This is a genomic window from Burkholderia sp. Bp9143 (genome assembly GCF_003853645.1).
Taxonomy (GTDB): Bacteria; Pseudomonadota; Gammaproteobacteria; order Burkholderiales; family Burkholderiaceae; genus Burkholderia.
In genome coordinates this window covers 1-56048 of sequence record NZ_QTPO01000040.1, presented here as the reverse complement: position 1 = coordinate 56048, position 56048 = coordinate 1, and the positions used below count along the sequence as shown (strand labels likewise).

Annotated in this window: 54 protein-coding genes (1 of these 54 running past the window's edge); 23 read left to right on the top strand and 31 right to left on the bottom strand. The window is 66.6% G+C overall.

Translation table 11 applies throughout. From position 1 onward, the window contains the following. On the bottom strand, positions 1-332 hold the 5' portion of the coding sequence (gene tssM, locus DIE23_RS26990) for a type VI secretion system membrane subunit TssM (protein ID WP_124614912.1). 3610 nt of this gene lie to the left of the window's left edge; 332 of the gene's 3942 nt are visible here — the first part of the coding sequence; its start codon is at positions 330-332; its stop codon lies beyond the left edge, outside the window. Between the two features lie 301 nt (positions 333-633). Next, positions 634-1479, bottom strand: coding sequence for a M15 family metallopeptidase (locus DIE23_RS26985; RefSeq protein WP_124614911.1), 846 nt, complete (start codon positions 1477-1479; stop codon positions 634-636). Positions 1480-1600: 121 nt separating this feature from the next. On the opposite strand from DIE23_RS26985, the gene DIE23_RS26980 reads away from it, so the two are divergent. Both DIE23_RS26980 and DIE23_RS26975 read left to right on the top strand, forming a co-directional pair. Beyond that, the gene (locus tag DIE23_RS26980) at positions 1601-2563 is read left to right on the top strand and encodes a phage tail protein (RefSeq protein WP_124614910.1); all 963 of its coding nucleotides are present in this window, start codon (positions 1601-1603) and stop codon (positions 2561-2563) included. A gap of 208 nt (positions 2564-2771) precedes the next feature. Then, a complete protein-coding gene (locus tag DIE23_RS26975) occupies positions 2772-3800 on the top strand; it encodes a transporter (RefSeq protein ID WP_124614909.1) in 1029 nt (342 codons plus the stop codon). 128 nt (positions 3801-3928) lie between these two features. Here DIE23_RS26975 and DIE23_RS26970 read toward each other — a convergent pair whose 3' ends face one another. Then, complete coding sequence (locus DIE23_RS26970; protein ID WP_124614908.1) at positions 3929-6112, bottom strand: M1 family metallopeptidase; 2184 nt, start codon at positions 6110-6112, stop codon at positions 3929-3931. Positions 6113-6756: 644 nt separating this feature from the next. Here DIE23_RS26970 and DIE23_RS26960 point away from each other — a divergent pair. The 3 genes from DIE23_RS26960 (at position 6757) to DIE23_RS26950 (ending at position 9502) form a co-directional block, all read left to right on the top strand. Continuing rightward, positions 6757-7251 (top strand): LEA type 2 family protein, encoded by a 495-nt coding sequence (locus DIE23_RS26960; protein WP_124614907.1) that lies wholly within the window; start codon positions 6757-6759, stop codon positions 7249-7251. Positions 7252-7388: 137 nt separating this feature from the next. Then, on the top strand, positions 7389-8522 hold the full coding sequence (locus DIE23_RS26955; protein ID WP_124614906.1) for a class I SAM-dependent methyltransferase: 1134 nt from the start codon (positions 7389-7391) through the stop codon (positions 8520-8522). An 89-nt stretch (positions 8523-8611) separates the two neighbouring features. After that, the gene (locus DIE23_RS26950; protein ID WP_124614905.1) at positions 8612-9502 is read left to right on the top strand and encodes an SAM-dependent methyltransferase; all 891 of its coding nucleotides are present in this window, start codon (positions 8612-8614) and stop codon (positions 9500-9502) included. A 55-nt stretch (positions 9503-9557) separates the two neighbouring features. Here the strand turns inward: DIE23_RS26950 and DIE23_RS26945 are convergent, their stop codons facing one another. After that, positions 9558-10130: a DUF1415 domain-containing protein gene (locus DIE23_RS26945; protein WP_124614904.1), complete on the bottom strand. Its 573-nt coding sequence runs from the start codon at positions 10128-10130 to the stop codon at positions 9558-9560. Between the two features lie 82 nt (positions 10131-10212). Beyond that, the gene (locus DIE23_RS26940; protein WP_124614903.1) at positions 10213-10836 is read right to left on the bottom strand and encodes a TetR/AcrR family transcriptional regulator; all 624 of its coding nucleotides are present in this window, start codon (positions 10834-10836) and stop codon (positions 10213-10215) included. A gap of 217 nt (positions 10837-11053) precedes the next feature. On the opposite strand from DIE23_RS26940, the gene DIE23_RS26935 reads away from it, so the two are divergent. The 3 genes from DIE23_RS26935 to DIE23_RS26925 all read left to right on the top strand — a co-directional run bounded on the left by DIE23_RS26935 (position 11054) and on the right by DIE23_RS26925 (position 14600). Continuing rightward, positions 11054-12337 (top strand): MFS transporter, encoded by a 1284-nt coding sequence (locus DIE23_RS26935; protein ID WP_124614902.1) that lies wholly within the window; start codon positions 11054-11056, stop codon positions 12335-12337. A 159-nt stretch (positions 12338-12496) separates the two neighbouring features. Next, on the top strand, positions 12497-13102 hold the full coding sequence (locus DIE23_RS26930; RefSeq protein ID WP_124614901.1) for a nitroreductase family protein: 606 nt from the start codon (positions 12497-12499) through the stop codon (positions 13100-13102). A gap of 247 nt (positions 13103-13349) precedes the next feature. Continuing rightward, positions 13350-14600: an Hsp70 family protein gene (locus tag DIE23_RS26925; RefSeq protein WP_124614900.1), complete on the top strand. Its 1251-nt coding sequence runs from the start codon at positions 13350-13352 to the stop codon at positions 14598-14600. A 101-nt stretch (positions 14601-14701) separates the two neighbouring features. On the opposite strand, the gene DIE23_RS26920 is transcribed toward DIE23_RS26925, so the two are convergent. Continuing rightward, positions 14702-14905 carry a cold-shock protein gene (locus DIE23_RS26920; protein WP_006477070.1) on the bottom strand — a complete coding sequence of 68 codons (204 nt, stop codon included), beginning with the start codon at positions 14903-14905 and terminating at the stop codon, positions 14702-14704. Positions 14906-15325: 420 nt separating this feature from the next. On the opposite strand from DIE23_RS26920, the gene DIE23_RS26910 reads away from it, so the two are divergent. Continuing rightward, positions 15326-16924 (top strand): APC family permease, encoded by a 1599-nt coding sequence (locus DIE23_RS26910; RefSeq protein WP_124614898.1) that lies wholly within the window; start codon positions 15326-15328, stop codon positions 16922-16924. A 106-nt stretch (positions 16925-17030) separates the two neighbouring features. Here the strand turns inward: DIE23_RS26910 and DIE23_RS26905 are convergent, their stop codons facing one another. The 7 genes from DIE23_RS26905 to DIE23_RS26875 form a co-directional block, all read right to left on the bottom strand. Beyond that, positions 17031-17822 carry a class III extradiol ring-cleavage dioxygenase gene (locus tag DIE23_RS26905; protein WP_124614897.1) on the bottom strand — a complete coding sequence of 264 codons (792 nt, stop codon included), beginning with the start codon at positions 17820-17822 and terminating at the stop codon, positions 17031-17033. 220 nt (positions 17823-18042) lie between these two features. Beyond that, positions 18043-18639, bottom strand: a complete 597-nt coding sequence (locus DIE23_RS26900) for a UbiX family flavin prenyltransferase (protein ID WP_006759426.1) — start codon at positions 18637-18639, stop codon at positions 18043-18045. A gap of 13 nt (positions 18640-18652) precedes the next feature. Then, positions 18653-18964 (bottom strand): Grx4 family monothiol glutaredoxin, encoded by a 312-nt coding sequence (grxD, locus tag DIE23_RS26895; protein ID WP_011883132.1) that lies wholly within the window; start codon positions 18962-18964, stop codon positions 18653-18655. A 67-nt stretch (positions 18965-19031) separates the two neighbouring features. Then, positions 19032-19874 carry a peptide chain release factor N(5)-glutamine methyltransferase gene (prmC, locus tag DIE23_RS26890; RefSeq protein WP_124614896.1) on the bottom strand — a complete coding sequence of 281 codons (843 nt, stop codon included), beginning with the start codon at positions 19872-19874 and terminating at the stop codon, positions 19032-19034. A gap of 7 nt (positions 19875-19881) precedes the next feature. Next, positions 19882-20964, bottom strand: coding sequence for a peptide chain release factor 1 (gene prfA, locus DIE23_RS26885; RefSeq protein ID WP_124614895.1), 1083 nt, complete (start codon positions 20962-20964; stop codon positions 19882-19884). A gap of 81 nt (positions 20965-21045) precedes the next feature. Further along, complete coding sequence (hemA, locus tag DIE23_RS26880; protein ID WP_124614894.1) at positions 21046-22344, bottom strand: glutamyl-tRNA reductase; 1299 nt, start codon at positions 22342-22344, stop codon at positions 21046-21048. A 26-nt stretch (positions 22345-22370) separates the two neighbouring features. Next, positions 22371-23132, bottom strand: coding sequence for a response regulator transcription factor (locus DIE23_RS26875; RefSeq protein ID WP_124614893.1), 762 nt, complete (start codon positions 23130-23132; stop codon positions 22371-22373). Positions 23133-23303: 171 nt separating this feature from the next. On the opposite strand from DIE23_RS26875, the gene DIE23_RS26870 reads away from it, so the two are divergent. The 4 genes from DIE23_RS26870 to DIE23_RS26855 are packed head-to-tail and all read left to right on the top strand — an operon-like array spanning position 23304 to position 26618. Further along, the gene (locus tag DIE23_RS26870) at positions 23304-23558 is read left to right on the top strand and encodes a hypothetical protein (protein WP_044845896.1); all 255 of its coding nucleotides are present in this window, start codon (positions 23304-23306) and stop codon (positions 23556-23558) included. A gap of 18 nt (positions 23559-23576) precedes the next feature. Next, positions 23577-25391 (top strand): aminopeptidase P family protein, encoded by a 1815-nt coding sequence (locus tag DIE23_RS26865; RefSeq protein WP_124614892.1) that lies wholly within the window; start codon positions 23577-23579, stop codon positions 25389-25391. Between the two features lie 55 nt (positions 25392-25446). Next, a complete protein-coding gene (locus DIE23_RS26860) occupies positions 25447-25998 on the top strand; it encodes a cysteine hydrolase family protein (protein ID WP_124614891.1) in 552 nt (183 codons plus the stop codon). Beyond that, on the top strand, positions 25995-26618 hold the full coding sequence (locus DIE23_RS26855; protein ID WP_124614890.1) for an HAD family hydrolase: 624 nt from the start codon (positions 25995-25997) through the stop codon (positions 26616-26618). The genes DIE23_RS26860 and DIE23_RS26855 overlap by 4 nt, the downstream gene beginning before the upstream one ends. Before the next feature lie 127 nt (positions 26619-26745). On the opposite strand, the gene ettA is transcribed toward DIE23_RS26855, so the two are convergent. From ettA to gcvA, 3 genes are all read right to left on the bottom strand, one after another. Beyond that, positions 26746-28413, bottom strand: a complete 1668-nt coding sequence (gene ettA / locus DIE23_RS26850; RefSeq protein ID WP_124614889.1) for an energy-dependent translational throttle protein EttA — start codon at positions 28411-28413, stop codon at positions 26746-26748. Between the two features lie 189 nt (positions 28414-28602). Continuing rightward, positions 28603-28911 (bottom strand): DUF3761 domain-containing protein, encoded by a 309-nt coding sequence (locus DIE23_RS26845; RefSeq protein WP_124614888.1) that lies wholly within the window; start codon positions 28909-28911, stop codon positions 28603-28605. Positions 28912-29013: 102 nt separating this feature from the next. Next, positions 29014-29931: a transcriptional regulator GcvA gene (gene gcvA / locus DIE23_RS26840; RefSeq protein ID WP_124614887.1), complete on the bottom strand. Its 918-nt coding sequence runs from the start codon at positions 29929-29931 to the stop codon at positions 29014-29016. 193 nt (positions 29932-30124) lie between these two features. Here gcvA and DIE23_RS26835 point away from each other — a divergent pair, with 193 nt between their 5' ends. The 3 genes from DIE23_RS26835 to gabP all read left to right on the top strand — a co-directional run bounded on the left by DIE23_RS26835 (position 30125) and on the right by gabP (position 33697). Further along, a complete protein-coding gene (locus DIE23_RS26835) occupies positions 30125-31387 on the top strand; it encodes an MFS transporter (RefSeq protein WP_124614886.1) in 1263 nt (420 codons plus the stop codon). A gap of 101 nt (positions 31388-31488) precedes the next feature. Then, positions 31489-31836 (top strand): MmcQ/YjbR family DNA-binding protein, encoded by a 348-nt coding sequence (locus DIE23_RS26830; RefSeq protein ID WP_124614928.1) that lies wholly within the window; start codon positions 31489-31491, stop codon positions 31834-31836. Positions 31837-32305: 469 nt separating this feature from the next. Further along, complete coding sequence (gabP, locus tag DIE23_RS26825) at positions 32306-33697, top strand: GABA permease (protein WP_124614885.1); 1392 nt, start codon at positions 32306-32308, stop codon at positions 33695-33697. 166 nt (positions 33698-33863) lie between these two features. Here the strand turns inward: gabP and ychF are convergent, their stop codons facing one another. Further along, the gene (ychF, locus tag DIE23_RS26820) at positions 33864-34958 is read right to left on the bottom strand and encodes a redox-regulated ATPase YchF (RefSeq protein WP_124614884.1); all 1095 of its coding nucleotides are present in this window, start codon (positions 34956-34958) and stop codon (positions 33864-33866) included. A gap of 248 nt (positions 34959-35206) precedes the next feature. Between ychF and DIE23_RS26810 the strand changes: the two genes are divergently transcribed. From DIE23_RS26810 to DIE23_RS26795, 4 genes are all read left to right on the top strand, one after another. After that, positions 35207-36385: a UbiH/UbiF family hydroxylase gene (locus tag DIE23_RS26810; RefSeq protein WP_124614882.1), complete on the top strand. Its 1179-nt coding sequence runs from the start codon at positions 35207-35209 to the stop codon at positions 36383-36385. A 90-nt stretch (positions 36386-36475) separates the two neighbouring features. After that, positions 36476-37204, top strand: a complete 729-nt coding sequence (locus DIE23_RS26805) for a DsbC family protein (RefSeq protein WP_124614881.1) — start codon at positions 36476-36478, stop codon at positions 37202-37204. A gap of 115 nt (positions 37205-37319) precedes the next feature. Next, the gene (locus tag DIE23_RS26800) at positions 37320-39119 is read left to right on the top strand and encodes a M61 family metallopeptidase (RefSeq protein ID WP_124614880.1); all 1800 of its coding nucleotides are present in this window, start codon (positions 37320-37322) and stop codon (positions 39117-39119) included. 147 nt (positions 39120-39266) lie between these two features. Further along, on the top strand, positions 39267-39863 hold the full coding sequence (locus tag DIE23_RS26795; RefSeq protein WP_124614879.1) for an FMN-dependent NADH-azoreductase: 597 nt from the start codon (positions 39267-39269) through the stop codon (positions 39861-39863). A gap of 112 nt (positions 39864-39975) precedes the next feature. Here the strand turns inward: DIE23_RS26795 and DIE23_RS26790 are convergent, their stop codons facing one another. From DIE23_RS26790 to rpe, 8 genes are all read right to left on the bottom strand, one after another. After that, complete coding sequence (locus tag DIE23_RS26790) at positions 39976-40881, bottom strand: uracil-DNA glycosylase (protein ID WP_124614878.1); 906 nt, start codon at positions 40879-40881, stop codon at positions 39976-39978. Between the two features lie 13 nt (positions 40882-40894). Next, entirely contained in the window at positions 40895-41521 is a 627-nt protein-coding gene (locus DIE23_RS26785) for a CYTH domain-containing protein (RefSeq protein ID WP_124614877.1), read from the bottom strand. Then, on the bottom strand, positions 41521-42306 hold the full coding sequence (trpC, locus tag DIE23_RS26780; RefSeq protein WP_124614876.1) for an indole-3-glycerol phosphate synthase TrpC: 786 nt from the start codon (positions 42304-42306) through the stop codon (positions 41521-41523). The genes DIE23_RS26785 and trpC overlap by 1 nt, the downstream gene beginning before the upstream one ends. Positions 42307-42336: 30 nt before the next feature. Beyond that, positions 42337-43368, bottom strand: coding sequence for an anthranilate phosphoribosyltransferase (trpD, locus tag DIE23_RS26775; RefSeq protein WP_039318793.1), 1032 nt, complete (start codon positions 43366-43368; stop codon positions 42337-42339). A 13-nt stretch (positions 43369-43381) separates the two neighbouring features. Beyond that, a complete protein-coding gene (locus tag DIE23_RS26770; protein WP_124614875.1) occupies positions 43382-43981 on the bottom strand; it encodes an aminodeoxychorismate/anthranilate synthase component II in 600 nt (199 codons plus the stop codon). Between the two features lie 13 nt (positions 43982-43994). Continuing rightward, the gene (gene trpE, locus DIE23_RS26765; RefSeq protein ID WP_124614874.1) at positions 43995-45488 is read right to left on the bottom strand and encodes an anthranilate synthase component I; all 1494 of its coding nucleotides are present in this window, start codon (positions 45486-45488) and stop codon (positions 43995-43997) included. Positions 45489-45846: 358 nt separating this feature from the next. After that, the gene (locus DIE23_RS26760; RefSeq protein ID WP_124614873.1) at positions 45847-46602 is read right to left on the bottom strand and encodes a phosphoglycolate phosphatase; all 756 of its coding nucleotides are present in this window, start codon (positions 46600-46602) and stop codon (positions 45847-45849) included. 4 nt (positions 46603-46606) lie between these two features. Next, entirely contained in the window at positions 46607-47293 is a 687-nt protein-coding gene (gene rpe, locus DIE23_RS26755; protein WP_077178447.1) for a ribulose-phosphate 3-epimerase, read from the bottom strand. A 177-nt stretch (positions 47294-47470) separates the two neighbouring features. On the opposite strand from rpe, the gene apaG reads away from it, so the two are divergent. Then, positions 47471-47845: a Co2+/Mg2+ efflux protein ApaG gene (gene apaG, locus DIE23_RS26750; RefSeq protein WP_057924835.1), complete on the top strand. Its 375-nt coding sequence runs from the start codon at positions 47471-47473 to the stop codon at positions 47843-47845. A gap of 19 nt (positions 47846-47864) precedes the next feature. Here apaG and DIE23_RS40380 read toward each other — a convergent pair whose 3' ends face one another. After that, positions 47865-48008: a hypothetical protein gene (locus DIE23_RS40380; RefSeq protein ID WP_240462024.1), complete on the bottom strand. Its 144-nt coding sequence runs from the start codon at positions 48006-48008 to the stop codon at positions 47865-47867. Between the two features lie 28 nt (positions 48009-48036). Between DIE23_RS40380 and DIE23_RS26745 the strand changes: the two genes are divergently transcribed. Next, a complete protein-coding gene (locus tag DIE23_RS26745) occupies positions 48037-49161 on the top strand; it encodes a murein transglycosylase A (protein ID WP_260436172.1) in 1125 nt (374 codons plus the stop codon). 137 nt (positions 49162-49298) lie between these two features. On the opposite strand, the gene paaK is transcribed toward DIE23_RS26745, so the two are convergent. The 5 genes from paaK to paaN all read right to left on the bottom strand — a co-directional run bounded on the left by paaK (position 49299) and on the right by paaN (position 54922). Continuing rightward, a complete protein-coding gene (paaK, locus tag DIE23_RS26740; RefSeq protein ID WP_124614871.1) occupies positions 49299-50597 on the bottom strand; it encodes a phenylacetate--CoA ligase PaaK in 1299 nt (432 codons plus the stop codon). Between the two features lie 40 nt (positions 50598-50637). Next, positions 50638-51090, bottom strand: coding sequence for a hydroxyphenylacetyl-CoA thioesterase PaaI (gene paaI, locus DIE23_RS26735; protein ID WP_185640894.1), 453 nt, complete (start codon positions 51088-51090; stop codon positions 50638-50640). A 1-nt stretch (position 51091) separates the two neighbouring features. Next, positions 51092-51883, bottom strand: coding sequence for a 2-(1,2-epoxy-1,2-dihydrophenyl)acetyl-CoA isomerase PaaG (gene paaG / locus DIE23_RS26730; RefSeq protein WP_124614870.1), 792 nt, complete (start codon positions 51881-51883; stop codon positions 51092-51094). Positions 51884-51928: 45 nt separating this feature from the next. Then, entirely contained in the window at positions 51929-53131 is a 1203-nt protein-coding gene (gene pcaF, locus DIE23_RS26725; protein ID WP_124614869.1) for a 3-oxoadipyl-CoA thiolase, read from the bottom strand. Positions 53132-53218: 87 nt separating this feature from the next. Further along, complete coding sequence (gene paaN / locus DIE23_RS26720; RefSeq protein ID WP_124614868.1) at positions 53219-54922, bottom strand: phenylacetic acid degradation protein PaaN; 1704 nt, start codon at positions 54920-54922, stop codon at positions 53219-53221. Between the two features lie 129 nt (positions 54923-55051). Here paaN and DIE23_RS26715 point away from each other — a divergent pair, with 129 nt between their 5' ends. After that, entirely contained in the window at positions 55052-55828 is a 777-nt protein-coding gene (locus DIE23_RS26715) for an enoyl-CoA hydratase (protein ID WP_124614867.1), read from the top strand. The last annotated feature ends 220 nt before the right edge of the window (positions 55829-56048 follow it).

Below are 56048 nucleotides of genomic sequence, written 5' to 3'. Positions count from 1 at the left end.
TTCACCGCGTCGGACAGGCGCGTGCGCAGCACGTCGAGGTCGGCGGTCTTCGTGTCGGTCGCGAGCGCGGCCGCGGCCGGCGCGGCGATCTTGCCGGTTTCCGCCTGCTCCTCCAGCACCTGGCCGAGCTGGTGGTTCGCGCGCTTCACGCGCCAGCGGCGCCACAACGCGACGCCGACCCACAGTACGAGGATCGCCGCGAAGGCGATCGCCGCCCACAGGAGCGGCAACTGCAGCATGTCGGCAACGATAAAGAGAATCGCCGCTAGCGCGACGATCCCGACAATCGAGAGCGTACGCGGATGAGTCAGCACGTTGAGGATGCGTTGCATAGGACGTTCAGGTTCCGGTGCGATTCGGTGAGGCGACGCAGGCGCGCCGAGCGGCAAGCGTGGCGCCGCGATGTGTCGCCATGCTGTCAAACGGGATGAAGGGGGTTGGCATCAATGCGCCCGCGGCATCGGAGAAGGCGAGCGCAATAAGGAAAGGACGCTGTGAGAATTAAAACGGAAGCGGCGGTCGGAAAAAATCGTGCAACGGAATGCCCGATCGATTGCGCCGCCCAAATCGTTTCCTGCCGGATGATTAAAAAGCCCCATGCCGCCCTCATTATTTCTTGTCCGGCAGCCCTGACTAGCTGCCGCGTCCCAGTTTAAAACCGGGTTTATGGTATTCCACGTGTCCGAGATCCATCATTTTCCATCGGCCTCCCCAGGTCAGGCCGACCTGCTCGGCAACCTGTCCGTACAACTGGTAGCCGCGCATCGCCCAGGGATCTTTCTCGGAAATGACCAGCTTGCCGTCGCGCAGAAACGCGTTGTCGGCCCCCAGCCCGAACTGGTGATAACTCTGGAAGGCCGCCGCATTGGTCACGTTGGTGCCCATCTGCGCGAGCCGGTTCTGTCGTTCCGGACTCCGATAACCTTCCAGCAGCGCCATCTCGTAACCATATTGTTCGTGCATGATCTTGTAGACCAGCAGCAAACGCGTGCGGAAATCGGGATCCAGCAGATTCCAGTCGCGGCTCGCATCCTTCAGCGCCGGCCGCACCTGTTCGACTTCCTTCGTGGCAAAGACTTCCGGCGGCAACGGCGGGGGCGGCACGAGTTGTTCGCCCTGCAGCAGCGCGGCGATCTTCTCGTCGGGCACGCGCGCCGTGTCGTCGTACTGAAATAATTGCCGACCGCGTAACGCAATGGCCACCAATGGCGGCGTCGCAAGAATACCTGCCGACACCATAATCATCAAGCGTCGCCGAATCAGTAAATTTTGCACATCACTTAATGCGCCGCGCGTAACGGTTGCCGATTTAACAATTTGACTTCGCGTGCGAGCGGCGCGATCGTTCGCACGGCGCGTCAGGCGGCCGTGAAACTGGGCGACGGATTCGAAAACGGTCGCGCGGATACCTGGTAAAAGCAACAGTGCCGCAACCGCGACGGCAAGGGCGAAATAGGCGACGAGTGCGAAGGCAATCAATGAAATCCCCGGAAATTGGAATTGATTGTGTTTTGCAATGCTTGCTCTTAGAATCAGGCTGCTTTGAGAGGCCGGGCTATATTATCGCGGTGAATTAAACCAGGATTCAATGAGACGCTGAATGAGTGCGCCGGAAAATTCAAATTCGAAAACCCCGCCCAGCCTGCTGTCCGATACCAAACCGGCAGGCGAGGGCGGACCGCAGCAGTCGCGCATTCTCGCGAATCTGGAAGGACGTGTCACGCCGTCGGCCGAACCGCCGCGCCGTTCGCTGAAGGGGCCGATCGCGGCCGTCGTCGCGCTCGTGGTCGCCGTCGGCGGCTGGGGCGTATGGCGCTGGCAGCAGCAATCCGGCGAGCAGGCCGTCGTGGCCGCCGCGCCCGCGCAGGCCCCCGCGAAGGTCGAGCCGGCCAGCGGCGGCGCCGTGCAGGTCGCGCAGAATGCCGCGTCGGCCGCTCCCGCCGCGCAACCGGCGACGATCGTCAATGACGATGCCGCTTCCCAGACCGTTGCGTCCGCATCGGGCGCGTCGGGCGCGGACAGCAGCCGATTGTCGCGCGCGCTCGCGAACGGCGCCGACGATGCATCGGGCGCAGCCACGGCAGGTGCCGTCGCGGCGACAGCCGCCGTGGCAGCGGCGACGAAAACCGCGAACGCCGACACCGCGAAGGGCGACAAGGTCGCCGCACGCAGCAAGGCCGAAGCGAAGGCCGAATCGAAGGCGGAGGCCCGCAAGCATCACAAGGAACAGCAGGCGGAACTCGCGCAGGCGAAGAAGCGTCGCGAAGCGACGACCCGTACCGCGAGCGCGAAGGCGTCCGGGAAGGACGACCCGGATGCGGATCTGCTCGCCGCGCTCGTCGCACGCACGAAGCCGGCCGACAAGAAGGCCGCCGCGCAGAAGGGGCAGGCCGTGCCGACCAAGACGGCTGCCGCCACGGGCGGTTCGCTTGCGTCGCGCGTGAAGGATTGCTCGGAGCGCGGCTTCTTCGAGGATCAGCTGTGCCGCTGGCGCGTCTGCGACGGCCACTGGGGCAAGGATCCGGCATGCCCGACCGCCGCGCAGTCGGAGACGCGGCAGTAATCCACGGCTTCGCGCCAACCCGCTCATCGCACATGCGCCGCCCAACGGGCGGCGCGTTGCTTTTGGGGCCGCCTGACGCACGGACGGCCGCAGGTGACAGTGTCACGCGTGCGTCACATGTGTCCGGCATACGTTTCCTTTCATTTCCCGGCGTGGCGCCGCGAGGCGCGATGCGCGGCGCGGCGCGCGCCGCACGACCTTCGACACGATGGACCTGATCGTACAGACTTACGGCGCCGATACGTCCGGCATGGTGTGCGGATTCCGCTTCGTCCCGGGCGGATCGGGCGCGATGCTCGACGCCGACGCGGCCGCCGCATGGCTGCGCACGTGCCGCGAGCGCGATGCTGCCGCATCGGACGATTTCGTCTGGCTGCACTTCAATCTCGCGCACGGCGCGAGCGAGCGCTGGATGCGCACGCACCTCGGATTGCCCGACAGCTTCTTCGAATTCCTTCACGAAGGGTCGCGCTCGACGCGCATCGAGCAGGAGGACGGCGCGCTGCGCGCGATCGTCAACGACGTGATGTTCAACCTCGAGTTGACGCCGTCGGAAATCGCGACGCTGTTCGTCCACGTCGAGCGGCGCATCATGGTCACCGCGCGGCTCAAGCCGCTGCGCTCGGTCGATACGCTGCGCGCCTGCGTGCGCGACGGCGAGCGGTTCCGGTCGCCGGCCGAACTGCTCGTGCACCTGCTGCGCGACCAGGCCGACCTGCTGATCCAGATCATGCGGCGCACGAGCATCGACGTCGATCGCATCGAGGATCGCTTCCTGTCGCAACGGCTCACGTCGAATCGCGTCGAACTCGGCGCGATGCGGCGGACGCTGACGCGGCTGCAGCGCATGCTCGCGCCCGAGCCCGGCTCGATCTTCCGGCTGCTCGCGAAACCGCCGGCGTGGCTGCATGCCGAAGACGTGCAGGAGCTGCGCGAGTCGACCGAAGAGTTCTCGCTGGTGCTCGCCGATCTGTCGGGGCTCAACGAGCGGATCAAGCTGTTGCAGGAAGAGATCGGTTCGCGGCTCGACGAGCAGAACAACCGGACGCTGTTCACGCTGACGCTCGTGACCGTGATCGCGCTGCCGATCAACATCGTCGCGGGGTTCTTCGGGATGAACGTCGGCGGCGTGCCGTTCTCGGAGAACAAGCACGGTTTCTGGCTGATGGTGCTGCTGGTCGCGGGCTTTACCGCGCTTGCCGCGTGGTGGGCGTTTCGCCGGCGCGGCGATCGTTAGCCTTGGCAGGTGCTGCACGAACGGTGCCGACAAAAAACAGGCCCCGCATGCGAGGCCCGTGGAAGGACGTGAGGATTCGAACGCCGGCCGGCGTCGCGTGCTGCGCGACACCGGCCGGCCGGACCACGTTACTGAGCCACGGTCTTGCGCGGCTTGAACATGCCCTGGTAGCGCAGCGACGGACGTTCCTTCACCGTCGGCGCGATGCCGCCGAAGCTCGGCGTCTGGCGCAGCTTCATCGCGGCCGGCGAAGCAACCGAGCCGATCGACGTCGAACGCGAAGCCGGCGCGAGGTTGTTCGCGACGAGCAGCGCGGCCTCGCTCTTCAGGTTCGCGAGCAGCACCGGATCGGTCGAGCTGTTGACCTGCGTGAGCAGGCCGCTCCACGCGGCGTCGCTGTAGTTCACGACGTAGTAGTCGAGACCGCTCGGATCCGCGACCACGCCCGTGCAGCCGTCGATCCGCGTCTGCGTCTGCGTATCCTTCAGCGCGAGCGTCGTGTGTTTCGCGAGACCCTGGCCGTACGCGAGCGTGATCGGTACCGTCCATTGCAGGCCCGGATACGCGTTCTTGTTCGGGAACGGCTGCTGTTTCAGCGTGACGACGGTCTGGTTCTTCGTCATGTCGCACTGCGTGTCGAGCGAGATCAGCGGCACGCCCGTCTGGCGCACGTAGCTGTCGCCGATCGGGCCGACCGGCTGGCCGCTCGCCTTCGACAGCGCATCCCACAGGCGCTTCGGCGTGCCGTTGCCGAACGAGTAGTCGACGAGATACTGCTGCAGGCCTTGGCGCAATGTCTGCTCGCCGAGATAGTTCTCGAGCGTCTTCAGCACGTGGCCGCCCTTGTCGTACGTGAACGCGCTCGCGCTCAGCACGAAGTCGTTCGACGCCCAGTCGTTGAAGTTCGGCGCGACCGGGAACGCGTTCGGGCCGATGTCGCGATTGATCACGCGATACTTGTTCTTCACCTGGTCGAGCCAGCTGAACTCGTCGGGGAAGAACTGGATCGTCGTCTTCGTCTCGAAGAACGTCGCGAACGACTCGTTGAGCCAGACGTTGTCCCACCAGTCGGTCGTGACGAGATCGCCGAACCACTGATGCGCGACTTCGTGCGTCAGCACCTCGTTACCGTAGTGCGACATCGGCTGGCCCGGCTGCGGCAGGATGTCGTCCGCGAACTCGAGGATCGACCCCCAGTTCTCCATCCCGCCGAAGTTCAGGTCCTTCTGCTCCTTGAACGCGTCGTTCGCGGCGACCGTGTCGAACTTGGTCAGCGGCAGCGGGATGCCGGTGTAGCGGTAGTAGTAGTCGAGCGCCTGCTTGGTGCGGTCCATCGCCGGCTTCGCCCAGTCGCTCATGCCCGGCGGCGTGAACACGCGCAGGTGCAGGCCGCCCTTGCCGCCCGGCAGCGGGCTCGAGAAGTCGTCCTCGTAGGTGTCGAACATGCCGCCGCCGAAGAACAGCAGGTACGACGGCATCGGCGGCGTCTTCTCGAACTGCACGAGCTTGTAGCCGCCGCCGACGTTGGTCGACGGCTTCTCGGCCGCGTTCGACACGACACGCCAGTTCTGCGGCACTTCGGCCGTCACTTCATAGGTCGGCCGGAAGGCCGGTTCGTCCCAGCCCGGGAACCACTGGCGCGACAGGTTGGTTTCGCCCTGCGTGAGGATTGCGCCGCTCGTCGTGCCATCGGTGCTCTTCAGGTCGACGCGGAACACGCCTTCCGCGGCCGAGCAGCCCGGATACGGATCGTCGCCGCAGCTGCCGCCCGTCTGCGTGGCCGGATCGTCGTACGACTTGAAGTTGATGATGCCCGACCACTCCATGTGCAGCGAATAGTTGCCCGGCGAGATCGTGCCGCTGACGGGGCGCAACTGGTAGAAGTCGCCCTTGTCCTGCGGCGTCGCGATCAGCTGGATGTTGCCCGGCTGCAGCGTGATGCGGCCGTTCGTGAACTTGATCCGGTGGCCGGCGATCACGATGTTGTTGACCGGCTTCAGCACCTTGATCTCGACGTCGGCGCGCCCGTCGAACGCGTTCAGCGCATCGTTCGGACGGAACCACAGCCGGTAGTTGACCGGTACCACGGTGTCAGGCAGTTCGACGGGCGACACGCTCTTGTCGACGTTGGAAGCGGCCGGCTGAGGTGCGCTCGGTGGCGTGTTGGCGGCGGGCGACGAGCTCGAGTGCGGCGCGCCGGCGGAACTGAGTGCGGAAGCCGAGCCGACGCCGCTGTCGTCGCCGCCGCACCCGGCGAGCGCGAGTGCGGCAACCAGCGGCAGATAACGCATCTTGTGAATGTTGATCGACATGACTGAAACCTCGATTGTTGAAAGAATCGTTCAGTGCTGCGAAAACGCCGACAAAAGAAATCCCTCGCCGTTAATCAACAGCGATGAGAAATGCCAATGACGGATTATTCGAAAAGACGGCCGGCCGACTACGTGAAGGTAATCATGGTTTACTGCCCCCTCTGTGTTTCCGGATGTCGGTTAACTTGCCGGTTCAAAATGGCCGGGCGCGTGTTGTACTGAATTGATTTCGCGCGCACGACACGGGGCCGCCCGCCCTGCGCGGGCGTGCATTCCCTTTGAACCGACGACCCACGGGGCTGGCCGTACCAGGCCGCAGGACGGAAGGACGGCGTGTCGCCGTTCCGTAAAATCGCCGTCATGCGGCTTGAAGGTTTGTCGGCCTGCTCGAAGGATGCGTAAATATACTTGATGGTTTTGGGTAAAGGAAACGAAAAAATTAGAAAGTGCCTCGATTGATTTTTTTGCGCGCCATTGAATGCTGGGAGGCATTAATTCGCTTTCGGATTAACCATTTGGTTCCGTAGTTTTAATCTATTAACAATCCTGGCGGTGCGCGAAAACTACGAATGAGGGTGTGACGTGGCGCGCTCGGTACAATGCAGTGACGAATCGCCGATCGATCGCCGCAAGGAGGCCAGCCCATGCCACGAGCCCTGTTCCGTATCGCGCCGCTGCGCGCCCTGCTGCTGCTGTTCGCTGCCGTCTTCGTGCTCGGCGGTTGCGCGGGCCTGACGCGCGAGCCCGTGAGCGTGACTGTCGCCGGGCTTGAACCGCTGGCCGGACAGGGCCTCGAGATGCGCTTCAACCTGAAGCTGCGCGTGCAGAACCCGAATGACACGCCGATCGAATACGACGGCATTTCGGTCGCGCTCGACCTGAACGGCACGCGGTTCGCGAGCGGTGTCAGCGATCGCTCGGGCGTCGTGCCGCGCTTCGGCGAGGCCGTGATCGACGTGCCCGTTTCGGTATCGGCGTTCGCTGCCGCGCGGCAGGCGTGGAACCTGCCCGGCGCGGCGGCCAGCGGCGAGTTGCCGTACGCGCTGCGCGGCCGGCTTGCGGGCGGCGTGCTCGGCACCGTGCACTTCAGCGATGCGGGCACGTTGCGCATGCCGGCGACGCCGGGGTGGGGCGGGTAGACAGATGCGCCGGCCGCACGCGGCGAAAAGGAGCGGGAACCCGCGCTTTGCCGCGCGGGCAAAGCGCGGTATGGTGTGGTCCGCGCGGCGCACTCCCGTAGCGCTGCCTGTCTGAAGCCAACCGTAGCCGAGCTCGCGTGACCGATTTCCCCGTTTTCCACTGGACCGACGCCGACGGCGCCGACCATGCCGTGCGCTGGCGCTCCGAAGCCGGCGTGCAGCCGCCCAAGCGCGCCGTGCCCGCCGACGACCGCCTCACCGCCGACGCGGCGTATCGCCTCGCGTGCGAGGGCACCGCGCTCGTCTGGCAGGGCGACTTCCAGAATGCGCGCCAGCTCGTGCAGGCAATGGCGCGACGCGTCGAACGCAAGCCGAAGAAGGCGAAGGCCGCGGCCGGTGTCGAAGCATTCAACCTGCACCGGCTCGCGCAATCGCAGCGCGCCCGCACGCTCGGGATGCTGCTGATTCCGCTCGACGCCGACTACACGATCCCGCTGCGCCGCGCGCCGGACGTGCGCGCCGCGTGCGAGGAAGCGTACGGCCCGGGCGGCGCGCCGTCGGTCGTGTCGCTGCGTGAACTGCTTGGCCTCGTCGGCGCGCACGAATGGCGCAAGAAGGGTGTGCCGATTCCGGCGCTTGGCGGCGCGCCGATCCATCCGCATTACGGCGTGTTCTCGCCGGTGCGCGGCGAATACGTCGAACTCGTCGCGCGCACGCCGCTGCCCGCGACGTCGCTCGCATTCGACATCGGCACGGGCACCGGCGTGCTCGCGGCCGTGCTCGCGTCGCGCGGCGTCGAGCGCATCGTCGCGACCGACCAGGATCCGCGCGCGCTTGCATGCGCCCGTGAGAACGTCGCGCGGCTCGGCCATGCCGGGCGCGTCGACGTCGTCGAGGCCGACCTGTTTCCGGCCGGCCGCGCGCCGCTCGTCGTCTGCAACCCGCCGTGGGTGCCGGCTCGCCCGAGCGCGCCGATCGAATACGCGGTCTACGATCCCGACAGCCGCATGCTGCGCGGTTTCCTCGCCGGGCTCGCCGACCATCTCGAACCGGGCGGCGAGGGCTGGCTGATCCTGTCCGATTTCGCCGAGCATCTCGGCCTGCGGCCGCGCGACACGCTGCTGCAATGGATCGATGAAGCCGGTCTCGTCGTGCTCGGCCGCGAAGACATCCGCCCCGCGCACCCGAAGTCGGCCGACGCCGACGATCCGCTGCACGCGGCACGCCGCGCCGAGGTCACGTCGCTCTGGCGGCTCGGCGCGCGGGCGTGATCGCGCATTTTCGGTAAACTATCGCCATTCCTCACGAATTCCCGCCGTCGGGCCGTGGTCGACCGACCGTGGCCCGGCGCCGTTTCACGATGTCGAACAAGACCTACGAAATCCGTCCGGAGCAGTCCGTCGAGCTGCTGAAGGAACTGCACATCCTGACCCGCGACGGCAAGCTGAACCAGGACAGCCGCCGCAAGCTGAAGCAGGTCTATCACCTGTTCCAGTTCATCGAGCCGCTGCTCGCGAGCGTGCAGGCCGACAAGGGCGGCGTGACGCTCGTCGATCACGGCGCCGGCAAGTCGTATCTCGGCTTCATCCTGTACGACCTGTTCTTCAAGCAGCAGCCGGGGCATGGCACGCCGGCGTTCGCGTCGCACGTGTACGGGATCGAGACGCGCGAGGAACTCGTCACGCGTTCCACCGAACTCGCCGCGCGACTCGGGTTCGGCGGCATGTCGTTCCTGAACCTGTCGGTCGCCGATTCGATCACGTCGCCGAAGCTGCCCGAAACGGTCGATGTCGTCACCGCGCTGCATGCGTGCGACACGGCGACCGACGACGCGATCCGTTTCGCGCTCGCGAAGCGCGCGCAGCACATCGTGCTGGTGCCGTGCTGCCAGGCGGAAGTCGCGGGCGTGCTGCGCAAGAACAAGGGCAAGTCGCTCGCGAATGCGCTGACGGAAGTGTGGCGGCATCCGCTGCATACGCGCGAATTCGGCAGCCAGATCACCAACGTGCTGCGCTGCCTGCAGCTCGAGGCGCACGGCTATCAGGTGAGCGTGACCGAGCTGGTCGGCTGGGAGCATTCGATGAAGAACGAGCTCATCATCGCGCAATACAAGAACCTGCCGCGCCGGAAGCCCGGCGAGCGGCTGAACGAGATCCTCGGCATGTTCGGGCTCGCCGAACTGAACGAGCGCTTCTTCGCGCCGGCGCCCGAGGCGGCGGCCGGCGAGGCCGTCGAGCCGGCCGCGGACTGAGGCGGACCGACGCGCGGCCCGTCTGCCGCGCGCCAGCCGGTTGTCGCGCGACGTATCAGACGTCGTCGCCCGGTCGGCGCATCCACTCCCGCCAGCCGTCGTGGCCGAGGCGGCGCAGCGTTTCCTGGTTTTTCTCGTAGATCGCGGATGCGTCCGGGAACGCATCGACCGCACGCGCGATGCTGTCCTCGCGCAGCAGGTGCAGGATCGGATACGGCGCGCGGTTCGTGTAGTTCTCGATGTCGTCGGCTTCGCTGCCTTCGAACCGGTACTCGGGATGGAAGCTCGCGATCTGCAGCACGCCGTCGAGCCGCAATTGCCGCACGAGCCGGTCGGCGAAGAACAGCGCGTCGTTGTAGTCGACGAAATCCGCGAACGCGCGCGGATAGATCACGAGTGTCGTGTCGACCTGCTGCGGATCCGCCCCTTCGAGCGAGCGCAGCTCGGTTTCGAGGTCGGCGAGCGCGTCCTCGAGCGTCGTCGCTTCGCTGATCGCATAGCGCACCTGTTCCTTCACGAAGACGCTCTTCGCGAACGGGCACAGATTGAGCCCGATCACCGCGCGCGCGAGCCAGTGCCGCGTGGCGGCGAGGATGTCGTCGTGCGTGTCGGGGCGGATATCGGTCATGGCGAAGGCAGTCGGGTGGAGCGGCAGCGAGGGCCGCATTGTAGCGGGAGCGGGCACGCCGGGTTCGGGCGTGCGCCGCCCGTCACGCGCAGGCGGCTTCGATCAGCTGCGTGACCAGCGCGGGCGCGGTGCCGATCGGCGTTTCGCCGTGCCGGTAGGTCTGGCTGGCCGCGTAGATGCCTTCGACGACGAGCGCGAGCGCATTGGCGAGCGCTTTTGGCTGCCGCGCGCCTGCGCCATCGCACAACTCGACGAGCCGCTTCATCAGCTGTTCCTTGTTCTGCGCGACGCGCTCGCGCGCCGGATGCGACGCATCCGGAAATTCGGCCGCGACATTGACGAACGGGCAGCCGCGATAGTCCTTCTGCGTCGCGCGTTCGGCTAGATCGACGAAATACTGGATCAACTGCGCCTTCGGCTGGCCCGGATGCTTCGCGATGCTCGAATCGAGGCGCTCGAAGAAGCACGCATCCATCCGTTCCAGATACGCGAGGATCAGCTCGTCCTTCGACGAGAACTGGCGGTACAGGCTCATCTTGTTGACGCCCGCGAGCTCCACGACCGCCTCGATGCCGACCGCGCGCACCCCTTCCTTGTAAAACAGCTCCTCCGCGGCGCGCAGCAGGTGTTCCTGCGCGGCGGCCGCGGCGATCGGCCGCCGCGTGCGGCGTGCCGGCGGCTTGTTGGCGGCCTCGATGCCCGACATGATGACCCTCGACTGCGTGATGAATTGCTTGACATGTTACCGACTGGTCACTACGATCGCAACACACTTGTGACCGATCGGTAACAAAGCCGGCCGGATCGACAGACAAATGCCAGGTGTCGGCCCGGGTCAGCCGATGCAGCGTGCGGCGGAGGTGGCCTGGTGGTGAGGCGGGGCAGGCGCGCGGGCGCCAGGCCGCCAACTGGAGAACGACAACATGAACTGGGCAGTGACACGAATCGGCGGGCGTTTCCACTATGGATGGCTCGCGGCGGCGGTGGTTTTCCTGATCCTGCTGGCGGCGGCCGGCACGCGAGCGACACCAAGCGTGCTGATGGTGCCGCTCGAGCGCGAACTCGGCTGGAGTCGCGCGGCGATTTCGCTGGCGATTTCGGTGAACATTGCGCTGTACGGTTTGACCGGCCCGTTCGCGGCGGCGGCGATGCAGCGCTTCGGGCTGCGGCCGACGATCCTGACGGCGCTGGTGACGATGAGCGCGGGCGTCGCGCTGTCGTCGATGATGACGCAGAGCTGGCAGATGGTCGTGATCTGGGGACTGATGGTCGGCTGCTCGACCGGCGTCGTCGCGCTGACATTGTCGGCAACCTTCGTCACGCGCTGGTTCCATGCGCGGCGCGGCCTCGTGATGGGCATCCTGACCGCCAGCACGGCCACCGGCCAACTCGTGTTCCTGCCGATGCTCGCGGCGATCGCGCAGCGCCACGGCTGGCGGCCGGTCGTGCTGGTCGTCGCGGTGGCGGCCGCGATCGTGATTCCGCTGGTCGCGTTCCTGCTGCCCGAGCGACCGGCTGACGTGAAGCTGCGCCCGTACGGCGAGCCGGCCGACGCGCCGGCGGCGCCCGACGCGACGAAGGAGAACCCGCTCGCGGTCGCGTTCCGCACGTTGCTGATGGCAAGCCGCTCGCGCGACTTCTGGCTGCTGTTCTTCAGCTTCTTCATCTGCGGCGCAAGCACCAACGGCTATGTCGGCACGCACCTGATCGCGATGTGCAGCGACTACGGGATGACCGAAGTGCAGGGCGCCTCGCTGCTCGCCGCGATGGGCGTGTTCGACCTGTTCGGCACGACGCTGTCGGGCTGGCTGTCCGACCGCTATGACAATCGCGTGCTGCTGTTCTGGTACTACGGGCTGCGCGGGCTGTCGCTGATCTACCTGCCGCATGCGTTCGGCATCGACTTCTTCGGGCTGCCGCTGTTCGCGATGTTCTACGGGCTCGACTGGATCGCGACCGTGCCGCCGACCGTGCGGCTCGCCACCGACGTGTTCGGCAAGGCCGCGGCACCGGTCGTGTTCGGCTGGATCGTCGCCGGCCACCAGCTCGGCGCGGCGTTCGCGGCGCTCGGCGCGGGGCTGCTGCGCGCGAGCCTCGGCACCTATACGATCGCGTCGATGATCTCGGGCGGGCTCTGCATCGTCGGTGCGCTGATCGTGCTGCGGATCAACCGCGGCCCGTCCCGCGCCGCCGCGCAGGCCGCTTGAGCGCGGCGCTCCGGCCGGCCCGTGCGCGGGGGGCGGCCGGTCAATGCAGGATGGATGATTTGCATTGAGCGGGATGTGCGGGCGCGTGACTGCTCAAGCGGTTATGCTTGCGGTTCGCCGGGCGTTCGCGCCCCTTCATCGATGTCAGCGAGGAACCGCATGTCCGTCAAACCTGCTCCCACCACTGTTTCGATTCACGACCTGATCGCCGGCCGCTGGAGCCCGCGCGCGTATTCGGACGAACCGATCAGCGCCGCCGATCTGCACGCGGTGCTCGAAGCGGCGCGCTGGGCGCCTTCCGCGTACAACGCGCAGCCGTGGCGCTTCATCGTGTTCGACCGCACGCAGGACGAAGCGGCGTTCAAGCGCGCATTCGCGACGCTGGTGCCGTTCAACCAGGGCTGGAACTCGCCGGCGCCGGTGCTGATCGCCGTCACCGCGCACACGCTCACGCCGAAGGGTGAGCCGGCGCCGACCGCGCTGTACGATGCGGGCGCGGCCGCGATGTCGCTGGTGCTGCAGGCGCACGCGCTGGGTCTCGCCGCGCACCAGATGAGCGGCTTCGACGCGAAGGCGTTCCGCGACGCGTTCGAGATTCCGGCCGACGTCGCGATTCCGGCGATCATCTCGCTCGGCCACTACGGCAACGTCGACAAGCTCGATCCGGTGCTGCGCGACCGCGAAAAGGCGCCGCGCACGCGCCATGCGATCGGCGAAGTCGTGTATGCGGGCGCCTGGAAGAAGGGTTTCGACGCCGCAGCCTGATTCCGCAGGCGGGCAGGCATGGGTCGACTGCCCAGTCCGCGCCAGTTGCTGGTGCGCTGCAACCGGGCGACGGGGATGCGTCGAGCACCCCGTCCGCATCTGTCGCCGGCGCGCCGCGGGTGCGCCTGATCGCCGCCCCGGGCCGGTTGCGCGGCACCGGTGGCCGCCCCGGTTGTGATCCGGCGGGCTTCATGTTAAAAAGCCCGTCCTTTCCGTTTTCGCGCCGGCCATGCTGCGGCACCTTCCCATGACTTACTGCGCGATCGATTTCGGCACGTCCAATTCCGCCGTGGCATTGCCCGACGGCGATGGCATGCGCCTCGCGCCCGTCGAGGGCGACCACCTGACGCTGCCCACCGCGATCTTCTTCAACAACGACGAGCAGACGGTCGAATACGGCCGCGCGGCGCTCGCGTCCTATATCGACGGTTTCGACGGCCGCCTGATGCGCTCGATGAAGAGCATCCTCGGCTCGCCGCTCGCGGAAACCACGACCGATCTCGGCGACGGCAGCGCGATGGCGTACACGGAGATCATCGCGTGCTTCCTGACGCACTTGAAGCGCAAGGCCGAAGCGCGCGCCGGCGCGCCGATCGGCCGCGCGGTGCTCGGCCGGCCGGTGTTCTTCGTCGACGACGATCCGCGTGCCGACCGCCTCGCGCAGGACCAGCTCGAAGCGGCCGCGCAGTCGGTTGGATTCACGGACGTGCATTTCCAGTACGAACCGATCGCGGCCGCGTTCGACTATGAGTCGCGCCAGCAGGCCGAGCGGCTCGTGCTGGTCGCCGACATCGGCGGCGGTACGTCGGACTTCTCGCTGGTGCGCGTCGGACCGGAGCGGATGGCGCGCCTCGAGCGCAAGGACGACGTGCTCGCGCATCACGGCGTGCATGTCGCGGGCACCGATTACGACCGCCGCGTCGAACTGGCGGCGATCCTGCCGGCGTTCGGCTACCGCTCGCTCGATCCCGAGGGGCGCGAGCTGCCGAACCGGATCTACTTCGACCTGGCGACCTGGCACCTGATCAACACGGTCTACACGCCGAAGCGGCTGGGCGAGCTGAAGCTGATGAAGCACCTGTACCAGGACGTACGGCAGTACGACCGGCTTACCCGCGTAGTCGAGCAGCGGCTCGGGCATGCGCTGATGGCACGCGCGGAAGAAGCGAAGATCGGCGTTGCGGCGGGCGGGGAGACCATGATCGACCTGAACGACGTGGAAGAGGATCTGCAGATCGCGTTCGACGCCGAACGCCTCGTCGATGCAAGCGTCGACGACACCGCGCGCATCGTCGATGCCGCGCGCGAAACAGTGCGGCTGGCGGGTGTCGCTCCGCGCGACGTCGGCGCGCTGTATTTCACCGGCGGCTCGACCGGGCTGGCGTTCCTGTCGGGTGCGCTTGCCGGCGCATTCCCGGACGCGCAACCGGTGTTCGGTGACCGCCTCGCGAGCGTCGCAACCGGGCTCGGCATTCACGCGCAGCGGCTATTCGGCTGAACGAAGGCCATTCGAATCGGCGGCGGCCGCATGGCTGCCACGCCGGAAAACAAAAAGCCCCGCCGAAGCGGGGCTTTTTTACACGAAATATCGCGCCGAACTTAGACCGGACGGATGTTCGCAGCTTGCAGACCCTTCGGGCCCGTCTTCACTTCGAATTCAACCTTCTGGTTTTCTTGCAGCGTCTTGAAGCCTTCGACGCGGATTTCCGAGAAGTGCGCGAACAGATCGTCGCCGCCGCCTTCCGGGGTGATGAAGCCGAAGCCCTTTGCGTCATTGAACCACTTGACGGTACCGGTTGCCATGTTACTTGTTCCTAAAAAGATAAAACGGGGCCGAGGCCCATGGGTGCGGAAAATCAAGGAAGGGGGTAATGGGACCAACCGGAGTACCGTTGATGGGCGAACTACGAAAGAACCAATTCACTCGCCGCTTGAAATCCTGCAACGTTGTTTATACGGCTAATCGCTCTCGCGGTCAACCGGATTTCCATGCACTCAGGGTTATTGCGGAGTTTAGGTTTACAAACCTTGCAAACGGCGCGAATTTTTTGTAGGGGCCGAACGATTTTGGAGCCAACTTGGAGGTGCAACCGTTAAACTACGCGCCGCGCGGAAGGGTTGCCCCGATCGGGTGATCCATCCCCCCAAAATTGCATGCGCGGTGCTGTCCGAGCCGATCCCGGACCGCGGGCCGACCATGCTTTTTGAGACATAGGAGAGGATGTGAAGAGTTCTATTCAACGGAACATCGGCCCGTTTGCACTGATGCTGACGGGGCTGGGTTCGATTATCGGCTCGGGCTGGCTGTTCGGCGCCTGGAAGGCTGCGAAGATCGCCGGTCCGGCAGCGATTTGCGCATGGATCATCGGCGCGGTCGTGATTCTCGCGATTGCGCTGACGTATGCAGAACTGGGTGCGATGTTCCCCGAGTCGGGCGGCATGGTGCGCTACGCGCGCTACTCGCACGGTTCGCTGGTGGGCTTCATCAGCGCGTGGGCGAACTGGATCGCGATCGTATCGGTGATTCCGATCGAGGCGGAAGCGTCGATCCAGTACATGAGCACGTGGCCGTATCCGTGGGCGCATGCGCTGTTCGTGAACGGCGAACTGTCGGTACCTGGCTTGCTGCTGTCGGCCGTGCTGGTCGTCATCTATTTCATGCTGAACTACTGGGGTGTCAAGGCCTTCGCGCGGGCGAACACCGCGATCACGATCTTCAAGTTCCTGATCCCCGGCCTCACGATCCTCGGCCTGATGCTGTCGAGCTTCCACTCGGAGAACCTCGGCACCGCATCGAATGCGAGCTTCGCGCCGTACGGCTGGTCGGCCGTGCTGACCGCGGTCGCGACGAGCGGCATCGTGTTCGCGTTCAACGGCTTCCAGAGCCCGGTGAACCTGGCCGGTGAAGCGCGCAATCCGTCGCGCAGCGTGCCGTTCGCAGTGATCACGTCGATCCTGATCGCACTCGTGATCTACGTGCTGCTGCAGATGGCATACATCGGCTCGGTGAATCCGGCCGACGTCGCGAAGGGCTGGTCGCACTTCAACTTCTCGTCGCCGTTCGCCGAACTCGCGATCGCGCTGAACCTGAACTGGCTCGCGATCCTGCTGTACGTCGACGCGTTCATCAGCCCGAGCGGCACCGGTACGACCTACATGGCGACGACCACCCGCATGATCTACGCGATGGAGCGCAACAACACGATGCCGAAGATGTTCGGCAACGTGCATCCGATCTACGGTGTACCGCGCCAGGCGATGTGGTTCAACCTGCTCGTGTCGTTCATCTTCCTGTTCTTCTTCCGCGGCTGGAGCTCGCTCGCGGCAGTGATCTCGGTCGCAACGGTGATCTCGTACCTGACCGGCCCGATCAGCCTGATGGCGCTGCGCCGCGCGGCGACCGACATCGAGCGTCCGCTGTCGATCCCGCTGATGAAGCTGATCGCACCGTTCGCATTCGTCTGCGCGTCGCTGATCCTGTACTGGGCGAAGTGGCCGCTGACGGGCGAAATCATCCTGCTGATGATTGTCGCGCTGCCGGTGTATTTCTACTTCCAGGCGAAGTCGGGCTGGAGCGGCTGGGGCGCCGACCTGAAGGCCGCATGGTGGCTGGTCGCGTACCTGCCGACGATGGCCGTGCTGTCGCTGATCGGCAGCAAGGAATTCGGCGGTTACGGCGTGCTGCCCTACGGCTGGGACATGCTGATCGTCGCGGCGATCTCGCTGGTGTTCTACTTCTGGGGCGTGAACACGGGTTATCGGACCCAGTATCTCGACGAGCGTGAGTCGCACGAAGAGATCCTCGAACGGGTCGGTGCCTGACGCCTGACCTGCCACCGGAATCGGCGGCGGCAGGAAGCGCGAAAAAAGCCCGCCCGAGCGATGCTCGGGCGGGCTTTTTGTTTGTTCACCGGTTGGATCGCAGGGTTCAGGCGGCCGCGCTCGCGAACACATAGTTCGTCATCGCGAGCACGCGTTGATACGTGCCGAGCGACTGGATGCCGAGCTGGTAGTCGTCGTCGGCCGCGCCGAGCGCGGCGAACACCGGCAGCAGGTGTTCGTCGGTCGGATGCATCAGCGCCGCGTGCGGCGCCTGCCGGCGATAGTCGAGCAGCGCGTCGATATCACGCGCGCCCAGCTTTGCCTCGAACCAGTCGGTGAATTCCGCGACGCGCGGGTCCGCATCCTCGGGCGCCGCGCTGAAATCGGCCGCGCGCAGGTTGTGCGTGATCTGGCCCGAGCCGATCACCATCACGCCTTCGTCGCGCAGCGGCCGCAGCGCACGGCCGAGCGCGAAGTGATGGGCCGCGTCCGCACGCGGCTGGATCGACAGTTGCGCGACGGGCACATCGGCCTCCGGGAACATCAGCAGCATCGGCACCCACGCGCCGTGGTCGAGGCCGTGCTCGGTCGTCGCGGTCGCGATGCCGGCCGCGTTCAGCAGCGCGGCCGCCCGTTCGGCGACCGCGGGCGCGCCCGGCGCCGGGTAGCGGATCTCGTACAGTGCGCGCGGGAAGCCATAGAAGTCGTGGATCGTTTCAGGGTGCGCGGCCACGCTCGCGACCGGCTGCTGCGTGCCCCAGTGCGCGGACAGCATCAGCACCGCGCGCGGGCGCGGCAATTCGGCACCGAGATGCGTGAACGCGCCGGACGGCAGCGTCGGGTCGATCGGCAGCGTCGGGGCGCCGTGGGACAGGTAAAGCGAGGGCAAGCGGTTCATGGTGGGGAGCCTGCAAAAGGGTTTGCCTGTGACTATAGGCGCGCACCGGGTATTGATAAATCGGCTTGGAGGAATTTGATTGAATCGTAATGGTTGATAATACGTCCGATTCCGGGTGCTTGGGAGCAGACGGGGGCTGGATGTTGCCGGATCGAGCCGGAAGGCGGCTGAATCGACGAAGATGTGTGAAGAACGGCGCCGGAGCGCCGCGTCGAGCGGCTTACTGTGCCGGTCGGATGCCGGCCCACGGCGTCGTCATCGGCGCGCTGAGCGCGAACAGGTCGAGCACGCGCGTGACGGTCTGATCGACGAGTTCCTCGATCGTCTTCGGCATCGCGTAGAACGCGGGCAGCGGCGGAAACACGATGCCGCCCATTTCGGTCACGGCGGTCATGTTGCGCAGATGCGCGAGGTTGAACGGCGTTTCGCGCACCATCAGCACGAGACGGCGGCGTTCCTTCAGCGTGACGTCGGCCGCACGCGTGATCAGGTTGTCCGACAGCCCGTGCGCGACGCTCGCGAGCGTCTTCATCGAGCAGGGTGCGATCACCATCCCGTCGGTTGCGAACGAACCCGATGCGATCGTCGCGCCGACATCGCGCACCGAATGCACGACATCCGCCCGGCTTTCGACCTCGGCCTTCGACAGCTTCAGTTCATGCTGGATATTGAGCCAGCCGGCGTTCGAAACCAGCAGATGCGTTTCGACGCCGCCGGCGGCGCGCAGCAATTCGAGCAGCCGCACGCCGTAGACCGCGCCGGTGGCGCCGGTGATCGCGACGATCAGCCGGCGTGGCGGCGCGCTGGGAGATGCCATCGGGGAGGGGGCGTTACGCGGCGGCGAACAGTTGCTGCAGTTCGCCCGACTGGTACATCTCCATCATGATGTCCGAGCCGCCGATGAATTCGCCCTTCACGTACAGTTGCGGGATGGTCGGCCAGTTCGAGAATTCCTTGATGCCCTGGCGGATTTCGTCGTCCTCGAGCACGTTGACCGTCTTGAACTGGTCGACGCCGCAGGCTTTCAGCACCTGCACGGCGCGGCCCGAGAAGCCGCACATCGGGAATTGCGCGTTGCCCTTCATGAAGAGCACGACCTGGTTTTCGTCGACGATTTGCTTGATACGTTGTTGGGTGTCCATGACTGACCTTGCGTTTGCGGGGCGTTAGAACGAAATGATAGCGGATTTCAACCGGGCGGGCCGGCCATCAGCCGGGCCGGCGGCCGCCTGTCGTGCGTTCGATCGCGGCCAGATCGGCGAGCGATTCGATCGCGACGAAGCCGCGTGACCCGAGCAATGCACGCACGGCTTCGGCCTGGTCGTAGCCATGCTCGATCCAGAGCGTGCCGCCCGGTTTCAGGTAGGCGCCGGCGCCTGCGACGATCGTGCGGATCGCGCTCAGGCCATCGGCATCGTCAGTGAGCGCGCCGCGCGGCTCGAACCTCAGGTCGCCCTGCGCGAGGTGCGGATCGTGCTGCGCGATGTACGGCGGGTTGCTGACGATCGTGTCGAACGCGAGCACCGGATCGAGCGCGGCGTACCAGTCGCTCTGCAGCCAGTGCAGCGGGCCGCCGGGGCGGTGCGTGTCGAGCAGCTTGTCCGCGTTGCGCCGCGCGACGTCGAGCGCCGCCGGCGAACGGTCGAGCGCCCACACACGTGCGTCGGGCCGTTCGGCGGCGATCGACACGGCGATCGCGCCGCTGCCGGTGCCGAGATCGAGCACGGCCGGATGCGGCCGCCCGTCGATCGCATCGAGCGCGGCTTCGACGAGCAGTTCGGTTTCCGGGCGCGGGATCAGCACGTCGGGCGTCATGTCGAACGGCCGGCCGAAGAATTCGCGCATCCCGACGAGCTGCGCGACCGGCTCGCCGGCCATGCGGCGCGCTTCGAGCGCACGGTAGCGCTCGATCGCGGCGGGCTCGAGCGGGGCGTCGCCACGCGTGATCAGCTGCGTGCGGGTCCAGCCGAGCGCGTACGCGAGCAGCACGCGCGCATCGACCGGGTCGAGCGGCGACGCGCGCAGCAGTTCGTCGGCGGTGGTGTCGGGCATCGCGGCCTCAGTCGGTGTCGCCGAGCGACGCGAGCAGTTCGGCCTGGTGTTCGGTGACGAGCGCGCCGATCAGTTCGTCGAGATCGCCGTCCATCAGCGCTTCGAGCCGGTACAGCGTCAGGTTGATCCGGTGGTCGGTCATCCGGCCTTGCGGGAAGTTGTACGTGCGGATTCGTTCCGAGCGGTCGCCGGAACCGATCAGGCTCTTGCGCGTCGCCGCTTCCTTCGCGTGCTGCTCGTGATACTGCTTGTCCTTGATGCGCGCGGCGAGCACCTTCAGCGCGCGATCCTTGTTCTTGTGCTGCGAACGGTCGTCCTGGCACTCGACGACGATCCCGGTCGGGATGTGCGTGACGCGCACCGCCGAATCGGTCTTGTTGATGTGCTGGCCGCCCGCGCCCGACGCGCGGAACGTGTCGATCCGCAGGTCGGCCGGATTGATCTCGACCTCGCCGATCTCGTCGGCTTCCGGCATCACCGCGACCGTGCAGGCGGACGTGTGGATGCGCCCCTGCGTCTCGGTTGCCGGCACGCGCTGCACGCGATGGCCGCCCGACTCGAACTTCAGGCGCGAGTACGCGCCCTGGCCGGCGATCCGCACGATCACTTCCTTGTAGCCGCCGAGATCCGATGCGCTCTCCGACATCATCTCGACCTGCCAGCGCTGGCGCTCCGCGAAACGCAGATACATGCGCAACAGGTCGCCCGCGAACAGCGCCGATTCGTCTCCACCGGTGCCCGCGCGGATTTCGAGGAAGATGTTGCGGTCGTCGTTCGGGTCCTTCGGCAGCAGCATCTTCTGCAACTCGCCTTCGAGACGCACCATGCGTTCGCGTGCGCTGCGAATCTCGTCTTCGGCGAAATCGCGCATCGATGCATCGGCGAGCAACTCCTGCGCGGCCGTCTCGTCGCTGCGCGACTGGCGCCACAGCGCGTACTGCTCGACGACCGGGCCGAGTTCCGCGTGTTCGCGCGTCAGTTTGCGGTACTGGTCGAGGTCGGCCGTGACGTTTTCGCGGCTCAGCAGGTCGTTCAGTTCGGCCAGCCGTGTAGACAGCTGGTCGAGCTTGCGTTGCATGCTCGTCTTCATGGTGTGGAGCGGCGCTCCCGGGCAAGGGTATTCGAAAAGGATAGGCCGGCGCGCGGCCGGCGGCGGGGCAATCGGCCGGCGCTAGTGGCCGGACTGGTCGTTCGAGCGCGGCGCGTGCTGGTAGAAGCTGCGCATCAGGTCGATCAGCGAATCACGGTCGGCGCCGTTCACGCGGTTGAGCGCGCTCGTCGGGCCGTGGATCAGCTTGTTGGTGAGCGCCTGCGAGAGCGCCTCGAGGACGGCGGCCGGATCGTCGCCGCGTGCGAGCAGCTTCTGCGCCTTCTCGACTTCCGTGCGGCGCAGCGCGTCGGCCTGCGTATGCATGTGACGGATCACCGGCACGACGCTGCGCGTGTCGAGCCATTGCATGAAATTCTGCACGCGCGTCTCGATGATCGTCTCGGCTTGCGCAACCGCGGCCTGGCGCGATGCGTTGCCTTCACGCACGATCGCGCCGAGATCGTCGACGGTATAGAGGAATACGTCCTTCAGCTTGCCGACTTCCGGCTCGATGTCGCGCGGCACCGCGAGGTCGACCATGAAGATCGGCCGGTGGCGGCGCGCCTTCACCGCGCGCTCGACCGCGCCGAGGCCGATGATCGGCAGCGTCGACGCGGTGCACGACACGATGATGTCGAATTCGTGCATGCGGGCCGGCAGGTCCGACAGCGGCATCGCGCGGCCGTTGAAACGTTCGGCGAGCCGCTGGCCGCGTTCGGCCGTGCGGTTCGCGACGACGAGCTCGCGCGGGCTCTGCGCGGCGAAGTGCGTCGCGCACAGCTCGATCATCTCGCCGGCGCCGATGAACAGCACGCGCTGATCCGACACCTTTTCGAAGATGCGCTGCGCGAGGCGGACTGCGGCGGCGGCCATCGACACCGACTGCGCGCCGATCTCGGTCGTGCCGCGCACTTCCTTCGCGACGGCGAACGTGCGCTGGAACAACTGGTTCAGATAGGTGCCGAGCGCGCCGGCTTCCGTCGCCGTGCGCACCGCGTCCTTCATCTGGCCCAGGATCTGCGTTTCGCCGAGCACCATCGAGTCGAGACCCGATGCGACGCGGAATGCGTGCCGCACCGCTTCCGACTGCGGCAGCGCATAGACGTGCGGTGCGAGCTCGTCGACCGGAATCTGGTGGTACTCGGACAGCCAGCGAATCGCACCCTCGCGTGCGGCCCGATCGTCGGTCGCGCAATAGAGTTCGGTGCGGTTGCAGGTGGAGAGGATTGCCGCTTCGGGCACATTGGGCGCCTGGGGGCCGAGGAACACGTTCTTGAACGTGACGAGAGCCGGCTTGATTTGCTCGAGCGGAAACGCCACGCGTTCGCGCAGGGCGACAGGCGCAGTGTGGTGGTTGATTCCGATCGTGAGGAGTTGCATATCGAGGGCTATCGTTTAGCCCCATATTATAGCGTTTCAGCGATTTCCTCACTCGCGGCATACCGGCCATCAGCGTCGCGTGGCCTCGAATTTGGGGGCTCGATCGATACGCGGTCGAGCTGATAGCCGTAGCCATAGAGCGGCAGGAGCCGGTAGCCGTGCTCCGGGAGCAGTTGCAGCTTGCTGCGCAGCCGGGACGCATGGGTGTCGAGCGTGCGCGACTTCATGTCGCGGCGGCGGGCCCACACCGTTTCGAGGATATGGGCGCGCGACACGGGACGGGACAGGTTCGCGAACAGCAGCTGCGCGAAGCGGAACTCCTTCGGCGTGAGCGCGACGACCGCGTCGCCGAAGCGCACGAGGCCGTGGGTCGCATCGAATGCGTATTCTCCATACATTTCACGGGAGCGATTCGGCGGCCGCCGGACGCCGGCGCGACGGCTCAGCGCATTGACCCGTGCGAGCAGCTCGGGCCCGCTCACCGGGCGCACGAGGCAGTCGTCGGCGCCAGCATGCAGGCACGACACGACTTCGCTTTCGCGCGGCAGTTGCATCACGGCGATGGCCGGCAGCCCGGGCAGGATCGCCTGCGCCCGCGGAATGACTTCCTCGGCCGGCTGATCGCCGGCCCAGTTGCCGGTGATCAGCATGTCGCAGGTATCGGTGGCGAGCCACTCGAAGAACGCCGCGCTGGACGGAAACGCGTGGCACACATGACCGCCGGCGAAGAGCAGGCGGTTCAGGAGCGCAGCATGACGTGCCTCCGGATCGATCAGGGCGATTCGCATGAGGATTTCTTCAATATGGCTGCCGGTGCGCGCTTGCCATAACGTCGGGTCGGCCCCTACACTCGAATGTTCGCGGCGCCCGGCTGGTCTCGGGTTCGATGGATGAATCGATGCTAGCCGCTGGCAACGTTCACGCCTATGGGACGAATCTGAATTTATAGAAGGCGTCGAATGAACTGGTTTGGAATCCTTGTCCTGGGAGCGGCTGTCGGGCTGTTCGGCCGGTGGTTGCATCCGATGCGGCGCACGGGCCGGCCGGCATGGTGGATCGTGGTGCTGGTCGGCATCGCAGGCGCCGCCGCCGCGCGCATGGCCGGCAACCTCTCTGGACTGTTTTACGATGGCGAAACGCTCGAATGGCCGGTCTGCACCGGTGTCGCGTTCCTCGCCGTAGCCGTGACGGTCGCCGTGTCGGCCCGTCGCTGAAAGCTCTCAGGTGAAATCATGAATTCCCGTCTCCCCGAAGTCTCGTCGGTGCCGGCCCGCCTCGCGCTGCTGCGCGGCGCGATGGTCCGCGAGGACCTGGCCGCCTATCTCGTGCCGTCCGCCGATCCTCACCTGTCCGAGTACCTGCCCGAACGCTGGCAGGCGCGCCGCTGGCTGTCCGGTTTCACGGGCTCGGTCGGCACGCTGGTCGTGACCGCGGATTTCGCGGGCTTGTGGGTCGACAGCCGCTACTGGGTGCAGGCCGAGGCCGAGCTCGCCGGCACGGGCGTCCAGCTGATGAAGATGACGGGCGGGCAGCAGAGCGCGCCGCACGTCGACTGGCTCGCGCAGAACGTGCCGGCCGGTGCGACGGTCGGCGTCGACGGCGCCGTGCTCGGCGTCGCGGCGGCACGCGCGCTGACGGCCGCGCTGAGCGCGCGCGGCATCGCGCTGCGCACCGATCTCGACCTGCTCGACGCGATCTGGCCGGAGCGCCCGGGGCTGCCGGGCGACGCGGTGTTCGAGCACGTGGCGCCGCAGGCCGACACGACGCGCGCGAGCAAGCTCGCCGAAGTGCGCCGCGCGATGCACGCGCACGGCGCGCAATGGCATTTCGTGTCGACGCTCGACGATCTCGCGTGGCTGTTCAACCTGCGCGGCGCCGACGTCAACTTCAACCCCGTGTTCGTCGCGCACGCGATGATCGGCGCCGATCGCGCGACGCTGTTCGTTGCCGACGGCAAGGTGTCGCCGGCGCTGGCCGCGTCGCTCGCGCAGGACGGCGTCGAGGTCCGCGCGTACGACGCCGCGCGCGCGTCGCTCGCGGCGCTGCCCGACGACGCGACGCTGCTGATCGATCCGCGCCGCGTGACCTTCGGCACGCTCGAGGCCGTGCCGGCCGGCGTGAAGCTGATCGAGGCCGTGAACCCGTCGACGTTCGCGAAGTCGCGCAAGACGTCCGTCGAGATCGAGCACGTGCGCGTGACGATGGAGCACGACGGCGCGGCGCTCGCCGAATTCTTCGCGTGGTTCGAGCAGGCGGTGAACCGCGAGACGATCACCGAGTTGACGATCGACGAGAAGCTCACGGCCGCGCGCGCACGGCGCCCCGGCTACGTGTCGCCGAGCTTCGCGACGATCGCCGGCTTCAACGCGAACGGCGCGATGCCGCACTACCGCGCGACGCCCGAGTCGCACGCGACGATCGCCGGCGACGGCCTGCTGCTCATCGATTCGGGCGGCCAGTACACGACCGGCACGACCGACATCACGCGCGTCGTGCCGGTCGGCACGGTCAGCGACCTGCAGCGGCGCGATTTCACGATCGTGCTGAAGTCGATGATGGCGTTGTCGCGCGCACGCTTCCCGCGCGGCATCCGCTCGCCGATGCTCGACGCGATCGCGCGCGCGCCGATGTGGGCGGCCGGGCTCGACTACGGCCACGGCACCGGCCACGGCGTCGGCTACTTCCTGAACGTGCACGAGGGCCCGCAGGTCATCTCGCACTACGCGCTGGCCGAGCCGTACACGGCGATGGAAGAGGGGATGATCACGTCGATTGAGCCGGGCGTGTACCGGCCCGGCAAATGGGGCATCCGGATCGAGAACCTGGTCGTGAACCGCGCGGGCGGGCAGACGGAGTTCGGCGATTTCCTCGCGTTCGAGACCCTGACGCTGTGCCCGATCGACACGCGCTGCGTGCTGATCGAAATGCTGCATGAAGAAGAGCGCGCGTGGCTCAACGCGTATCACGCGACCGTGCGCGAGCGCGTCGGCCGGCATGTGAGCGGCGACGCGAAGGCGTGGCTCGACGCACGCACGCAGCCGATCTGACGCAACGCGCGATACCGGCGGCACGACGGTCGGACCATGATCGAGAGGGCAACCAATGGCAGACACCGCAGTGATCGTGATCGACATGCAGCGCGGGCTGGTGCAGCGGGCGCGGCCCGCGTACCGGCTCGACGACGTCGTGTCGGGCATCAACCGGCTGACGGCGGCGGCACGCGCGGCGAACGCGCCCGTGTGCTTCGTGCAGCACGACGGCGACGCGGACGACGACATCGTGCCCGGCACGCCCGGCTGGGAACTGCATGAGGAATTGATCGTCGGTCGTGCCGACTGGCGCATCCGCAAGCAGATGAGCGATTCGTTCCACGACACGCCGCTCGCCGCGCAGCTCGACGGCCACGGCATCCGGTCGGTGCTGATCTGCGGCTATGCGACCGAGTTCTGCGTCGATTCGGCCGCGCGCCGCGCGGCACTGCTCGGCTACCGGACGACCGTCGTCTCCGACCTGCACACGACGAACGAGCGCACGCACCTGTCGGCCGCGCAGATCGTCGTGCATCACCACTTCGTGTGGGAAAACAATACGCTGTCGGGCAATGCGGTGACGCCGCGTCCGCTTGCCGACGTGCTCGCCACGGAGTTCGCATGACGATCAAGGCGGTGGTGTTCGATTTCGGCGGCGTGCTGATCGACTGGAGCCCCGACTACCTGTACCGGCAACTGATTCCGGACGAAGCCGAGCGCCGCTGGTTCCTCACGCACGTTTGCGCGATGGACTGGGTGATCCGGCAGGACGGCGGGCAGACGATCGACGAGGGCACGAGCGAGCTCGTCGCGAAGTTTCCGGCGCACGAGGCGCTGATCCGCGCGTTCTACGCGCGCTGGCACGAGATGATCGGCGGCGTGCTCGACGAGGGCGCCGCGCTGGTCGACCGGCTTGACGCGCAGGGGATGCCGCTCTTCGGGCTGACCAACTGGTCCGCGCAGACGTTTCCGTATGCGTGGGACAACTTCCCGGTGCTGCGGCGCTTCAAGGACATCGTCGTGTCGGGCCGCGTGAAGCTCGTGAAACCCGATCCGGCGATCTACCGCGAAATGCATGCGCGGATCGATCCGTTCCTGCCGGGTATCGCGCCGCATGAACTCGTGTTCATCGACGACAATGCGAAGAACGCCGCGGCCGCGACGGCACTCGGCTGGCATGGCATTCATCACACGAGCGCGGCCGCGACCGAGGTGCGCTTGCGCGAGCTGGGCGCGCTCGCGTAGGCGTCTGCCAAACGGCGGCAGCCAGATGAAAAAAGCGGGCCATGAGCCCGCTTTTTCGTTTTGCCGATCCGGAAGCGGCCGCCTCCGGCATCCGGCCCCGCGTTGCCGGGTGCCCGGGCCGCGCCGTTCAGCGGCTGATCGGCTTGTAGCGCAGGCGCTTCGGCTTCGCGGCTTCCTCGCCGAGGCGCGCACGCTTGTCGGCTTCGTATTCCTGGTAGTTGCCGTCGAAGAACGTGACCTGCGAATCGCCTTCGAACGCGAGGATGTGCGTCGCGATCCGGTCGAGGAACCAGCGATCGTGCGAGATCACCATCACCGAGCCCGCGAATTCGAGCAGCGCGTCTTCCAGCGCGCGCAGCGTTTCGACGTCGAGGTCGTTCGACGGTTCGTCGAGCAGCAGCACGTTGCCGCCGGAGATCAGCGTCTTCGCGAGGTGCAGGCGGCCGCGCTCACCGCCGGACAGGTTGCCGACGATCTTCTGCTGGTCGCCGCCCTTGAAGTTGAAGCGGCCGATGTATGCACGCGACGGCGTTTCGTACTTGCCGACCGTCAGCACGTCGGCGCCGCCCGAGATTTCCTCGAACACCGTCTTCGAGCCGTCGAGCGCATCGCGGCTCTGGTCGACGTACGCGAGCTTCACGGTCGGGCCCATCACGACTTCGCCCGAATCCGGCTGCTCCTTGCCGGTCAGCATCCGGAACAGCGTCGACTTGCCGGCGCCGTTCGGGCCGATGATGCCGACGATCGCGCCGGCCGGGATCTTCAGGTTCAGGTTGTCGATCAGCAGGCGGTCGCCGAACGCCTTGCTGACGTTCTTGAACTCGATCACTTCATTGCCGAGGCGGTCGCCGACCGGAATGAAGATTTCCTGCGTTTCGTTGCGCTTCTGGTATTCCTGGCTGTTCAGCTCCTCGAAGCGCGCGATACGCGCCTTCGACTTCGCCTGGCGGCCCTTCGGGTTCTGGCGCACCCACTCCAGTTCCTTCTTGATCGCCTTCTGGCGTGCCGATTCCGACGCTTCTTCCTGCTTCAGGCGCTCTTCCTTCTGGTCGAGCCAGCTGCTGTAGTTGCCCTTCCACGGAATGCCGTGGCCGCGGTCGAGTTCGAGAATCCACTCGGCCGCGTTGTCGAGGAAGTAGCGATCGTGCGTGACGGCGACGACGGTGCCCGGGAAGCGCACCAGGAACTGCTCGAGCCAGTCGACGGATTCGGCGTCGAGGTGGTTGGTCGGTTCGTCGAGCAGCAGCATGTCAGGCTTCTCGAGCAGCAGCTTGCACAGCGCGACCCGGCGCTTTTCGCCGCCCGACAGGTGCTCGATCTTCGCGTCCCATGCCGGCAGGCGCAGCGCATCGGCGGCCACTTCGAGCTGCTGCTCGGGGCTGCCGCCGTCGCTCGACGCGAGGATCGCTTCGTATTTCGCCTGCTCGGCCGCGAGCGCGTCGAAGTCGGCGTCCGGTTCCGCATATGCCGCGTAGATTTCTTCGAGCTTCTTGTTCGCCTGGAACAGGTCGCCGAGGCCTTCCTCGACGGCTTCGCGCACCGTCTTCGTCGGATCGAGCTGCGGTTCCTGCGGCAGGTAGCCGATGTTCAGGTTCGGCATCGGCGTCGCTTCGCCTTCGATGTCCTTGTCGACGCCCGCCATGACGCGGATCAGCGTCGACTTGCCCGAGCCGTTCAGGCCGAGCACGCCGATTTTCGCGCCGGGAAAGAACGACAGCGAGATGTCCTTCAGGATCTGGCGCTTGGGCGGCACGATCTTGCCGACCCGGTTCATCGTGAAAACGTATTGGGCCATTTGGGTGTGAAAGTCAGAAAGGGTTGAGACTGCCGCGCAGCGCGTGGGCGTGCGTGGCGTCGGGTGATTCGGTACGGAGCGTGCCGCGCGGGGCGCGGCGGTGTCGCCGCGGATTGGCGGCGCGAGCGCGTATTGTACTTCGCCGCCGGCTGCCGCTGGCACCGCACTGGCCATTCGGCCGACCCGCGTTCACAGCCACGCGGCGACGCCGCCGTGCCCCGAGCAGGTGCCGCGCCGGTGACGGCTGAAGCTGTACGTGTCATCGCGGCAGCGCGCGCTCGCGCCCTCGGGCACGCGGCCCGATTTCGAATGGGCCGGCGCATGGACGGTGTCGCCGTCGCGATTGCGGTACGTGTCGTGCCGGTCGAGGTCGGCTTCGTTGCCGTAGCCGGGCGACGCCCGATACGCATGCGCCGGGGGCGGCAGGGCGGCACACGCGACGAACAGCGTGGCCGACAGGGTTGCGATGCGCGTCGCGCGGCGGAGCAAGGCGGGCATGGTCTCTCTCCGGATGTTGTTATCGATCTCGGGCCGACGGCCCGGGCCGCATGTTAGCCGATCGGCTGAGGATCGTTGCCGCCGCCCCGCGGTGCAGCGACGCTACGCCGCGCCGGTCATCGATGCCGCGCCATCGGCCTGTGCGGCGTCGAGAATCCACCGGCGAAACGCGGCGACTTTCGCGCGCTCCGCATGATGCGGCGGATAGACGAGGTAGTACGCGAAGTCGTCGAGCCAGGTGACGTCGGCAAGCTGCACGAGCCGGCCGCTCGCGAGCTCGCTGCGCACCATCGCCGCCGGCAGCAGGCCGGCGCCCTGGCCGGCGAGGATCGCCTGCAGCAACAGGCCGGAATCGTCGAACGCGGGGCCGCGCGGCGGACCGAAATCGTCGATCCGCTGCGCGTCGAACCAGATGTGCCAACCCTTGCGCTCGGCGTCGTGCAGATGCGGCCATCCGGCCAGGTCGGCGGGCGTGGCCGGCATGCCCAGCCGCGAGACAAGTTCCGGCGCCGCAAGCGCGACGATCTCCACGGTCAGCAGCCGTTCGCTGCACAGCCCGATGTAGCGGCCGAGACCATGGCGGATCGCGACGTCGACGCCGTCACGTGCGAAATCGGCGAGTGCGTGGCTCGCGACGATCTGCAGGTCGACGTCCGGGCACGCGTCGCGGAACTGCGCGAGGCGGGGCACGAGCCACGCGGACGCGAAAAATGGCGTGACACTCACCGTCAGCACGCCGCTGTCGGCGGCGCCCGACACGCGCTGCGATGCGTCGGCGATCTGCCGGAACGCGTTGCGCACGGGCGGCAGGTAGTCGCGGCCCGCTGCGGTCAGCAGGATGCCGCGGTTCACGCGCTCGAACAGTTGCACGCCGAGGTGGGTCTCGAGCGTGCGGATCATCTGGCTCACCGCGCCGGGCGTGACCGACAGCTCTTCCGCTGCGGATTTCACCGACAGGTGGCGGGCGGCCGCCTCGAACGCACGCAGTGCGTTGAGGGGCGGCAGACGGGAACGGTTCATTGAGTTTTTCTAAAGCGAAAGGCCGACGAAATATCGTTTGAGGCAATGCATACGCGCTAGTACCGTTGTCGCATTGGATCGCATTCGTCACGGCTGCCTTGCAGCGGTCGATGCGATCAACATAGTTCAACTATATCCATGAGGCAATCCGGGCGCCGCGCGGCGCCTGGCGGAACCTGAGAGGAGCATCGTCATGAGCGGCCCGCGCGCATCGCGCGTCTTCTACGGCTGGTATGTAGTGGCGGCGGCGTTCGCCGTCACGTTCGTCGGATTCGGCAGTGCGTACACGTTCAGCGCGTTCGTCGAATCGCTGCAGCGGGATTTCGCCGCATCGCGCGGGCAGATCTCGCTCGTGTTCTCGCTGGCCGGCTTCCTGTATTTCGGCTTTGGCATCGTCAGCGGCCCGCTTGCCGATCGCTTCGGCTCCCGGCGGCTCGCCGTCACCGGCATGTTGCTGACGGCCGCGGGTCTCGCAGCGGCCGGTGCCGCACATACGCTGCTGCAGGTCTATGTCGCTTACGGGCTCGGTGTCGGCCTCGGCGTCGGCTGCGCGTATGTGCCGGCCGTCGGCGCCGTGCAGCGCTGGTTCGTGCGGCGGCGCGGCTTCGCGTCAGGGCTCGCGGTCGCGGGGATCGGCGTCGGCACGCTCGTGATGCCGCCGCTCGCATCCGCGCTGATCGCGCACGTCGGCTGGCGCGGCGCGTATGGCACGCTCGCGGCGCTCGCAGTGGTGGTGGGCGCGGGCATGTCGCTGCTGATCGAGAACGACCCGCGCGGGCGCGGCTTGCTGCCCGACGGCGATGCGGCGCGTACGCAATCGGGCGACGGGACGCCCGGTGCCGCTGCATCGGTACCGGCTGGTGCGACCGTGCGCGAGGCCGTCACGTCGCGGCCGTTCGCGAGCCTCTACGCGGCGTGTCTCGTATGCTCGTTCGGCGTCTTCGTGCCGTTCGTGCACCTCGTGCCGTACGCGCTCGATCATGGCGTCGCGCCGTCGACGGCCGTGCTGCTGCTCGGTGCGATCGGCGTTGGCAGCACGGCAGGGCGCTTCTTCCTCGGCGGCCTCGCCGACCGCTTCGGCCGCCGCGCATCGCTGCTCGTGATGTTCGCAGGCATGGCCGTCGCGCTCGTTGCGTGGGCCGGCGCCGGGAGCGTCGCGACGCTGGCCGCGTTCGCGCTCGTGTTCGGCGTGTTCTACGGCGGCTGGGTCGCCGTGCTTCCCGCCGTCGTGATGGATTACTTCGGCGGCCGCAACGTGAGCGCGATCATCGGCGTGCTGTACACGAGCGTCGCGTTCGGCACGCTGATCGGGCCGGCCGCCGCCGGTTTCATCTACGACGCGGGCGGCGGTTATCTCATGCCGATCCTGGCCAGCGCGGCCGCCAATGCGATCGCGTTCGCGATCGTTGCCACCACCGGCCGCGCGCCGGTGGCGACGCGCGCGGCCGGCCGCTAGCCACGCGTCGTCGGGCGCACGGCCAGACGCCTCGCGGCTAGGCGTCATCCACGATTTCCGCTACGGTGTCCGGGACGTCGATCACTGACGGGCGGAGGCGCATCGCGACATTCGACGAAGTGCGGCAGATCGCGCTGGCATGGCGGGGTGTCGAGGAGGGCACGTCGTACGGCACGCCCGCACTCAAGGTGAAGGGTAAGATGCTCGCGCGCCTGCGCGAGGACGGTGACACGCTCGTCGTGAAGGGCGTCGGCCCCGATGAGCGCGCGTGGCTGATCGAATCGGAACCCGACGTGTATTACGTGACCGACCACTATGCGGGCTGGCCGATCGTGCTGGTGCGCCTGTCGGCCGCGCATCCTGACGCCGTGAAAAAACTGCTTCTGCGAGAATGGCGCGCGATCGTGCCGGCCAAATGGCGGGACGAAGGGCCGGGCGGCGCGAACTGAGCATCCGACGCAGCGCCTGCGCGGCACGTGAACCGCGTCGACGGGATGTGTCCGCCGTGATGCCGGGCGGTCAGGCACCGTCATCAATTGCCCGATCCGGCGCCTCGCAAGCGGACGCCAAACCGGACCAAGCGTTGCATCGGTTCGCATCGATGTAACAAGTGGTTCCATCGAAATTCTTCAATTGGTTCTTAGTGAAGAACCGTTTGATGCTTACACTCCATCGCTTCGAAGGCAGCCGACGGACGCCGACGGAAACGGCGCACGCGATGCGCCGGCGCCCTGCGCGCCGCATCGCACCCGCAGCTTCGCAGACTGCGTCGCGCACCGTTCCGGAACGGCCCCCGATTCGGCTCCGCGCCTGCACCCGTGCAGGTGCTGCATCCGGCCCGGCTCAAGAACCACAATCCCTCGTGCTGCCTTCACGCGATACCCGGCCATACCGGAACCGTTTTTTGGAGAGAGACAGATGAGTGGAAGCAACACCGGCCTCGGTACGGGCCTGAAGCAGCGGCACGTGACGATGATGTCGATTGCCGGCGTGATCGGCGCGGGCCTGTTCGTCGGCTCCGGCCACGCCATCGCGGAAGCCGGCCCGGCATCGATCCTCGCGTATGCGATCGCGGGGGGGCTGGTCGTGCTGGTGATGCGCATGCTCGGCGAGATGGCCGTCGCGCATCCGGACAGCGGTTCGTTCTCCACCTATGCCGATCGCGCGATCGGCCACTGGGCCGGTTTCTCGATCGGCTGGCTGTACTGGTGGTTCTGGGTGCTCGTGATCCCGATCGAGGCGACCGCGGCCGCGACCATCCTGAATGCGTGGTTCCCCGGCGTCGCGACCTGGGTCTTCGCGCTCGGCATCACGCTGGTGCTGACGGTGACCAACCTCTTCTCGGTCAAGAACTACGGCGAATTCGAATTCTGGTTCGCGCTGATCAAGGTCGTCGCGATCATTGTGTTCCTGTGCATCGGCGGCGCGGCGATCGTCGGCATCATTCCTGCTCCCGCCGTGTCGGGCGTGTCGAACCTGTTCGTGCATGACGGCTTCATGCCGCACGGTGCCGGCGCGGTGCTCGCGGCGATGCTGACGACGATGTTCTCGTTCCTCGGTACCGAGATCGTGACGATCGCGGCCGCCGAGTCGGACAACCCGCAACGCCAGATCGTGCGCGCGACCAACTCGGTGATCTGGCGTATCACGCTGTTCTATCTCGGCTCGATTCTCGTCGTCGCCGCGATCGTGCCGTGGAACGACCCGCTGCTGCCGAAGCACGGTTCGTATCAACGCGCGATGGAACTGATCGGCATCCCGAACGCGAAGGCGATCATCGACGTGATCGTGCTCGTGTCGGTCGCGAGCTGCCTGAATTCGGCGCTGTACACCGCGTCGCGGATGCTGTTCTCGCTGTCCAAGCGCAAGGATGCCCCGGCATTCCTGCACCGTACCGATTCGACCGGCACGCCGCGCGCGGCCGTGCTCGCGTCGACCGCGTTCGGCTTCCTGACCGTGATCGCGAACTACCTGATGCCGGAACAGGTGTTCGGCTTCCTGCTTGCGACGTCGGGCGCGATCGCGCTGCTCGTGTATCTCGTGATCGCGATCTCGCAGTTGCGGATGCGCAAGACGCTCGAATCGGGCGGTGCCGACCTGACGCTGCGGATGTGGCTGTTCCCGTGGCTCACGTGGGCGGTGATCCTGTTCATCTGCGGCACGTTGACCGTGATGTTCGTCAGCGAGGAACACCGGATGGAAGTGGGTGCGACGGCCGTACTCGCGCTGATCGTGCTGCTTGCTTCCTGGCTGAACAAGCGCGGTCGCGATGCGCGGGCGGGCGTGGGGCGGCGGGTGTCGGCGACGTGATGACGTGACGATCCGAAGGCGGGCATGGTGCTCGTCTTTGGCTGACAGGCAGGTCCCGAGATGAAGAACGGGCCGATTGGCATTTGCCAATCGGCCCGCTTGTTTTTCGTGTTGGCTGCGCATCGCGCGATGCCGCGCGTTTCGCACGGCATCGGCATTGCACGTATCAGACGTTGAACAGGAAGTTCATCACATCCCCGTCGTGCACGACGTATTCCTTCCCTTCCGCGCGCATCTTGCCGGCTTCCTTCGCGCCCTGTTCGCCCTTGTACGTGACAAAGTCGTCGAAGGCGATCGTCTGAGCGCGAATGAAGCCGCGCTCGAAGTCGGTGTGGATCACGCCGGCCGCTTGCGGCGCCGTGTCGCCGATGTGGATCGTCCACGCGCGCACTTCCTTCACGCCCGCGGTGAAGTAGGTCTGCAGGCCGAGCAGCTTGAAGCCTGCGCGGATCACGCGGTCGAGGCCCGGCTCTTCCATGCCCATGTCGGCGAGGAACGCTTCCTTGTCCGTATCGTCGAGATCGGCGATTTCCGCCTCGATCGCCGCGCACACCGCGACCACCGGCGAGTTCTCACTTTCCGCGTACTTGCGCACCGCGTCGAGGTGCGGGTTGTTCTCGAAGCCGTCGTCCTTCACGTTCGCGACGTACATCGCCGGCTTCGCGGTGATCAGGCAGAACGGCTTGAGCAGCGCCTGCTCGTCGTCCGACAGATCGAGGCCGCGCACGGCCTTGTCCTGGTCGAGGTGCGCGCGCACCTTCTCGAGCACCGCGGCGAGCTTCACCGCTTCCTTGTCGTTGCCCGACTTCGCGGCCTTCGAGTAGCGCGTGAGCGCCTTCTCGACGGTGCCGAGATCGGCGAGCGCGAGTTCGGTGTTGATCACTTCGATGTCGTCGATCGGGCTGACCTTGCCGGCGACGTGGATGACGTTGTCGTCCTCGAAGCAGCGCACGACGTGCGTGATCGCGTCGGTTTCGCGGATGTTCGCGAGGAACTGGTTGCCGAGGCCTTCGCCCTTGCTCGCGCCTGCGACGAGGCCCGCGATGTCGACGAATTCGACGACGGCCGGCACGACGCGCTCGGGGCTGATGATTTCGGCGAGCGCCTTCAGGCGCGTGTCGGGCACTTCGACGATGCCGACGTTCGGCTCGATCGTGCAGAACGGGTAGTTCTCGGCGGCGATGCCGGCCTTGGTCAGCGCATTGAACAGGGTGGACTTGCCGACGTTGGGCAAGCCGACGATGCCGCATTTGAGACTCATGGAATCCTTCGGACGGGTGGAGCGGCGCGGCCGGACAAGGCACGGCGGCGCGGGAAAATAGGGACGGCCGGCGCGTGGGGCGCAGCGGGCCGACGTTCAAAGGCGCTATTGTACCGTGCCGACGCCCCGGTTTCCGGCCTTCCCCCCGAACGCCCGATGCGACGGGCCGCCGCGTTGCCGGACCGGTCCGCGATTCTGCTGATTTCCCGCAAAGTCCGGCCGCGTAAGGGATTGGCCCCGCAGCTATAATGCCCGCCATGACTGCCCACCACACCTTCGACGTCGCCGTGGTCGGCGGCGGGCTCGTCGGCAAGACGGCCGCGCTCGCGCTGACCCAGTCCGGCTACAAGACCGCCTTGCTCGCCCAGCCGGCCACGCCGCGCCCCGCCGATCTCGCGTTCGACACGCGCATCTACGCGCTGTCGTCCAGCTCGCAGGCACTGCTGGAGCGGCTGCGGGTCTGGCAGGCGCTCGACCATGGCCGGCTCGCGCCGGTCTACGACATGCGCGTGTACGGCGACGCGCACGCGGAGCTGCATTTCTCCGCGTACCAGGCCTCCGTGCCGCAGCTCGCGTGGATCGCCGAATCGTCGCTGATCGAGACGTCGCTCGACGCCGCGCTGCGGTTCCAGCCGAACCTCACATGGTTCGATGCGCGCGCGCAGGGCTTCGACGTGCGCGCCGACGCGGCCGTGCTCACGCTGTCGTCGGGGCAAGTGCTCGAAGCGGACCTCGTGGTCGGCGCGGACGGCGCGCATTCGTGGGTGCGCTCCCAAATGGGGGCCAAGGTCGAGCGGCGCGATTACCGGCAGACGGGCGTCGTCGCGAACTTCAAGGCGTCGCTGCCGCACCGCGAGACGGCCTATCAGTGGTTTCACGAAGGCGAGATTATTGCGTTGCTGCCGCTGCCGGACGGTCACGTGTCGCTCGTGTGGTCCGCGCACACCGCGCATGCGGACCAACTGCTCGCGCTCGATCCCGCGCAACTCGCAGCGGAAGTCGAACGCGTGTCGCACGGTCAGGTCGGGACGCTCGAATGCGTGACGCCGGCGGCCGGTTTCCCGCTCGCGCTGCAGACCGTCGGCAAGCTGATCGCGCCGCGCGTCGCGCTCGTCGGCGATGCCGCGCACCTGATCCACCCGCTCGCGGGGCAGGGGATGAACCTCGGGCTGCGCGACGTCGCGGCGCTCGCTGATGCGATTGCGAACAAGGAAAGCTTCCGCAACCTCGGCGATACGGTGCTGCTGCGCCGCTACGAGCGTTCGCGCCGCGAGGACATCCGTGCGCTGATGGTCGCGACCGACGGGCTGCAGCGGCTGTTCGCGGTGCCGGGCTCGTTCGCGAAGGCGGTGCGCAACGCGGGCATGGCGTTCGTCGGCGCGCAGCCGCTCGTGAAGCGCTGGCTGGTGTCGGCCGCGCTCGGCTGATCGAACCTTCGCTCGCTCGGCCTGTCGGACAGGGTTCCGTTACGGCGTACACTGTGACGTGCACTCCGATTGAGCTGAAGGAACTACAGGATGAAAAAAACGATCCGCATCGCATCGCTGGCGCTGGCCGTCACGATGGCGACGCTCGGCTGCACCGCGCAGGCCGACCAAACCACCGACAAGCTGAAAGCCACCCTGCAAGCGCGTCTCGGCAGCGACGCGCCGATCAAGAGCGTGTCGAAATCGCCGGTTGCAGGCCTGTACGAAGTGAACCTCGGCACGCAGATCATCTATAGCGATGCAGCCGGCGACTACGTGCTGCTCGGCGATCTCGTCGACACCAAGACGCACAAGAACCTGACCGACGCGCGCCTGTCCGACCTCAACAAGATTGATTTCGCGAGCCTGCCGTTCGCCAACGCAATCAAGGTCGTCAAGGGCAACGGCGCACGCAAGATCGCGGTGTTCTCCGATCCGAACTGCCCGTACTGCAAGCGGCTCGAGACGACGCTGCAGTCGGTCGACAATGTGACCGTCTACACGTTCCTGTACCCGGTGCTGTCGCCCGATTCGACCGCGAAGTCGAAGGCGATCTGGTGCGCGACCGATCGCGCGAAAACCTGGGAGGGCTGGATGCTCGACCATCGCGTACCGACCGGCGCCGGCACCTGCGATACGACCGCACTCGACAAGAACCTCGCGCTCGGCCGCGGGATGAACGTCACCGGTACGCCGACGATCTTCCTGCCCGACGGCCGTCGCCTGCCGGGCGCGGTCTCGGCCGACCAGCTGAACCAGGCGCTCGCGTCGAGCAAGTAACCAACCGACACGCCGGGCCGCATGGCCCGACCAGCGAGGGGCGCCCGCGATCTCTGCCGGCGCCTCTCTTTGTTTCCGCCGCCGTATTCCGTTCGATTTCCGACCGATTGCCACGATGACCCAGCCGATCCGCTATTCGATTGCCCCGAAAGATCTTGCCGCGCACCTGTTCGAAGTGTCGGTGACGGTCACCGATCCCGATCCCGAAGGCCAGCGCTTCTCGCTGCCGGTGTGGATTCCGGGCAGCTACCTTGTGCGCGAGTTCGCGCGCAACATCGTGACGCTCGCGGCGTTCAACGACGCGGGCCGCAAGGTGCGGATCGCGAAAACCGACAAGAACACCTGGCAGGCCGCGCCGGTGAACGGCACGCTGACGCTGCGCTACGACGTGTACGCGTGGGATCTGTCAGTCCGCTCCGCGTATCTCGACGCATCGGGCGGCTTCTTCAATGCCACGGCGGTGTTCCTGAGCGTTGCCGGCCGCGAGGATACGTCCTGCGAGGTCGACATCGCGAAACCGGCGGGTCCGGCGTTTGGCACGTGGCGCGTCGGCACGTCGCTGCCCGAGGCGCGCGGCACCAAGCGCTACGGGTTCGGCGCGTATCGTGCATCGAACTACGACGAACTCACCGACCATCCGGTGACGATCGGCGAATTTGCGCTGGCGACGTTCGATGCGCACGGCGTGCCGCACGACATCGTGATCGCCGGGCGCGTGACGCAGCTCGACATGGAGCGGCTGCACACCGACCTGAAGCGCGTGTGTGAAGCGCAGATCGCGCTGTTCGAGCCGAAATCGAAGAAGGCGCCGATGGACCGCTACGTGTTCATGACGCTTGCGGTGAGCGACGGCTACGGCGGCCTCGAGCATCGCGCGTCGACCGCGCTGATCTGCAACCGTACCGACCTGCCGGTGAAGGGCCGGTCGGAAACGACGGAAGGCTATCGCACGTACCTCGGCCTTTGCAGCCACGAGTACTTCCACACATGGAACGTGAAGCGCATCAAGCCGGCCGCGTTCGTGCCCTACGACCTCGCGCGGGAAAACTACACGTCGCTGCTGTGGCTGTTCGAGGGCTTCACGTCCTATTACGACGACCTGATGCTCGTACGCAGCGGGCTGATGTCGCAGGACGAATATTTCGCGGCGCTCGGCCGTACCGTCGGCGGCGTGCTGCGCGGCACGGGGCGCCTGAAGCAGAGCGTCGCGGAAAGCTCGTTCGACGCGTGGATCAAGTACTACCGCCAGGACGAGAACGCGACCAACGCGATCGTCAGCTACTACACGAAGGGTTCGCTCGTCGCGCTCGCGTTCGATCTCGCGATTCGCGCGCAGACGCGCAACCGCAAGTCGCTCGACGACGTGATGCGTCTGCTGTGGCAACGCTACGGCCGCGAGTTCTATCGCGGCAAGCAGGCGGGTGTCGAGGAAAACGAGATCGAAACGCTGATCGAGGAAGCGACGGGCGTCGCGCTCGGCCGGCTGTTCGCCGACGCCGTGCATGGCACGCGCGACCTGCCGCTCGCCGAACTGCTCGCGCCGTTCGGCGTGACGCTCGCGCCCGAGGTCGCAGCTGGCGCGGCCGCGAAGCCGACGATCGGCGCGCGCCTGCGCGGCGGTGCGGACTGCTCGCTGGCGGCGGTCTACGAAGGTGGCGGCGCGCATCGCGCGGGGCTGTCGGCCGGCGACACGCTGATCGCGCTCGACGGGCTGCGCGTCACCGGCACGAACCTCGACACGCTGCTCGCGCGCTACCGGCCGGGCGACAAGGTCGAGGTGCACGCATTCCGCCGCGACGAGTTGCGAACCGCGAAACTGAAGCTGGACGGGCCGGAGGTTGCGCGTTACCGGCTCACGGCTGCCGCGAAGCCGGCCGCCGCGCACAAGGCCCGGGAAGCCTGGCTGAAGGGCTGAGTACGCCGAAGCGGGTTTCGGGGCGCGATCGTGGATTGTTCTGTTCCTGCAACAATCCGTCGCCCTGAACCCGCTTTTTCGCACCCATCCGGCCAAGCACAATGACGTCACTCGCGCTACCGAAGCGCAACCCAACCGGAGCCTGACATGACGACCATTCTGCAAATCAATTCCGCGGCGCGCTCGCAAGGTGCGCAGTCCACGCTGCTGGCCAACGAACTGACGGCAAAGCTGCAACAATCGAATCCCGGCGCGAAGGTCGTGGTTCGCGACCTGCTGGCCGATGCGCTGCCGCACCTCGACGAATCGGTGCTAGGCGCATTCTTCACGCCGGCCGACCAGCGCAGCGCGGAACAGAATGCGATCGTCGCGAAGAGCGATGCCCTGATCGCCGAACTGCAAGCCGCCGACATCATCGTGATCGGCGCACCGATGTACAACTTTGGCGTCTCGTCGCAACTGAAGACGTACTTCGACTGGATCGCGCGTGCAGGCGTCACGTTCCGCTACACCGAGAACGGTCCGGAAGGCCTGATCAAGGGCAAGAAGGTTCACGTGGTGACGGCCCGCGGCGGCAAGTACCTGGGTACGCCGAACGACAGCCAGACGCCGTTCCTGCGCACGTTCCTCGGCTTCGTCGGCATGACCGACGTGAGCTTCATCCACGCTGAAGGCCTGAACCTCGGGCCGGATGCGCAGAGCGCCGCGCTCGCTGGCGCACGCGAAGCGATCGCTGCCGCGTAAGGCCGGCGCGGGTGCGTCGCACCCGCTGCCTCGTCAGATGCAAAAACGCCGCGTCCCGAAAGGGGCGCGGCGTTTTTGCGTAGTGGGGACGAAAGCGGGAAGCGGAACCCGCTTACGCGAGCGTTTCGGCCACCTCCGGCAGGCGCCAGTCGATCGGCTCGCGACCCGCTTCGACCAGATAGTCGTTCGCGAGCGCGAAGTGGCGGCAACCGAGGAAGCCACGGTGTGCGGACAGCGGCGACGGATGCGGCGCCTCGAGCACGCAGTGCGCGTTCGCATCGAACAGCGCGCGCTTTGCCTGCGCATGCGCGCCCCACAGCATGAACACGAGCCCGCGATGGCGGCCGGCGAGTTCGCGGATCAGCGTGTCCGTGCATTGCTCCCAGCCGCGCTTCGCGTGGCTCGCGGCCGCGCCGCGCTCGACTGTCAGCACAGTGTTGAGCAGCAGCACGCCCTGGCGTGCCCAGGTGTCGAGGCAGCCGTGACGCGGCGCGTCGTGGCCGAAATTCGCGGCGATTTCCTTGAAGATGTTGCGTAGCGACGGCGGCGTGCGGACGGCCGGCGGCACCGAGAATGCCAGGCCATGCGCCTGCGGCGTGCCGCGGTCGTCGCCGTGGTACGGGTCCTGGCCTAGGATCACGACCTTCACGTCGTCCGGGCTCGTCAGGCGCAGCGCACGGAACACGTCGGTCGGGTAGACCGTCTTGCCGGCCGCGCGCTCGTCGTCGACGAAACGGCACAGCGGTGCATACGCGTCGCTGTCGGTGAAGGGTTTCAGCACGTCGCGCCAGACGGCCGGCAGCGCGTCGAATTGGGCGGCGAGGTGCGGGACGTCTGCCGTAACGGACTGCGGCGCGGCGGAAGCCGGCGCGGCTGCCGCGGCCTTCTTCGCGGGTTTGCGCCCGGAGGCGGCCGGCGCGGACGCCGGAGCGGGAACATCGTCCAGCGCCGTTTCCGGCACGGGATCGTCGAACAGCGACGCCTGCTGCGGCGTGCGGAGAGTCTTGCGGGTTGCCATGCGTGATGCGTATTTATTGCGCGCGCAGCCGGTAGCCGCGTTGCGCCTTGCTGATGTTTTCGGGGGCGAGGCCCGGCAGCGCTTGCTGCAGTTCGGCGGCGAGTGTCGCGAGCGCCGCTTCCGGGCCGTCGATCAGTTCGAGTTCGATTTCGCTGATCGGTTCGCGGCGCGTATCGTTTTCCGCCTGAACGAAGATCTCGCCGACGTCCACCGCGGCCTCGACGGTTGCGCCGCCGATTGCGATGCGCCACAGCGTACGCGAAAAATCCGTCCGGAACAGCGCGTGAAGTGCCGGCGCCGCGTCGCGCAGTGCAGCGGCAGCCTGCGGCACGTCGCACGCGGTGACGAGGGCATCGATTTCGAGCGCATCGCCGGCGACGGGCAACTCCCATTCATGGCGGCGATGCAGGCCGGCTTCCGCGCTGCCGACCGTCTTGAAGGTTTGCAGCCAGCCGTGCGGCGTGCGGCGCACGCGCACCGCGCTCTTCGAACGGGCCAGCGCGAGATCGGGCGTGTCGTAATAAACGTTCGCGAGCGCGATGACGTCGCCGGCTTCGCCGGTCAGTGTCTCGAAAAAGCGCCGCGCCGCATCGGCCTGGACGGCCGGCAGCGCGAGCTTGATTTCCTTTTCGATCGCCATCAGAAGAACATCCGCGCGAGTTCCTCGCCCGGCTGGTCGGCGCGCATGAACGCCTCGCCGACGAGGAACGCGTTCACGTTCGCCGCGCGCATCGTGTCGACGTCGATGCGCGACAGGATCCCCGACTCGGTCACGACCATGCGGTCCGGCGGAATCATGTCGAGCATGTCGAGCGTGGTCTGGATCGTCGTCTCGAACGTGCGCAGGTTGCGGTTGTTGATGCCGAGCAGCGGCGTCTTCAGCGTCAGCGCCTGTTCCATCTCGTCGCGATCGTGAACCTCGACCAGCACCGCGAGGCCGAGCGAGTGCGCATACGCCTCGAGGTCCTGCATCAGCGGCGTGTCGAGTGCGGCCGCGATCAGCAGGATCGCGTCGGCGCCCATCGCGCGCGCTTCGAGGATCTGGTACGCATCGACGATGAAGTCCTTGCGCAGCACCGGCAGCGTGCAGGCCGCGCGCGCTTCCTCGAGATAGCGGACGCTGCCCTGGAAGAACTGCTCGTCGGTCAGCACCGACAGGCACGCGGCGCCGTGGGCCGCATACGAGCGCGCGATGTCGGCCGGCACGAAATTCTCGCGCAGCACGCCCTTCGACGGGCTCGCCTTCTTCACTTCGGCGATCACCGCCGCGTGGCCGGCTGCCTGCTTCGCGCGCAGGGCGCCGACGAAGTCGCGCAGGTCGCGCGCCGATGCTTCCAGTTTCAATGCCTCGAGCGGCGTGCTGCGCATGGCCGCCGCGACTTCTTCGCGCTTGACGGCGATGATTCGGTCGAGAATGTCGCTCATGTGGGTTCCTGCTTGATTCGTAAAGGGGAGTCAGCGCTTGAACTGCTGCGTGAAGCGCACGAGTTCGTCGACCTTCGCGCGTGCCTTGCCGCTCGCGATCGCTTCGCGGGCGAGCTGGATGCCGTCCGCGATCGATTCGGCGATATTGGCCGCATAGAGCGCGGTGCCCGCGTTCAGCGTGACGATCTCGCGTGCGACGCCCGGCTGGTTGTCCAGCGCGCCGAGCAGCATCGTGCGCGATTCCTCGGCATTTTCCACCTTCAGCGTGCGGTTCGACACCATCTGAAGGCCGAAGTCCTCCGGATGGATCTCGTATTCGTGCACCTTGCCGTCGCGCAATTCGCCGACGAGCGTCGCGGCGCCCAGCGACACTTCATCCATCCCGTCCTTGCCGTACACGACCAGCACGTGCTGCGCGCCGAGGCGCTGCATCACGCGCACCTGGATGCCGACGAGGTCGGGGTGGAACACGCCCATCAGCTGGTTCGGCGCGCCGGCCGGATTGGTCAGCGGACCGAGAATGTTGAAGATCGTCCGCACGCCGAGCTCGCGGCGCACGGCCGCGATGTTCTTCATCGCCGGATGATGGTTCGGCGCGAACATGAAGCCCATGCCGGTTTCGGCGATCGACGCGGCAACCTGATCGGGCTGCAGGTCGATGTTCACGCCGAGCGCCTCGAGCACGTCGGCGCTGCCGGACTTGCTCGATACGCCGCGGTTGCCGTGCTTCGCGACCTTCGCGCCGGCCGCCGCCGTGATGAACATCGACGCGGTCGAGATGTTGAACGTATGTGCGCCGTCGCCGCCCGTGCCGACGATGTCGACGAAGTTCGAATTGTCCTGCACTTCGACGTGGTTCGCGAATTCGCGCATCACGGTCGCGGCGGCGGCGATCTCGCCGATCGTCTCCTTCTTCACGCGCAGCCCGGTGATGATCGCGGCCGCCATCACGGGCGACATGTCGCCGCGCATGATGAGCCGCATCAGGTGCAGCATCTCGTCGTGGAAGATCTCGCGGTGCTCGATCGTGCGTTGCAGCGCTTCCTGCGGGGTAATCGTCATCGTGTGTCTCCCGTCAGGCGGCCGGCGCGGCCGCACGGGCCGATGCGCGATTCTGCTTCAGGAAATTCTCGAGCAGCGCGTGGCCGTGCTCGGAGAGGATCGATTCCGGGTGGAACTGCACGCCCTCGATCGGCAGCGTCTTGTGACGCACGCCCATGATCTCGCCGTCATCGGTCCACGCCGACACCTCGAGGCAGTCGGGCAGCGATTCGCGTTCGATCGCGAGCGAGTGGTAGCGCGTGACGTCGAAATGCTTCGGCAGGTCGGCGAACACGCCGCGGCAATCCGTTTCGATCCGACTCACCTTGCCGTGCATGATGGTCTTCGCGCGCACGACGCGGCCGCCGAATGCCTCGCCGATCGCCTGGTGGCCGAGGCAGACGCCGAGGATCGGCTTCTTGCCCGCGAATTCGCGCAGCACGTCGAGCGTGATGCCCGCGTGCTGCGGGTTGCTCGGGCCGGGCGACAGGCAGATGGTGTCGGGATTCAGGCGCGCGATCTCATCGAGCGTGATTTCGTCGTTGCGGTACGTGCGCACGTCCTCGCCCAGTTCGCCGAAGTACTGGACCAGGTTGTAGGTGAACGAGTCGTAGTTGTCGATCATGAGCAGCATGGTCAGTCTCCGGTCAGAAGTCGCAATCGAGGCCGTCCTGGACCTGTTCGGCCGCACGCAGCACCGCGCGCGCCTTGTTCTCGGTCTCTTGCCATTCGGATTCGGGCACCGAGTCCGCGACGACGCCGGCCGCCGCTTGCACATACAGGTTGCCGTTGTGGATCAGGCCCGTGCGGATCGCGATCGCGAGATCCATCTCGCCCGAGAACGACAGGTAGCCGACGGCGCCGCCGTACAACCCGCGCTTGATCGGTTCGAGCTCGTCGATCAGTTCCATCGCGCGCACCTTCGGCGCGCCGGACAGCGTGCCGGCCGGGAACGTCGCGCGCAGCACGTCGTAGTTCGTCATGCCGGGCTTCAGCTTGCCTTCGACCGAGCTGACGATGTGCTGCACGTGCGAGTACTTCTCGATCACCATCTTGTCGGTCACCTGCACCGAGCCGATTTCCGCGATGCGGCCGACGTCATTGCGCGCGAGGTCGATCAGCATCACGTGCTCGGCGATTTCCTTCGGATCGTTCAGCAGTTCAGTCGCGAGTTCCGCATCGCGCTCGGGCGTGTTGCCGCGCGGACGCGTGCCGGCCAGCGGACGGATCGTGACGATCTGGTCTTCGCCGCGCTTTTCCTGGCGCACCAGGATTTCCGGCGATGCGCCGACCACATGGAAATCGCCGAAGTTGTAGTAATACATGTACGGCGACGGATTCAGCGAACGCAGCGCGCGGTACAGCGACAGCGGATTGTCGCGGTACGGCTTCGTCAGCCGCTGGCCGACCTGGATCTGCATCAGTTCGCCGGCCGCGATGTATTCCTTCGCCTGGCGCACGGCGGCCAGATAGTCTTCCTTCTTGAACTCGCGGAACGTCTCGGTGCGCACGCTCGCCGACGTGACGGGCGGCTGCACGGTCGTGCGCAGGCGCTGTTTCAGCTCGCGCAAACGCTGTTTGGCCTTCGTGTAGGCCTCGGGCTGGGCCGGATCCGAGTAGATGATCAGGTAGAGCTTGCCGGCGAGGTTGTCGATCACCGCGACTTCCTCGGTGAGCAGCAACTGGATGTCGGGCAGGCCGAGATCGTCGCGCGGCGCGGTGTTCGCGAGCTTCTTCTCGATGTAGCGCACCGCATCGTAGCCGAAATAGCCGGCGAGGCCGCCGCAGAAGCGCGGCAGGCCCGGGCGCTGCGCGACCTTGAAGCGTGCCTGGAACGACTCGATGAATTCGAACGGGTCGCCGTCGTGCGTCTCGACGACCTGGCCGTCGCGCACCACTTCGGACACGCCGTTGCGGGTGCGCACCAGCGTGCGGGCGGGCAGGCCGATGAACGAATAGCGGCCAAAGCGTTCGCCGCCGACCACCGACTCGAGCAGGAACGAGTTGGCGCCCGCACGTTCAGGCTGGGCCAGCTTCAGGTAGAGGGACAGCGGCGTTTCGAGGTCGGCGAGCGCTTCCGCGATCAGCGGGATGCGGTTGTAGCCTTCGTTCGCAAGCGATTGGAATTCGAGTTCGGTCATGTTCCGGTCCTGTTCGGGACGAGCGGCGGCGTGCGCCAGGGATCACTTGACGCTGCGCGGGCTGCCGTCGGCGAAAGGGCGGTCGATCGAGAAGTGCCTGTTGCCGGCCGGCTTTCCGGGCGTGAACGTCGCGAGCCTGCGGCCGATCCTGAACGCAAGCGTTCGGACGCGGTGGAACTCGAGGTGGTGCGACGATCGGCGCGCGGATGCGCAGCGAGATAAAAAACGGCGCTGAAGACGTGCCTCAGCGTACCTCATCGAAGAGGTTAGCGCGACCAGCGACGCCAGGGCCAGGCTCCCCGGTCGATGCTGCTCAGACTCCGTTTTTTATTCAGAAACATGCGGATGGAAGAAATAATCAGACGGTTGGCCGGCCGGCGTTGTGCGCGGTGATCGCGCGGGCTGCGACCAGCAACGAATCGACTATACCATCCGAATTTATCGTTTGTATAGCTTTGCCGTGGTTGTAGCCGTATGGCACCGTCAGCGTCGCCATGCCGGCCGCGCGGCCCGCCAGCGCGTCGTTTTCCGAGTCGCCGATCGCGACCGCCGCGTCCGGCGCGACGCCGAGCGCGTCGCAGGCCGTCAGCATCGGCAGCGGATCGGGTTTCTTGCGCGCGACGCTGTCGCCGCCGAGCACGATGCCGAAGCGATCGATCAGCCCGTATTGTTCGAGCAGCTCGACCGCGAAGCGGTGCGGCTTGTTCGTCACGCACGCGAGCCGGATGCCGGCTGTGCGCAACGCGTCGAGGCCGGTTGCGACGTCCGGATAGAGACGCGTGTGGCGGCCGTTGATCTTCGCGTATTCGGTCTGGTAGATCGCGAGCGCATCGTCGAAGCGCGCGTGCGCTTCGTCAGGCTTGAAGCGCGGCTTCAGCACGCTCTGAATCAGATGCTCGGAGCCCTTGCCGACGTAGCCGATCACTTCGTCACGCGACGTGGCTGGCGCGCCGAGCTGCGCGAGCATCCCGTTCAGCCCGGCCGTGAAATCGTCGGCCGTGTCGACCATCGTGCCGTCGAGGTCGATCAGTGCAGCGTCGATGCGCGTCGTCGCGAAACGGATCGTGCCGTCGACTGTGGCCGGTGCCTGACCGGCCAGCGAGGAGTCGGCCACGGCGTCAGCTCCGCTCGACGGCGGCGAGCGCGGCGCGCATCTCGTCGATCACCTTGCGGTAGTCGGGCTTGCCGAAGATCGCCGAACCCGCGACGAAGGTGTCCGCGCCGGCCGCCGCGATTTCCGCGATGTTGTCGGCCTTCACGCCGCCGTCGACCTCGAGCAGGATCTCGCGGCCGGTGCGCTCGGTGTATGCGTCGATGCGGGCGCGCGCCTCGCGCAGCTTGTTCAGCGTTTCCGGAATGAACGACTGGCCGCCGAAGCCGGGGTTCACCGACATCAGCAGCACGAAGTCGAGGCGATCCATCACGTGGTCGAGATAGTTCAGCGGCGTTGCCGGGTTGAACACGAGGCCGGCCTTGCAGCCGTGATCGCGGATCAGCGACAGCGTACGGTCGATGTGGTCCGAGCCTTCCGGGTGGAAGCTGATCAGGTTCGCGCCGGCTTTCGCGAAATCGGGCACGATCCGGTCGACCGGGCGGACCATCAGATGCACGTCGATCGGCACCTGCACGTGCGGGCGGATCGCCTCGCAGACGAGCGGGCCGATCGTGAGGTTCGGCACATAATGGTTGTCCATCACGTCGAAGTGAATCCAGTCGGCGCCGGCGGCGACCACGTTGCGGACTTCTTCGCCGAGCCGTGCAAAGTCGGCCGACAGGATGCTGGGAGCGATGCGGAATTGAGTCATGACAGGGGAGCGGGGACGCAGCGGCGCAAAACCGCCATTCTACCGTCCGGCGACCCGGTGCGCGGCGACGGGCCGTGCGGTTGCGGCCCGATTCCGCATAGAATGCCGAACCAGTGCGGCGCGCCCGCGGCCCTGCCGCTCGAGTTGGCGCGGGCGGTTACCTACAGCGGAAACACCATGAGTCAGTATCAGTTCACCGTTTCGGTGAAAACCAGCTACTTGCCGGAACAATCCGACCCCGATCGACGTCAATACGCATTCGCGTACACGCTGACCATCCGCAATACCGGGCAGGTCGCGGCGCAGCTGATCGCGCGTCACTGGATCATCACGGACAGCGAAAACCACGTGCAGGAAGTGAAGGGGCTCGGCGTCGTCGGGCACCAGCCGCTGCTGCAGCCGGGCGAACAGTTCGAATACACGAGCTGGGCCGTAATCGCGACGCCGGTCGGCACGATGCGTGGCGCGTACTTCTGCGTGGCGGAGGACGGCGAGCGGTTCGACGCGCCGGTCGATGAGTTTGCGCTGCACATGCCGCGCACGCTGCATTGAGTTGAGCGTGCGCGGCCGGTCAGCGTGGCTGGCGGTCGTTGCTGCGGGCGTGCTTCTTCCTGCCCGACGACGTCCACACGACGATGAAGATCAGCAGGGCAAGCGCTACGAAAGCCTCGAGCGCGAAGATGAGCATCGGATATTGGTCGAGAAAATCTGACATGGCGGTTTCCATCAAGAACGGACATTGTATGTGGTTTGGGCCCCGGGTGGCCGGCTGGGTTGCGGCGGCCGCGACGGCAGCGCTGCTTGCCGCGTGCGGCGGCGCGCCGACGCGGACGTCGACGCTCAAGCCGCCGACCGGCGCGGCGATCGTGCCGGGGCAGGTCGCCGCGAAGCGGCTGACGCCGGTTGCATGGCAGCAGGTGCCGGGCTGGCAGGACGATTCGCTGATCGGCGCGACGGCCGCGCTGCGGCAGAACTGCGTGCGGCTCGCGCGCCAGCCCGCGTGGCAGCGCGCCTGCTCGGCCGCCGATCGCCTCGACGAGCTCGACGTCAGCAGCGCGCGTGCATTCTTCGAAACGTATTTCACGCCGTTTCAGCTGGCGAACACCGACGGCACGCTCGACGGGCTCGTGACCGGCTATTACGAGCCGCTGCTGCACGGTTCCCGCGTGCGTCGCGGTCCTTACCAGTACGCGCTGTACCGCTGGCCGGCCGGCTATCGCGCCGGCGCCGCGCTGCCCGCTCGCGCGCAGCTCGAGCGCGCCGGCGTCCTGACCGGCAACGAACTCGTGTGGGTCGACGATCCGATCGAGGCGTTCTTCCTGCAGGTGCAGGGTTCGGGACGCGTGCTGCTCGACGACGGTTCGGTGATGCGGGTCGGCTTCGGCGGCACCAACAACCAGCCGTATCGCTCGATCGGCAAGTGGCTGCTCGATCGCGGCGAGCTGACGCCCGCTCAGGCGACGATGCAGGGCATCAAGGCGTGGGCGAAGGCGAACCCGACTCGCGTCGACGCGTTGCTCGACACGAATCCGCGCTTCGTGTTCTTTCGCGACATGCCGACGAAGGAAGATGCACCGCACGGCGGCGCGGACGGCCCGATCGGCGCGCTCGGCGTGCCGCTCACGCCGGAGCGTTCGATCGCGGTCGATCCGTCGTCGATCCCGCTCGGCACGCCCGTGTTCCTGCAGACCACGCGTCCGCTGACGAATACGCCGATGAACCGGCTCGTGTTCGCGCAGGACACGGGTTCCGCGATCAAGGGCGGCGTGCGGGCCGACTATTTCTGGGGGCTCGGCGACGACGCCGGCGATCAGGCCGGACGGATGAAGCAGATCGGCCGGATGTGGCTGCTATTCCCGAACTCGTGATACGCGGTGGTGCCGGCGTACGTGTGTAGCCGGGCATCGAAACGAAACAGCCCGATCGGTGGTTGGCCGGTCGGGCTGTTTTTTTGGGGGGGCACGCGCGATTGCCGTTGCGCGCGGTGGTCGGGCACCGGCGCGTATCAGCCCTTGCGCTTGTCGATCACGCGACGTGCCTTGCCGACCGAACGCTCGATCCCGTTCACGGGCAGCACGTTGATCACGGCCGTCACGCCGATCAGCGACTTGATGTCGTGCGCGAGCGCCTGCTTGGCCGCGTGGATCGCCGCCGTGTCGGGGGCCGTTTCAGGACACGGCTCGACGTTGAGCGTCAGCACGTCGAGCGGACCTTCCTTCGTCAGCACGATCTGATAGTGCGGCGCGAGCGCGCGCTGCTTCAGCAGCTGTTCCTCAATCTGCGTCGGGAAGACGTTGACGCCCCGCACGATCATCATGTCGTCCGAACGCCCGGTGATCTTTTCCATCCGGCGCATCGTGCGTGCGGTGCCGGGCAGCAGGCGCGTGAGGTCGCGGGTGCGGTAGCGGATAATCGGCAGCGCTTCCTTCGTCAGCGATGTGAAGACCAGTTCGCCGAGTTCGCCGTCCGGCAGCACTTCGCCGGTCTCGGGGTCGATGATTTCCGGATAGAAATGGTCTTCCCAGATGGTCGGGCCGTCCTTGGTTTCGACGCATTCCGACGCGACGCCTGGGCCCATCACCTCGGACAGCCCGTAGATGTCGACCGCGTCGATTCCCATCCGCTGTTCGATGGCCACGCGCATGTCGTTGGTCCACGGTTCCGCGCCGAAGATGCCGATGCGCAGCGAGCTTTGTGCGGGATCAAGGCCCTGGCGCTCGATCTCGTCGGCGATCGATAGCATGTAGCTCGGCGTCACCATGATGATGTCGGGCCGGAAATCCTGGATCAGCTGCACCTGCTTCTCGGTCTGGCCGCCGCCGAACGGGATCACCGTCAGCCCTGCTCGTTCGGCGCCGTAGTGTGCACCGAGCCCGCCGGTGAACAGCCCATAGCCGTAGCTGACGTGGACCTTGTCGCCGCGTCGCGCGCCGGCCGCGCGGATCGAGCGCGCGACGAGATTCGCCCACGTGTCGATGTCGCGCGCCGTATAGCCGACGACGGTCGGCTTGCCTGTCGTGCCCGACGACGCGTGGATGCGCGAGATCTGGTCCTGCGGCACCGCGAACATCCCGAACGGGTAGCTGTCGCGCAGGTCGCTCTTGGTCGTGAACGGGAAGCGCGACAGATCCGTGAGCGTCTTCAGGTCGTCGGGATGCACGCCCGCTTCGTCGAATTTGCGGCGATAGACGGGGGAGTGCTCATACGCATGCCGGAGCGACCATTTCATGCGTTCGAGCTGCAGCGCGGTCAGCTCGTCGCGTGAAGCGGTCTCGATCGGCTCGAGCGGTAGGGGGGTAGTCATGCCTGTCTCCAGTGATATTGTTATCGGCGAGCCGTGGACGTCAGCGATCTTCCGGGAGGACTGTGCCCTTGATCTGGGCTGATTTGCCGCGAAACATCGCGACCGTTTCGCCTGTCTGGTTCGTGACGCGGATGTCGTAGACACCATGCCGGCCGCTGCGCGTCTGTTCGATCGCCTCGGCCGTCAGGAGGTCGTTGCCGTATACGGGACGCAGGTATTCGATCGAGCAGCCCGCCGCAACGGTATTCAGGTTGTATGAGTTGCACGCGAACGCGAACGTCGAATCGGCGAGCGTGAAGATGATGCCGCCATGGCAGGTCTGGTGCCCGTTCAGGAATTCCGGCCGGACGCGCATTTGCAGGCGTGCGTAGCCGGCGCGCACTTCGGCGATTTCCATGCCGAACGCGCGGCTGCAGGCGTCCGCGTCGTACATGGCCCGCGCCGTCGCACGGGCGAGCGCATCGGGGTCGAGCGTGTCGGTGGAGGTGGTCATGTCAACGCCCCTCGAAGCGCGGCGCGCGCTTCTCGATGAACGCCTTCACGCCTTCCGCGTAGTCGTACGACTGGCCGAGCTTGCGCTGCAGGTCGCGCTCGAGGTCGAGCTGCTGGTCGAGCGTATTCGTGACGCTGTCTCGCATCGACTGCTTGATCGACGCGATCGCGAGCGTTGGCTGCTGCGCGAGCTGGTTGGCGACCTGACGGACCGACGCGGCGAGCGCATCGTCGTCGACGGCGCGCCAGATCAAGCCCCACTGTTCGGCTTGTTCGGCGCCGAGCTTGTCGCCGGTCAGGGCGAGCCCCAGCGCGCGTGCTATGCCGACGCGTTGCGGCAGGAACCATGTGCCGCCCGAATCCGGCACGAGCCCGATCTTGACGAAGGCCTGGATGAAACTGCTCGAGCGCGCGGCGAACACGATGTCGCAGGCGAGCGCGAGATTCGCGCCGGCGCCGGCCGCCGTGCCGTTGACGGCGGCGATCACCGGAATCGGCATGCGTTGCAGGCGGCGGATCAGCGGATTGAAATGCTCGTCGATCAGCGTACCGAGGTCGGTGGACGCGCCCGGCGTGAAGTCGAGGTCGGCCAGGTCCTGGCCTGCGCAGAAGCCGCGCCCCGCACCCGTCAGGGTCAGCGCACGCGCGCCGGCCGTCTCGACTTCATCGAGTGCCGACTGCAGTTCACGGTGCATTGCCCGCGTAAAGCTGTTCAGCTTGTCCGGACGGTTGAGGGTGATCGTGGCCACGCTGGCAGCCTGATCGATATCCAGCTGGATCGCCTGATATGACATGCAGTGTCTCCTTCATGACTTCGTTATAGGCGCGCGGTGCGTCGGTTACACGCGTTCGATGGCGATCGCGATGCCTTGGCCGACGCCGATGCACATCGTACAGAGCGCAAAGCGGCCGCCCGTACGCTCGAGTTGGTGAAGCGCCGTCGTCACGAGCCGGGCGCCCGATGCGCCGAGCGGGTGGCCGAGCGCGATCGCGCCGCCGTTCGGGTTCACGCGAGGATCGTCGTCGGCGACGCCGAGCATGCGCAGCACCGCGAGACCTTGGGACGCGAACGCCTCGTTCAGCTCGATCACGTCGAACTGGTCGATCGTCATCCCGAGCTGGCGCAACAGTTTCTGCGTGGCCGGCGCGGGGCCGATGCCCATCACGCGCGGCGCGACGCCGGCGGTCGCCATGCCGACGACGCGTGCGCGGCGGCGCAGCCCGTATTGATCGGCGGCTTCCGCGTTGGCGAGCAGCAGCGCGCATGCGCCGTCGTTGACGCCCGACGCGTTGCCGGCCGTCACCGAGCCGTCCGGGCGCACGACGCCCTTCAGCTTCGCGAGCGCTTCGAGCGACGTTTCGCGCGGGTGCTCGTCGACGGATACGACGAGCGCGTCGCCTTTCTTCTGTGGAATCGTCACCGGGACGATTTCCTCGGCGAGCGTGCCGTCCTGCTGCGCGCGCGCGGCCTTCTGCTGGCTGCGCAGCGCGAACAGGTCCTGGTCGGCGCGGCTGATGTCGTAGTCGACCGCAACGTTCTCGGCCGTCTCGGGCATCGAATCGACGCCGTATTGCTGTTTCATCAGCGGATTGACGAAACGCCAGCCGATCGTCGTGTCGAAAATGGCGGCCTGACGCGCGAACGCGCTGGCGGCCTTGCCCATCACGAACGGCGCGCGCGTCATGCTTTCGACGCCGCCCGCGATCATCAAGCGTGCCTCGCCAGCCTTGATCGCGCGCGCGGCGGTGCCGACGGCGTCCATGCCCGAGCCGCACAGCCGGTTCAGCGTCGTGCCCGGCACGGCGGTTGGCAGGCCCGCGAGCAGCGCGGACATGCGCGCGACGTTGCGGTTGTCCTCGCCGGCCTGGTTCGCGCAGCCGTAGATCACGTCGTCGATTGCGGACCAGTCGACGTTGCGGTTGCGTTCGATCAGCGCCTTGAGCGGCACCGCACCGAGATCGTCGGCACGAACGTCTTTCAGGGCGCCGCCGTAGCGGCCGATGGGGGTGCGAATCGCGTCGCAGATGTAGGCGTCGGTCATGGGAGTGTCGATGTGCAACGAACCCGCCGGTTGGCGGATTCGTTCATGGTAGAGAACGTGACAGCGTTTGCACGTCGGCCATTCGGGTTATGCCGTCTGGCCGGCTTCCGCAGGCACGGCCTTCGGCGCAACATGGACGCGGCTTTGCACTACGCGGAACCGATTGGCGACGAACGCCGGGTCGGCCAGCGCCGCGTTGGCGGCCGGGTTCGCGCCGGTGCCGTGGAAGTCGGAGAATGCGGCCGACTGGTTGACGAACACGCCGCCCGTCAGGTTGATCGACAGCGCGACACCGCCACGCACCGCCGCATCGTGCGCAGCATCGAGGACCTTGTCGTCGGTGCTGTAGACGGAGAGCGTCAGCGCGCCATGCTCCGCGGCGATTTCGCCGGCCAGGTCGAGCGACTGCGCGGTCGAGTCGGTCGCGATCACGAACGAGATCGGGCCGAACCACTCCTGCGTGAATTTTGCGCGGTCGGCCACATCGAGCTGCAGCACGAGCGGCGTGCGCACACGAGCGTCAACGAACGTCGGGTGCTGGAGCGTCTGGCTGTCGGCGAGCACGCGGCCGAGCGTGCGGGCATCGTCGATGCGTGCGGTCACGCTGTCATTCTGGATCGCGCCGATCAGTTCGACCGAGCGCGCCGGGTCGCCGGTCAGTTTCTGCACGGAGACGGCGATTGCCTGGGCGACTTCGTCGAAGCTCGCATGGCCGTCCGCCGTCCGGATGCCGTCGCGCGGCACATAGATGTTCTGAGGTGCCGTGCACATCTGGCCGGAGTACAGCGCCAGCGAGAACGCGATGTTCTTGGCCGCGGCCTTCAGGTCGTCGGTCGAGTCGATCACGATCTGGTTGACGCCCGCCTTCTCCGTATACACCTGTGCCTGATGGGCATGGCGTTCGAGCCACGTGCCGTTTTGCGTGCTGCCGGTGAAGTCGATCAGCTTGATTTCAGGACGCAGCGCGAGGTCCTGCACGAGGGCGCCGTCGTTAGGCTCGGTCGCGAGGAGCGTGACGACGTTCGGATCGAAGCCGGCTTCGCACAGTACGTCGCGGGCGATGCGGACCGTGATCGCGAGTGGCAGGATCGCGCCCGGGTGGGGTTTGACGATCACCGTATTGCCGGTCGCCAGGTCGGCGAACAGGCCGGGGTAGCCGTTCCAGGTCGGGAACGTGCAGCAGCCGAGCACGAGGCCGGTGCCGCGCGGGACGATCGTATAGCGCTTGTGCATCGCGAGCGGCGGGTTCTTGCCTTGCGGCTTCTCCCAGTGCGCATCCGCGGGGATGCGACGCAACTCGTCCCATGCGTAGGCGACGGCTTCGAGCGCACGATCCTGCGCGTGCGGGCCGCCGGCCTGGAACGCCATCATGAACGCCTGGCCCGTCGTGTGCATCACGCTGTAGGCAATCTCGAAGCTCGCGCGGTTCAGCCGCGCGAGGATTTCGAGACTGACGCCGATCCAGGCGCTCGGGCCGGCTTCGCGCCACGTACGCTCGGCAGCGGTGGCCGCGGCGATCAGCTCGTCGGGTGTCGATTTCGGATAGCGGATGCCCAGCGCGATTCCGTACGGCGACTGCTCTGCGCCGACGGTGCCGGCCGCCGGCTGGTCGAGCACGAACGTGTTGCCGAGGTGTGCCTTGAACGCCGCTTCACCATCGGCGTTGGCGCTTTCCCCGTACACTTTGGGACTCGGCATTTCCGCGAAAGGGCTCCAGTACCCGCGGCTCTCGATGGCGGCGAGGGCGTGTTTCAGCGTGTCTTCGTGCTTCGTGAACAGTGCATGGGTCATGACGGCGGCCTGATGGACGTTGAGAAGGGTTGGATCGATTAATTAACCGACCGGTTGGTCGGAGAATGGTAGCATCAAACTATTCGCATGTGCGAGGCGTTTCTCATTTCATTGATCGAGGAGAAATAGATGTCTTACGAGAACATCCTGGTGGAGACCCGGGGGCGAGTCGGGCTGGTCACGCTGAATCGTCCGAAGGCGCTGAATGCGCTGAACGATGCGCTGATGGATGAGTTGGGTGCTGCGCTGAAAGCGTTCGATGCGGACGACGAGATTGGTGCGATCGTCGTGACGGGGAGCGAGAAGGCGTTCGCTGCCGGGGCCGACATCGGCATGATGGCGACCTATTCCTATATGGATGTTTACCGCGGCGACTACATCACCCGTAACTGGGAAACCATCCGCGAGATCCGCAAGCCGATCATCGCTGCCGTGGCGGGATTCGCGCTCGGCGGTGGCTGCGAGCTCGCGATGATGTGCGACATCATCTTCGCGGCGGATACGGCCAAGTTCGGCCAACCCGAGATCAAGCTGGGCGTGATGCCGGGCGCGGGCGGCACGCAGCGCCTGCCGCGCGCGGTGTCGAAGGCGAAGGCCATGGACATGTGCCTGACTGCGCGCTTCATGGATGCGGCCGAGGCGGAACGGGCGGGGCTCGTGTCGCGGGTGCTGCCGGCCGACAAATTGCTCGACGAAGCGATTGCTGCTGCGACGACGATTGCCGAGTTTTCACTGCCGGCAGCCATGATGGTCAAGGAGTCGGTGAACCGCGCGTACGAGACGACGCTGGCCGAGGGCGTTCATTTCGAGCGTCGTCTGTTCCATTCGCTGTTCGCGACCGAAGATCAGAAGGAAGGGATGGCTGCATTCGTCGAAAAGCGAAAGCCGGTATTCAAGAATCGCTGATTCGCGGCTGCTGCCTAGCGAGCGACGGATGTTGGTCGCCGGCGTGATCGCCCGGTGCAACGAACCCCAAGCCCCCGTGCGCGGTAGCGCACGGGGGCTTTTCAAAATATTTTCACAAAGGGGGTTGCGCAGACGGGGACGGGTGCTTAGAATCACGCCTCTTTCGCGCTAACGGAAACGCGGCGCGGGAGGAAGAAGGGAAGCGGTGCGGTTGAGGGCA

Coding starts and splice junctions, on each gene's coding strand:
- trpD (WP_039318793.1), bottom strand. CDS start 43,368: ATGACGATTACCCCGCAGGAAGCGCTGCAACGCACGATCGAGCACCGC.
- apaG (WP_057924835.1), top strand. CDS start 47,471: ATGAGTCAGTATCAGTTCACCGTTTCGGTGAAAACCAGCTACTTGCCG.
- rpe (WP_077178447.1), bottom strand. CDS start 47,293: ATGACTCAATTCCGCATCGCTCCCAGCATCCTGTCGGCCGACTTTGCA.
- DIE23_RS26920 (WP_006477070.1), bottom strand. CDS start 14,905: ATGGCAACCGGTACCGTCAAGTGGTTCAATGACGCAAAGGGCTTCGGC.
- paaI (WP_185640894.1), bottom strand. CDS start 51,090: ATGACCACCTCCACCGACACGCTCGACCCCGATGCGCTCGCCCGTGCG.
- prmC (WP_124614896.1), bottom strand. CDS start 19,874: ATGCCCGACACCACCGCCGACGAACTGCTGCGCGCGTCGCCGCTCGAC.
- pcaF (WP_124614869.1), bottom strand. CDS start 53,131: ATGACCGACGCCTACATCTGCGACGCGATTCGCACCCCCATCGGCCGC.
- gcvA (WP_124614887.1), bottom strand. CDS start 29,931: ATGAACCGTTCCCGTCTGCCGCCCCTCAACGCACTGCGTGCGTTCGAG.
- prfA (WP_124614895.1), bottom strand. CDS start 20,964: ATGAAGACGAGCATGCAACGCAAGCTCGACCAGCTGTCTACACGGCTG.
- ettA (WP_124614889.1), bottom strand. CDS start 28,413: ATGGCCCAATACGTTTTCACGATGAACCGGGTCGGCAAGATCGTGCCG.
- DIE23_RS26770 (WP_124614875.1), bottom strand. CDS start 43,981: ATGCTGCTCATGATCGACAACTACGACTCGTTCACCTACAACCTGGTC.
- ychF (WP_124614884.1), bottom strand. CDS start 34,958: ATGAGTCTCAAATGCGGCATCGTCGGCTTGCCCAACGTCGGCAAGTCC.
- DIE23_RS26980 (WP_124614910.1), top strand. CDS start 1,601: ATGAGTGCGCCGGAAAATTCAAATTCGAAAACCCCGCCCAGCCTGCTG.
- trpC (WP_124614876.1), bottom strand. CDS start 42,306: ATGAGCGACATTCTCGACCGAATCATCGCCGTCAAGCGCGAAGAAGTC.
- DIE23_RS26945 (WP_124614904.1), bottom strand. CDS start 10,130: ATGACCGATATCCGCCCCGACACGCACGACGACATCCTCGCCGCCACG.
- DIE23_RS26975 (WP_124614909.1), top strand. CDS start 2,772: ATGGACCTGATCGTACAGACTTACGGCGCCGATACGTCCGGCATGGTG.
- DIE23_RS26835 (WP_124614886.1), top strand. CDS start 30,125: ATGAGCGGCCCGCGCGCATCGCGCGTCTTCTACGGCTGGTATGTAGTG.
- trpE (WP_124614874.1), bottom strand. CDS start 45,488: ATGACCGAACTCGAATTCCAATCGCTTGCGAACGAAGGCTACAACCGC.
- DIE23_RS26950 (WP_124614905.1), top strand. CDS start 8,612: ATGTCGAACAAGACCTACGAAATCCGTCCGGAGCAGTCCGTCGAGCTG.
- DIE23_RS26785 (WP_124614877.1), bottom strand. CDS start 41,521: ATGGCGATCGAAAAGGAAATCAAGCTCGCGCTGCCGGCCGTCCAGGCC.
- DIE23_RS26970 (WP_124614908.1), bottom strand. CDS start 6,112: ATGTCGATCAACATTCACAAGATGCGTTATCTGCCGCTGGTTGCCGCA.
- DIE23_RS26960 (WP_124614907.1), top strand. CDS start 6,757: ATGCCACGAGCCCTGTTCCGTATCGCGCCGCTGCGCGCCCTGCTGCTG.
- hemA (WP_124614894.1), bottom strand. CDS start 22,344: ATGCAACTCCTCACGATCGGAATCAACCACCACACTGCGCCTGTCGCC.
- DIE23_RS26860 (WP_124614891.1), top strand. CDS start 25,447: ATGGCAGACACCGCAGTGATCGTGATCGACATGCAGCGCGGGCTGGTG.
- paaK (WP_124614871.1), bottom strand. CDS start 50,597: ATGACTACCCCCCTACCGCTCGAGCCGATCGAGACCGCTTCACGCGAC.
- DIE23_RS26930 (WP_124614901.1), top strand. CDS start 12,497: ATGTCCGTCAAACCTGCTCCCACCACTGTTTCGATTCACGACCTGATC.
- DIE23_RS26940 (WP_124614903.1), bottom strand. CDS start 10,836: ATGTCGGGCATCGAGGCCGCCAACAAGCCGCCGGCACGCCGCACGCGG.
- DIE23_RS40380 (WP_240462024.1), bottom strand. CDS start 48,008: ATGTCAGATTTTCTCGACCAATATCCGATGCTCATCTTCGCGCTCGAG.
- paaN (WP_124614868.1), bottom strand. CDS start 54,922: ATGACCCATGCACTGTTCACGAAGCACGAAGACACGCTGAAACACGCC.
- DIE23_RS26810 (WP_124614882.1), top strand. CDS start 35,207: ATGCCCGCCATGACTGCCCACCACACCTTCGACGTCGCCGTGGTCGGC.
- DIE23_RS26900 (WP_006759426.1), bottom strand. CDS start 18,639: ATGGCATCTCCCAGCGCGCCGCCACGCCGGCTGATCGTCGCGATCACC.
- DIE23_RS26845 (WP_124614888.1), bottom strand. CDS start 28,911: ATGCCCGCCTTGCTCCGCCGCGCGACGCGCATCGCAACCCTGTCGGCC.
- DIE23_RS26795 (WP_124614879.1), top strand. CDS start 39,267: ATGACGACCATTCTGCAAATCAATTCCGCGGCGCGCTCGCAAGGTGCG.
- DIE23_RS26905 (WP_124614897.1), bottom strand. CDS start 17,822: ATGAACCGCTTGCCCTCGCTTTACCTGTCCCACGGCGCCCCGACGCTG.
- DIE23_RS26875 (WP_124614893.1), bottom strand. CDS start 23,132: ATGCGAATCGCCCTGATCGATCCGGAGGCACGTCATGCTGCGCTCCTG.
- DIE23_RS26790 (WP_124614878.1), bottom strand. CDS start 40,881: ATGGCAACCCGCAAGACTCTCCGCACGCCGCAGCAGGCGTCGCTGTTC.
- grxD (WP_011883132.1), bottom strand. CDS start 18,964: ATGGACACCCAACAACGTATCAAGCAAATCGTCGACGAAAACCAGGTC.
- paaG (WP_124614870.1), bottom strand. CDS start 51,883: ATGTCATATCAGGCGATCCAGCTGGATATCGATCAGGCTGCCAGCGTG.
- DIE23_RS26870 (WP_044845896.1), top strand. CDS start 23,304: ATGAACTGGTTTGGAATCCTTGTCCTGGGAGCGGCTGTCGGGCTGTTC.
- gabP (WP_124614885.1), top strand. CDS start 32,306: ATGAGTGGAAGCAACACCGGCCTCGGTACGGGCCTGAAGCAGCGGCAC.
- DIE23_RS26925 (WP_124614900.1), top strand. CDS start 13,350: ATGACTTACTGCGCGATCGATTTCGGCACGTCCAATTCCGCCGTGGCA.
- DIE23_RS26855 (WP_124614890.1), top strand. CDS start 25,995: ATGACGATCAAGGCGGTGGTGTTCGATTTCGGCGGCGTGCTGATCGAC.
- DIE23_RS26715 (WP_124614867.1), top strand. CDS start 55,052: ATGTCTTACGAGAACATCCTGGTGGAGACCCGGGGGCGAGTCGGGCTG.
- DIE23_RS26745 (WP_260436172.1), top strand. CDS start 48,037: ATGTGGTTTGGGCCCCGGGTGGCCGGCTGGGTTGCGGCGGCCGCGACG.
- DIE23_RS26935 (WP_124614902.1), top strand. CDS start 11,054: ATGAACTGGGCAGTGACACGAATCGGCGGGCGTTTCCACTATGGATGG.
- DIE23_RS26865 (WP_124614892.1), top strand. CDS start 23,577: ATGAATTCCCGTCTCCCCGAAGTCTCGTCGGTGCCGGCCCGCCTCGCG.
- DIE23_RS26800 (WP_124614880.1), top strand. CDS start 37,320: ATGACCCAGCCGATCCGCTATTCGATTGCCCCGAAAGATCTTGCCGCG.
- DIE23_RS26805 (WP_124614881.1), top strand. CDS start 36,476: ATGAAAAAAACGATCCGCATCGCATCGCTGGCGCTGGCCGTCACGATG.